Source organism: Oribacterium sp. P6A1 (assembly GCF_000702885.1).
In the GTDB taxonomy this organism is placed as follows: domain Bacteria; phylum Bacillota; class Clostridia; order Lachnospirales; family Lachnospiraceae; genus Oribacterium.
In genome coordinates this window covers 1-57671 of sequence record NZ_JNKO01000010.1, presented here as the reverse complement: position 1 = coordinate 57671, position 57671 = coordinate 1, and the positions used below count along the sequence as shown (strand labels likewise).

The 57671-nt window shown below is 41.4% G+C and carries 54 protein-coding genes and 1 pseudogene (1 of these 55 running past the window's edge); 43 read left to right on the top strand and 12 right to left on the bottom strand.

Annotated features, from left to right (window positions below):
- On the top strand, positions 1-391 hold the final stretch of the coding sequence (locus T515_RS08775) for a Gfo/Idh/MocA family protein (protein WP_036609919.1). 689 nt of this gene lie to the left of the window's left edge; only the last 391 of its 1080 coding nucleotides appear in the window; its start codon lies off the left edge, out of view; the stop codon is at positions 389-391.
- Between the two features lie 18 nt (positions 392-409).
- Here T515_RS08775 and T515_RS08770 read toward each other — a convergent pair whose 3' ends face one another.
- Positions 410-1267 (bottom strand): DMT family transporter, encoded by an 858-nt coding sequence (locus T515_RS08770; protein ID WP_036609916.1) that lies wholly within the window; start codon positions 1265-1267, stop codon positions 410-412.
- A 399-nt stretch (positions 1268-1666) separates the two neighbouring features.
- On the opposite strand from T515_RS08770, the gene T515_RS08765 reads away from it, so the two are divergent.
- From T515_RS08765 to T515_RS08755, 3 genes are all read left to right on the top strand, one after another.
- Positions 1667-1882: a helix-turn-helix domain-containing protein gene (locus T515_RS08765; RefSeq protein ID WP_036609911.1), complete on the top strand. Its 216-nt coding sequence runs from the start codon at positions 1667-1669 to the stop codon at positions 1880-1882.
- Positions 1882-3165, top strand: a complete 1284-nt coding sequence (locus T515_RS08760; protein ID WP_036609909.1) for a HipA domain-containing protein — start codon at positions 1882-1884, stop codon at positions 3163-3165. The genes T515_RS08765 and T515_RS08760 overlap by 1 nt, the downstream gene beginning before the upstream one ends.
- Positions 3166-3267: 102 nt before the next feature.
- Complete coding sequence (locus T515_RS08755; RefSeq protein WP_036609907.1) at positions 3268-3924, top strand: CRISPR-associated endonuclease Cas3''; 657 nt, start codon at positions 3268-3270, stop codon at positions 3922-3924.
- A gap of 348 nt (positions 3925-4272) precedes the next feature.
- Here the strand turns inward: T515_RS08755 and T515_RS08750 are convergent, their stop codons facing one another.
- A complete protein-coding gene (locus tag T515_RS08750) occupies positions 4273-5244 on the bottom strand; it encodes an AraC family transcriptional regulator (RefSeq protein WP_036609904.1) in 972 nt (323 codons plus the stop codon).
- 252 nt (positions 5245-5496) lie between these two features.
- Here T515_RS08750 and T515_RS08745 point away from each other — a divergent pair, with 252 nt between their 5' ends.
- The 8 genes from T515_RS08745 to T515_RS08710 all read left to right on the top strand — a co-directional run bounded on the left by T515_RS08745 (position 5497) and on the right by T515_RS08710 (position 14231).
- Positions 5497-6744, top strand: a complete 1248-nt coding sequence (locus tag T515_RS08745; protein WP_036609900.1) for an L-rhamnose isomerase — start codon at positions 5497-5499, stop codon at positions 6742-6744.
- A gap of 101 nt (positions 6745-6845) precedes the next feature.
- Positions 6846-7703 carry a rhamnulose-1-phosphate aldolase gene (rhaD, locus tag T515_RS08740; RefSeq protein ID WP_036609897.1) on the top strand — a complete coding sequence of 286 codons (858 nt, stop codon included), beginning with the start codon at positions 6846-6848 and terminating at the stop codon, positions 7701-7703.
- Between the two features lie 90 nt (positions 7704-7793).
- Positions 7794-9344 carry a rhamnulokinase gene (locus tag T515_RS08735; RefSeq protein ID WP_036610038.1) on the top strand — a complete coding sequence of 517 codons (1551 nt, stop codon included), beginning with the start codon at positions 7794-7796 and terminating at the stop codon, positions 9342-9344.
- 11 nt (positions 9345-9355) lie between these two features.
- Positions 9356-9673: an L-rhamnose mutarotase gene (locus tag T515_RS08730; protein WP_036609895.1), complete on the top strand. Its 318-nt coding sequence runs from the start codon at positions 9356-9358 to the stop codon at positions 9671-9673.
- 186 nt (positions 9674-9859) lie between these two features.
- Positions 9860-10954 carry a glycerol dehydrogenase gene (locus T515_RS08725; RefSeq protein WP_036610036.1) on the top strand — a complete coding sequence of 365 codons (1095 nt, stop codon included), beginning with the start codon at positions 9860-9862 and terminating at the stop codon, positions 10952-10954.
- A 422-nt stretch (positions 10955-11376) separates the two neighbouring features.
- Entirely contained in the window at positions 11377-12399 is a 1023-nt protein-coding gene (locus tag T515_RS08720) for a TRAP transporter substrate-binding protein (RefSeq protein WP_036609892.1), read from the top strand.
- A 27-nt stretch (positions 12400-12426) separates the two neighbouring features.
- Entirely contained in the window at positions 12427-12921 is a 495-nt protein-coding gene (locus T515_RS08715; protein ID WP_036609889.1) for a TRAP transporter small permease, read from the top strand.
- Between the two features lie 2 nt (positions 12922-12923).
- Entirely contained in the window at positions 12924-14231 is a 1308-nt protein-coding gene (locus T515_RS08710; protein WP_036610034.1) for a TRAP transporter large permease, read from the top strand.
- Between the two features lie 180 nt (positions 14232-14411).
- Here the strand turns inward: T515_RS08710 and T515_RS08705 are convergent, their stop codons facing one another.
- Complete coding sequence (locus T515_RS08705) at positions 14412-15329, bottom strand: AraC family transcriptional regulator (RefSeq protein ID WP_051671586.1); 918 nt, start codon at positions 15327-15329, stop codon at positions 14412-14414.
- A 159-nt stretch (positions 15330-15488) separates the two neighbouring features.
- Between T515_RS08705 and T515_RS08700 the strand changes: the two genes are divergently transcribed.
- From T515_RS08700 to T515_RS08690, 3 genes are all read left to right on the top strand, one after another.
- Positions 15489-16610: a glycoside hydrolase family 88/105 protein gene (locus T515_RS08700; protein WP_036609886.1), complete on the top strand. Its 1122-nt coding sequence runs from the start codon at positions 15489-15491 to the stop codon at positions 16608-16610.
- Between the two features lie 302 nt (positions 16611-16912).
- On the top strand, positions 16913-18193 hold the full coding sequence (locus T515_RS08695; RefSeq protein ID WP_036609883.1) for an O-acetylhomoserine aminocarboxypropyltransferase/cysteine synthase family protein: 1281 nt from the start codon (positions 16913-16915) through the stop codon (positions 18191-18193).
- Positions 18194-18347: 154 nt separating this feature from the next.
- A complete protein-coding gene (locus T515_RS08690; protein ID WP_036609881.1) occupies positions 18348-19610 on the top strand; it encodes a hypothetical protein in 1263 nt (420 codons plus the stop codon).
- Between the two features lie 163 nt (positions 19611-19773).
- Here T515_RS08690 and T515_RS08685 read toward each other — a convergent pair whose 3' ends face one another.
- Entirely contained in the window at positions 19774-20622 is an 849-nt protein-coding gene (locus T515_RS08685; RefSeq protein ID WP_036609878.1) for a LysR family transcriptional regulator, read from the bottom strand.
- Between the two features lie 306 nt (positions 20623-20928).
- Between T515_RS08685 and T515_RS17365 the strand changes: the two genes are divergently transcribed.
- The 4 genes from T515_RS17365 to T515_RS08670 all read left to right on the top strand — a co-directional run bounded on the left by T515_RS17365 (position 20929) and on the right by T515_RS08670 (position 25143).
- Positions 20929-21072, top strand: coding sequence for a hypothetical protein (locus tag T515_RS17365; RefSeq protein WP_155988339.1), 144 nt, complete (start codon positions 20929-20931; stop codon positions 21070-21072).
- A 120-nt stretch (positions 21073-21192) separates the two neighbouring features.
- Positions 21193-23547: a hydratase gene (locus tag T515_RS08680; protein ID WP_036609876.1), complete on the top strand. Its 2355-nt coding sequence runs from the start codon at positions 21193-21195 to the stop codon at positions 23545-23547.
- Between the two features lie 33 nt (positions 23548-23580).
- On the top strand, positions 23581-23997 hold the full coding sequence (locus T515_RS08675; RefSeq protein WP_051671585.1) for a VOC family protein: 417 nt from the start codon (positions 23581-23583) through the stop codon (positions 23995-23997).
- Positions 23998-24009: 12 nt separating this feature from the next.
- Positions 24010-25143, top strand: coding sequence for a 2-methylaconitate cis-trans isomerase PrpF family protein (locus T515_RS08670; protein ID WP_051671584.1), 1134 nt, complete (start codon positions 24010-24012; stop codon positions 25141-25143).
- A gap of 159 nt (positions 25144-25302) precedes the next feature.
- Here the strand turns inward: T515_RS08670 and T515_RS08665 are convergent, their stop codons facing one another.
- Positions 25303-26127, bottom strand: coding sequence for a putative hydro-lyase (locus T515_RS08665; protein WP_036609873.1), 825 nt, complete (start codon positions 26125-26127; stop codon positions 25303-25305).
- A gap of 313 nt (positions 26128-26440) precedes the next feature.
- Between T515_RS08665 and hcp the strand changes: the two genes are divergently transcribed.
- Positions 26441-28075, top strand: coding sequence for a hydroxylamine reductase (hcp, locus tag T515_RS08660; RefSeq protein ID WP_036609871.1), 1635 nt, complete (start codon positions 26441-26443; stop codon positions 28073-28075).
- 184 nt (positions 28076-28259) lie between these two features.
- Here hcp and T515_RS08655 read toward each other — a convergent pair whose 3' ends face one another.
- Both T515_RS08655 and recQ read right to left on the bottom strand, forming a co-directional pair.
- A complete protein-coding gene (locus T515_RS08655; protein ID WP_036609868.1) occupies positions 28260-28994 on the bottom strand; it encodes a histidine phosphatase family protein in 735 nt (244 codons plus the stop codon).
- 37 nt (positions 28995-29031) lie between these two features.
- A complete protein-coding gene (gene recQ, locus T515_RS08650) occupies positions 29032-31425 on the bottom strand; it encodes a DNA helicase RecQ (RefSeq protein WP_242839358.1) in 2394 nt (797 codons plus the stop codon).
- Between the two features lie 167 nt (positions 31426-31592).
- On the opposite strand from recQ, the gene T515_RS08645 reads away from it, so the two are divergent.
- The 20 genes from T515_RS08645 to T515_RS08550 all read left to right on the top strand — a co-directional run bounded on the left by T515_RS08645 (position 31593) and on the right by T515_RS08550 (position 50361).
- Positions 31593-31784, top strand: a complete 192-nt coding sequence (locus tag T515_RS08645; RefSeq protein ID WP_036609866.1) for a hypothetical protein — start codon at positions 31593-31595, stop codon at positions 31782-31784.
- A 249-nt stretch (positions 31785-32033) separates the two neighbouring features.
- The gene (locus tag T515_RS08640) at positions 32034-32891 is read left to right on the top strand and encodes a DUF3737 family protein (RefSeq protein ID WP_036609863.1); all 858 of its coding nucleotides are present in this window, start codon (positions 32034-32036) and stop codon (positions 32889-32891) included.
- Positions 32892-33075: 184 nt separating this feature from the next.
- A complete protein-coding gene (locus T515_RS08635; RefSeq protein ID WP_036609861.1) occupies positions 33076-33450 on the top strand; it encodes a MerR family transcriptional regulator in 375 nt (124 codons plus the stop codon).
- Between the two features lie 18 nt (positions 33451-33468).
- The gene (locus T515_RS08630) at positions 33469-34635 is read left to right on the top strand and encodes an iron-containing alcohol dehydrogenase (RefSeq protein ID WP_036609859.1); all 1167 of its coding nucleotides are present in this window, start codon (positions 33469-33471) and stop codon (positions 34633-34635) included.
- 407 nt (positions 34636-35042) lie between these two features.
- Positions 35043-35264: a hypothetical protein gene (locus T515_RS08625; protein ID WP_036609857.1), complete on the top strand. Its 222-nt coding sequence runs from the start codon at positions 35043-35045 to the stop codon at positions 35262-35264.
- 143 nt (positions 35265-35407) lie between these two features.
- Positions 35408-36022 carry a TetR/AcrR family transcriptional regulator gene (locus T515_RS08620; protein WP_036609855.1) on the top strand — a complete coding sequence of 205 codons (615 nt, stop codon included), beginning with the start codon at positions 35408-35410 and terminating at the stop codon, positions 36020-36022.
- A gap of 109 nt (positions 36023-36131) precedes the next feature.
- Positions 36132-36674: a flavin reductase family protein gene (locus tag T515_RS08615; protein WP_036609853.1), complete on the top strand. Its 543-nt coding sequence runs from the start codon at positions 36132-36134 to the stop codon at positions 36672-36674.
- A 57-nt stretch (positions 36675-36731) separates the two neighbouring features.
- Positions 36732-37103: a putative quinol monooxygenase gene (locus T515_RS08610; protein ID WP_330372651.1), complete on the top strand. Its 372-nt coding sequence runs from the start codon at positions 36732-36734 to the stop codon at positions 37101-37103.
- 9 nt (positions 37104-37112) lie between these two features.
- Positions 37113-37874 carry a carboxymuconolactone decarboxylase family protein gene (locus T515_RS08605; RefSeq protein WP_036609852.1) on the top strand — a complete coding sequence of 254 codons (762 nt, stop codon included), beginning with the start codon at positions 37113-37115 and terminating at the stop codon, positions 37872-37874.
- 43 nt (positions 37875-37917) lie between these two features.
- Positions 37918-39012: a metallophosphoesterase gene (locus T515_RS08600; RefSeq protein ID WP_036609850.1), complete on the top strand. Its 1095-nt coding sequence runs from the start codon at positions 37918-37920 to the stop codon at positions 39010-39012.
- 651 nt (positions 39013-39663) lie between these two features.
- Positions 39664-40740: a uroporphyrinogen decarboxylase family protein gene (locus T515_RS08595; RefSeq protein ID WP_051671583.1), complete on the top strand. Its 1077-nt coding sequence runs from the start codon at positions 39664-39666 to the stop codon at positions 40738-40740.
- Positions 40741-40933: 193 nt separating this feature from the next.
- Positions 40934-41872: a transporter substrate-binding domain-containing protein gene (locus T515_RS08590; protein WP_155988338.1), complete on the top strand. Its 939-nt coding sequence runs from the start codon at positions 40934-40936 to the stop codon at positions 41870-41872.
- Positions 41869-42792, top strand: coding sequence for an amino acid ABC transporter permease (locus T515_RS08585; protein WP_081832747.1), 924 nt, complete (start codon positions 41869-41871; stop codon positions 42790-42792). Before T515_RS08590 ends, T515_RS08585 begins: the two co-directional genes overlap by 4 nt.
- Positions 42777-43559: an amino acid ABC transporter permease gene (locus tag T515_RS08580; RefSeq protein ID WP_081832746.1), complete on the top strand. Its 783-nt coding sequence runs from the start codon at positions 42777-42779 to the stop codon at positions 43557-43559. Before T515_RS08585 ends, T515_RS08580 begins: the two co-directional genes overlap by 16 nt.
- A 39-nt stretch (positions 43560-43598) precedes the next feature.
- Positions 43599-44444 carry an amino acid ABC transporter ATP-binding protein gene (locus T515_RS08575; protein WP_081832745.1) on the top strand — a complete coding sequence of 282 codons (846 nt, stop codon included), beginning with the start codon at positions 43599-43601 and terminating at the stop codon, positions 44442-44444.
- A 73-nt stretch (positions 44445-44517) separates the two neighbouring features.
- A complete protein-coding gene (locus T515_RS08570) occupies positions 44518-45750 on the top strand; it encodes a MalY/PatB family protein (protein ID WP_051671582.1) in 1233 nt (410 codons plus the stop codon).
- 19 nt (positions 45751-45769) lie between these two features.
- Complete coding sequence (locus T515_RS08565) at positions 45770-46933, top strand: trans-sulfuration enzyme family protein (RefSeq protein ID WP_036610006.1); 1164 nt, start codon at positions 45770-45772, stop codon at positions 46931-46933.
- A gap of 96 nt (positions 46934-47029) precedes the next feature.
- The gene (locus tag T515_RS08560) at positions 47030-47857 is read left to right on the top strand and encodes an SDR family NAD(P)-dependent oxidoreductase (protein WP_036609847.1); all 828 of its coding nucleotides are present in this window, start codon (positions 47030-47032) and stop codon (positions 47855-47857) included.
- 120 nt (positions 47858-47977) lie between these two features.
- Positions 47978-49849: a bifunctional metallophosphatase/5'-nucleotidase gene (locus tag T515_RS08555; RefSeq protein WP_081832744.1), complete on the top strand. Its 1872-nt coding sequence runs from the start codon at positions 47978-47980 to the stop codon at positions 49847-49849.
- Positions 49850-49920: 71 nt separating this feature from the next.
- On the top strand, positions 49921-50361 hold the full coding sequence (locus tag T515_RS08550) for a GatB/YqeY domain-containing protein (protein ID WP_036609845.1): 441 nt from the start codon (positions 49921-49923) through the stop codon (positions 50359-50361).
- 262 nt (positions 50362-50623) lie between these two features.
- Here T515_RS08550 and T515_RS08545 read toward each other — a convergent pair whose 3' ends face one another.
- Together T515_RS08545 and tnpA are read right to left on the bottom strand one after the other, a co-directional pair.
- On the bottom strand, positions 50624-52186 hold the full coding sequence (locus T515_RS08545; RefSeq protein ID WP_036609843.1) for a hypothetical protein: 1563 nt from the start codon (positions 52184-52186) through the stop codon (positions 50624-50626).
- The gene (gene tnpA / locus T515_RS17115) at positions 52187-52588 is read right to left on the bottom strand and encodes an IS200/IS605 family transposase (protein WP_081832752.1); all 402 of its coding nucleotides are present in this window, start codon (positions 52586-52588) and stop codon (positions 52187-52189) included.
- 680 nt (positions 52589-53268) lie between these two features.
- On the opposite strand from tnpA, the gene T515_RS08540 reads away from it, so the two are divergent.
- The gene (locus T515_RS08540) at positions 53269-54195 is read left to right on the top strand and encodes an SGNH/GDSL hydrolase family protein (protein ID WP_036609841.1); all 927 of its coding nucleotides are present in this window, start codon (positions 53269-53271) and stop codon (positions 54193-54195) included.
- Between the two features lie 242 nt (positions 54196-54437).
- A complete protein-coding gene (locus T515_RS08535) occupies positions 54438-54824 on the top strand; it encodes a hypothetical protein (RefSeq protein WP_036609838.1) in 387 nt (128 codons plus the stop codon).
- A gap of 426 nt (positions 54825-55250) precedes the next feature.
- Here T515_RS08535 and T515_RS08530 read toward each other — a convergent pair whose 3' ends face one another.
- Together T515_RS08530 and T515_RS08525 are read right to left on the bottom strand one after the other, a co-directional pair.
- Positions 55251-55955 (bottom strand): EAL domain-containing protein, encoded by a 705-nt coding sequence (locus tag T515_RS08530; RefSeq protein ID WP_036609836.1) that lies wholly within the window; start codon positions 55953-55955, stop codon positions 55251-55253.
- Positions 55956-55969: 14 nt separating this feature from the next.
- Positions 55970-56182 carry a hypothetical protein gene (locus T515_RS08525; RefSeq protein WP_036609833.1) on the bottom strand — a complete coding sequence of 71 codons (213 nt, stop codon included), beginning with the start codon at positions 56180-56182 and terminating at the stop codon, positions 55970-55972.
- Between the two features lie 353 nt (positions 56183-56535).
- On the opposite strand from T515_RS08525, the gene T515_RS08520 reads away from it, so the two are divergent.
- The gene (locus tag T515_RS08520; RefSeq protein WP_155988337.1) at positions 56536-56769 is read left to right on the top strand and encodes a hypothetical protein; all 234 of its coding nucleotides are present in this window, start codon (positions 56536-56538) and stop codon (positions 56767-56769) included.
- A gap of 627 nt (positions 56770-57396) precedes the next feature.
- Here the strand turns inward: T515_RS08520 and T515_RS17595 are convergent.
- Positions 57397-57671, bottom strand: a pseudogene (locus T515_RS17595) (IS4 family transposase); the annotation flags it as partial.

The window sequence follows — 57671 nt, the reverse complement described above, 5'->3', positions numbered from 1 at the left end:
CAGGAAAAAGACTTATAAACTGCAGGGAGTCAGAGGGGAGATAATAGATAATCATGTCTGTTATCTTGATGCGGACAATCGTGCTGCAGAAGCTGAACTGGAAATTGAGTCCCGGGTCATTGAAACAAACGATTCCAATCCGAATCTTCGTTATATCAAAGAGATCAGCAGGATTTCTTTCCGGGGAGAGGTTTTGTATGAGCCTCCTTTTGGACTGTGCGGTCTTTCTGATGATGAAACTGCCATTGCGATGCTTATGAAAGAAACTGCTGAATACTCAAAAGGCAGCTGCAATTCCCCATATCCTTTACGGGAGGCTCTTCTTGATTCATATATGGCTATAATGATGAGAGAATCTCAGGAGCAGGGCAGGATTATTTTCAATAAATAACAGGAATACTTTTGTTTCCTAATGACGTTGATTGTACATGTACATCACTATGGCTGCACCTATGATCAAGCAGTAACCGACTACACTAAATACATCTGGAATGTCTCCAAACAGAAGGAAGCCAAATGCTGCGGCCCAAAGCACCTGAGTATAATCATAAACGGATATTTCCTTTGATGGTGCATGGCTGTAGGCGGCGGTGACTGAGAACTGTGCGGCTGTAGCTGAGGCTCCTGCAAGGAGTAGCATGGAGAGCTGGTGCAATGTCATAGGATGGAAGTTAAGTGCTATGTAAGGAAGTACTGAAAGGCAGGAGAATGCCGAGAAGAACAGCACGATGGTGGCACCTTTTTCACCCCGAAGCCCTGCAAGTCTTACAAGAGTGTAGGCAAGCCCTGCCGTGATTCCGCCCATGAGACCTGAAACAGAACCTATGAGATTTATGTTGTCGGGAGAAGGTTTTACTACGAACAAACATCCTGCAAATGCCAGCAGAATGATAAAGATATGTACGGACTTCAATTTTTCTTTCAAAATGAAATATGAAAAGATAAGAACCATAAAAGGAGCCATTTTGTTCAGGATGGAAGCATTGGCCAAAGGCAGATGGTCAACGGCATAAAAGTTGCAAAGGATTCCGATGGTACCAAAAAAGGATCTTCCCAAAAGTACTGGAAGGTTCTTTTTTTGAGGATGAAATCCTTCACCGCTTTTCAAAAGCATGAATAAGGCTACAAATACAGCCACCAGATTCCTGAAGAAACTTTTCTGTATGCTTGGAACGTCTCCTGAAAGACGTACAAATATATTCATGAGATTGAAGAAAAATGCTGATGAACAGATGTAAAGAATTGCTTTTGATTTCTTCTTTTCCATAAGACCTCCGGAATGATATACAGTGGGCTGTAAGTCGTTCTTGAATATATAATATGTACCCACTTCATTATTGATGCATAATGATGTTTATTAGAAATGCATCATCTCATTATATCAAAAAAACTGAAAAAGTATAAAAAGCTGATAATGTCTGAGGATAGGACTTGAATTAGTTGAACGACTAAGTTATTCTTAAAGCAAGAAGATATTAGTCGTTCGGCTAAATAAAGTATATTCAAACCGCAATATAGCCGAACGGCTAAATTGTGCATAAAATAGAGAAAGAATAGCTGTCCGGCAAAGTTCATATTCTTTGAAACTATACGCTTGCTGACTATATTTTCTGAAAACAAATAATGTAGATTACTATAATGGCGTTAGAAACCGGAGAAAAATCAAATGAAGATAACAGACTCAAGATCCTTTGGAACAGCTTTGCGTGAAAGAAGAAAACAGTTGGGGTATACTCAAGCGTATATTTCGGATTTTACAGGATTCAGCATCAGTTTTTTATCGGAACTCGAAAATGGAAAGAAAACTATTCAGCTTGATAAAGCTATTCAGGTAGCCATGCTTCTTGGATTGAATATAACAATAGAAGCCAGGGGGGAATAATGAGAAATCTTGATGTGTTTATAGAAATTCATGGAAAAGAGTATTATGTCGGAGGAATTCATGGAAATAATGTTATGGATGCCTCATTTAAATATGATCATGAATATTTAAATAAGGGACATGCGATTTCTGTGATGCTTCCACTGAGAAAAGAGATGTTCAGTCCAAGTGAAACAAGCTGTTTTTTTGAAGGGTTGCTTCCTGAAGGATTCAGTAGAAAAAGCGTGGCAGCATGGCTACATGCAGATGAAAATGACTATTTGACTATACTTGCCGGATTGGGCAAGGAATGCCTTGGTGCAATAAGGATAGAAGAAGCTGGTAGAAACGAAGTAGATGACCCGCAATATGAGCTGTTAACGGCTAAACAAGTTAAAGAGCTGGCGGCTGAAGGTGCAACAAAATCTACAGAATTATTAGTAAAGTCACATCTTTCTTTGACCGGGGCATCGGGCAAGGTTGGACTATATTATAATGAAGGACGATGGTTTCAACCTATTGGTACTGCTCCAAGTACACATATTGTCAAACAAAGCCATGTCAGATTAAAGCATATAGTTGAAAATGAACAGCTTTCACTTCGAACGGCTGCACATTTAGGGATACCAACTATAGATAGTTTTATTGTAAATCATGGAACTTATCAGGATTCTGAAATACTGCTGGCATCAAAGCGTTATGACAGAAATATTGAAAATTCAGTGAAAAGTATCGATGGAATGCCATGTCCGTTACGTCTCCATCAAGAAGATTTTGCACAAGCATTGGGAATACCAGGACAAAGAAAATATGAATCAGTTGGTGACGGATATTTAGAAAAAATATTTAATCTTATACGAAAAAATTCCAATAATCCGCTTCGTGATCAGATTTTATTGCTGGATATTTTGATTTATGATGTTTTGATCGGAAATACAGACAATCATATAAAAAATTTATCTTTACTCTATTCGTCTGATTTATCCGGAATAGCACTTGCTCCGGCATATGATCTTGTTTCTACTATGTTGTATAAAGAGTCTACAGCAGAAATGTCTATTGTTATTGCCGATGAAATTCTTTGGGACAGGATAAATAAAGATACATTTATAGCAGCATCACCGGAAATGGGCATATCAAGTAAAGTTATCGAAAGAGAGTACAAAAGATTAGTTGAGAAATTTCCTGTTGCGTTGGAAGAAAGTATGAAGGAACTAAGACTTGAAGGATTTTTGAATATTGATGAAATTGGTCAAAATATGATGAGATTATATGAAAGTGTTGTTTTGAGGAAAAGAGGCTGAATTCAGTCTCTTTTTTTTATGGCAATATGCAATGTGCACAAATTTAGCACCGTTTAACCCTGAACGTGTTATAATGTTTACAACATTACTAGTGAGGTAAATATGTCCGAAGAATATCTAGCCCATGATAATCATAATGGAAAAACAGAAACATTGTATGAGCACCTTACGAAAGTGTCTAAGACTGCAGGTCAATATGCGGCTGAATTTGACAATAGTAAAATTGGTGAACAGATTGGATTACTACATGATTTAGGAAAGCATACTGTCCGGTTTCAGAATGTCCTTAAAGGGAAAGAAACAAAGATAGATCATGCAATAGTTGGTGCGATTTATTACTATGGTTTAAAAGGATTTATTGATAGTAAATTCATGAAGCGTACTATTGCCGGAATTATCGCTGCTCATCATTCTTTACTAAGATGCAAAGAAAATGATTATCTGATTACAGATGATTATGAATATATCACATCGGATTCTTTCAAAAAAATAGCTATCGCCTGTAAAAAAGAATGGGATGACATAGATGACTATGTCAAAAGTAATAACCTGTTGTTACCAATAAGCAAAAATGATCACTTTGATGTAAAGTCAATGTCAAAAAATGAAAAAGAATTCTATACAAGAATGCTTTATTCTTGTTTGGTAGATGCAGATTTCACAGAGACAGCTTCTTTTGATGATCCTGAGTACAGAGATATTTCAGAAGGTGCAAAATTTGTTGCTGAAGAGTTGATAGGTAGCAGAATCCCCTCGTGAGAGGGGAAGTATTGAAATCCCACGAATAGCGCACTTTGTTTTGTATAAATTTAAATCCCCTCGTGAGAGGGAGAGTATTGAAATAACAGAGGCATTAAAGGATCTGAAGCAGGTAATGAACCCCCTCGTGAGAGGGGAAGTATTGAAATTTAGAGGTATCATATTTTACAGGTCTCCAAAACAGAATCCCCTCGTGAGAGGGAAAGTATTGAAATAAGTCACAGATGGAAGCAGGATAAGTTCTTAATGAACCTCCTCATGAGAGGGAAATTGTAATTATTATGGAGAACTCAAGCGATGGAAATGAAATAGGCGATATGTAGTAAAAACTGTACCATCAAGAGCAATTCATGATGAAACTCTAAACTCTCTAGGTGACATTCCGTAAGTCATTTTAAACAGACGATGGAAATAAGATGTATTTTCATATCCAATATTGTACGAAATGTCTACGGTTGTAAGCTCTGTATTCTTCAAAAGATATGCGGCGGTCTTCATGCGTTTATCCATGAGAAGGTACTTGAAGGTTTTTCCGGTGTTCTTTTTAATGATGCGTCCCATAGTATAGATGTCGATGCTGTTCTTTTCGATAAATTCGGAAAGGGCAGCATTTTTATATTCTGTTTCAATGTAGTTAAAGAGCTTTATCATGAGTTCCTGTTCAAAAGAATTTTCCGGAAGGCAAATGTTTACATCCTGCGAAACCAGATGTTCGAAAAGAAGTGCCATGGACTGCTGCGCCAGATTTCTTTTCTGTTCGGGATTTTTTATCATCAGCCATATAAGGTTTTCCATAAGGTTCTGGACCGGAAGCAGGCCATGCACCTGAAAATACAGGTAATTTCCCCCCATGTCTTTATCAGTCAGGCAACTGATAAGAAAATCTCTCAGGGGATTGTGGTCTTCGGATAATTTCGGCAGTACCGAATCGAAAAACTCAGGACGTATCATGAAGTTCACAGCTATATCATCTCTTCCGGCGGGATATATCTCCTGGGTTGCATGCTGGTTCATGAAAAGAAGATCCCCCTCCCGGAGAGTGATGTCCTGTCCGTCAATGACATGCCTGGTAGAGCCCACACACATATATACGAATTCTATATAGTTGTGGCTGTGTTTCGGGAAATGTACAAATCTTGTGTGTGGGCGAATGTCTATGAGTTTACCGTTATCCAGCACCTTCCGGTGATCGATGACGGTATTTTTTTCGCCTTTTTCCGGGGCATAATAAAGAGAACGGTCAATAGTCTGATGACCGTTCAGGAGTTCCATTTCTTCTGATGTCAGGTAAGAAAGCTGTTCAAGTATTTCCGGGTTCATAAATCTCCTTTTTGCGGTCTTGATATGTGACAGTTCAGTCGGCTTACGTATGAAGAGCTTGATGCCCTCCGAATCATCCCTGCATATGCCTGCTGAGCCGTAACATTAATATATCTCAACAGTATACGCCGATATGACTCGATATGCAAATCAGGACGTAAAACACTTCAATCAATGACCTTAAACAGCAAAAACGAAACATATATACTATGAATATAAATGATGACGTCAATTGAAGGGAGATATAAATACATGAATCAGAGATTTGAAACAGCAAAAGCAAAATATGAAGCGGTGGGAGTGGATGTTGATAAGGCTATGAAGGAAGCCGGGAGAATAACATTATCCATGCACTGCTGGCAGGGGGATGATGTACGTGGTTTCGATCAGAAGGGACCTCTTTCCGGAGGAATCCAGACAACAGGAAACTATCCTTACAGCGCACGCACTCCTGAGGAGCTTTTTCAGGATATAGAGAAGGTTTTAAGTTACGTTCCGGGTAAGCAGCATAAGCTGAATCTTCACGCCTGCTACGCAATCTTTGAGGATGGCGAGTGGGCAGACAGAAACAGACTTGAGCCGAAGCATTTTAAAAAGTGGGTGGAGCTTGCAAAGAAAAACGGACTAGGACTTGATTTTAATCCAACATTTTTCAGCCATCCTCTGGCAGAAAGCGCAACACTTTCTTCTGAGAATGAAGAAGTACGCAAATTCTGGATTCAGCATGGCATACAGTCTCTTAAAATTTCTGAGTATCTGGCAACAGAAACCGGTGTGCCATGTCTCATGAATATTTGGATCCCTGACGGTTTCAAGGATATCCCGGCTGACAGAAAGGGACCTCGCGCAAGACTGAAGGATTCCCTGGATCAGATTTTAAGCACTCCTTACGACAGTGAGAAGGTTAAGGTATCCGTTGAGTCCAAGGTTTTCGGTATCGGAATGGAGTCTATGACCGTGGGTTCCCACGAGTTCTACATGAACTATGCTTCACGTAACGACATTTACTGCCTCATCGATACCGGTCACTTCCATCCGACAGAAAATGTTGCAGACAAGCTTTCATCAATGCTTCTTTTCGATGACAAGGTTGCACTTCACGTTTCCCGTCCGGTTCGCTGGGATTCAGACCATGTTGTTCTGTTCAATGATGACCTTCGTGAGCTTGCGCTTGAAATCGTACGTAACGGCGCCGACAGGTTCTTCATCGGAATGGACTACTTTGATGCATCTATCAACAGAGTTTCAGCCTGGACAAACGGTATGAGAAATATGGAGAAGGCGCTTCTCTATGCATGCCTCACCCCGAATGAGAAGCTTAAGGAGCTTCAGGACAAGCGAAACTTCACAGAACTTATGAGCTTAAGAGAAAGAGTGAAGACTCTTCCTTTCGGAGACATCTGGGACTGCTACTGCGAGAAGCAGGGGGTACTTAAAGAGGATGAGTGGTTCGAGGACTGCAGGAAATACGAATCTGAGGTTCTTTCGAAGAGAGTCTGATTTCGATTGGGAATAATGCCTGGCACCTTTGGTTTTTAATTTAAGGTGCCGGGCGACTATGTGCTGATTTAAGAATAATGGATTTTGGGGAGATATATAAAATGAAAGTAACAGATTCAAAATTATTAAAAGGTTTTACAAGAATGTGTCAGGACGGTTTCAATCAGGGCTGGCATGAGAGAAACGGCGGAAACTTAAGCTACAGAATGAAAGATGAAGAAGTAAAGGATCTTGAGGAAAACTTCAGTTTTGATGCTGAGTGGAAGGAACTTGGTACAGAGGTACCGACTCTCAAGAATGAATACTTTATGGTCACAGGATCAGGAAAGTATATGAGGAACATGCAGACAGCACCGGAGGAGAACCTTTGCATCATCCGTCTCGATGAAACAGGAACAAAGTATCAGATCGTCTGGGGTCTTGTGGATGGCGGTAAGCCGACTTCAGAACTTCCTACACATCTTATGAATCTTGAGGTTTGCAAGAAGAGAGACGAGAACATCAGAGTAGTTTACCATTGCCATCCTACCAATGTCATCGCTCTTACCTATGTGCTTCCCCTCAACGACAGAGTGTTCACCAGAGAGATATTTGAGATGGCTACCGAGTGTCCTGTTGTGTTCCCTAAGGGAATCGGTGTTATTCCATGGCTTCTCTGCGGAGGAAAGCTCATTGGCGAAGCCACTGCGAAGGTTATGGAGACAAAGGACTTTGCGGTGTGGGCACATCACGGAGCATTTGCCTGCGGAACCGACTTTGACATTACCTTCGGTCTCATGCATACGGTTGAGAAGGCTGCAGAGGTACTTGTAAAGGTAATGTCTATGACAGACAGAAAACTCAGCACCATTACACCTCAACAGTTCAGAGAGCTTAACGAGCCCTTCGGAATCGAAATTGACGAGCAGTTCCTGTATGAGAGAAAGACCGGATTTATCGGGGAAATGCCGCAGGACTAAATCAGATTCTTGAAATAAATGCGTCGGCTCTTTCTTAATCCGGGAGCTGACGTATTTATGTACAGAACAACTATAGGATTGGTATATCAAATGAACGAAGAAAAAATTTATTATCTTGCAGTGGATATCGGTGCATCCAGCGGAAGACATATACTTGCACATCTTGAAAACGGAAAGATAGTTCTGGAAGAGATGTACAGATTCCCAAACGGCATGGATGAAGAAAACGGACATAAGGTATGGGATACGGAAAGACTGTTCCGTGAGATAAAGACGGGTATGAAGAAGTGCTGTGAGGCCGGCAAGATTCCTGTTTCCATGGCTATAGACACCTGGGCGGTGGATTATGTACTTCTGGATGAAAATGATGAAAAGCTTGGACCATGTTTTGCATACAGGGACAGTCGTACCGAGGGGCAGGATTCGGAAGTGTATAAAGTGATTTCCGAAAAAGAGCTTTATGACCGGACAGGCATACAGAAGGCCATTTTCAATACCATCTATCAGCTTAATGCAGTTAAAGAACAGCATCCTGAATGGCTCCGGAAGGCCGGGAGTTTTCTCATGGTGCCGGATTATCTAAACTTCCTTCTTACAGGAGTAAAGAAGCAGGAGTATACCAATGCTTCAACCACTCAGCTTCTGGATGCAGTTAGCTGTTACTGGGATAGGGAGCTGATAAAGAAGCTGGGATTTCCTGATAAGCTGTTCGGTGAACTGTCCATGCCGGGAACTGTTGTTGGCAATCTCCTTCCGAAAGTTATCGAAGAGGTTGGCTTTGACTGTAAGGTTATCCTTCCCGCCACCCATGATACCGGTTCTGCAGTTATGAGTGTTCCGACCGTTTCAGAGGATGTGCTTTACATATCTTCCGGAACCTGGTCACTTCTTGGAACAGAGCTTCTTGCCCCGGAACTTTCAGAGGAGGCTCATGATGCCAACTTCACCAACGAAGGCGGCTTCGATCACAGATTCCGTTTCCTTAAAAACATCATGGGACTTTGGATGATACAGTCAGTTCAGAAAGAACTGATTGCTGATTACGATTTATATATTGAAAAAGCTTATGAGGCATCCGGCCCCAAGATGCAGGATAAACGGGAGAACGCAGGAGAATCCCATAATTCGGGCGATATCTTGGGAGAAACAGAAGAAATAAGCATAGAAGATGCAAAGAAATATTTCAGCTTCGCAAATCTATGCGCAAAAGCCAAAGAGGCTTCCATCAACTCTGTAGTCGATGCCAATGATTCAAGATTCCTCGCCCCCAAATCCATGATAGAAGAGGTAAAGAAGGCCTGCCGTGAATCCGGGCAGCAGGTACCGGAAACGCCATGGGAGATAGCGAGAGTCATATATCATTCCCTTGCTGTATGTTATAAGAAAGCAGTGAAGGAAATCGAAGATATAACAAAAAAACGGTATGAGACTATTCATATCGTAGGTGGCGGTTCCAATGCAGAGTGGCTGAATGAGCTTACTGCAAAGGAGACCGGACTTAAGGTAATCGCAGGTCCCGGAGAGGCTACAGCCATCGGAAATATAGGAGCTCAGATGATAGCGTCCGGAGTATATGAAGACCTTTGGATGTTCAGAAAAGCTGTGTCTGAATCCTTTGATGTAAAGTGTTATGAGAGTTAAAAGGAGAAAAAATGGAAAGAATGGCATGGAGAGGCCGCATCAAACCGGGATGCAAGGCAGAATATATAAAGCGACACAATGAAATCTGGCCGGAGATGGTGGAGGTTCTGAAAAAGGCAGGCATAGTAAACTACACCATATTTGCGGACGGAGACGAGCTTTTCGGATATTATGAATGCGAAAAAGGCGTGGTCTATGCAGAGAGAACCCAGGCAGAAAGTGCGGTGGTTGAAAAATGGAATGAGTATATGAAAGATATCCTTGAACTGGTCATGGACCCTGTAACCGGTGCACAGCCCAAGCTGGAACCGGTATTCAGACTTGATTGACCAATTTAATAAGTAGATGTATAAGTTATAAAGAGACGGAGATAGTGGGCATGGCTGCATCCTCTATGTTAATTGTTTATCAATAAGTACAATTCAAAACGTTGAAACCCGATTTTGAGAGGTTTAAAATTATATACGCATTGTTAATTAATTAACGTTTTCTGATAAGGAGGCACATTTATTATGATGGGCAGGTTAAGAGCAATGCGTGAACCACTCAAGTACGTTCAGGGGCGAGACGCATTAAACAAGTTTTACGATGAGATGGGTTACATGGGCAAGCGCTGGCTGTTTGTATGTTCCAACAGCGGATACAAGGCTTGCCACGACAAGATTGAAAAGAGCTTTGAAGGACATGACGATTACAGACGTTATGAAATCTTCGGCGGAATCTCCAGCAACGGTGAAATAAAGAAGATGCAGGAGATAGTAAAGAGCGACAACATCGACGTTGTTGTTGCCATCGGTGGCGGAAGCGCAGTTGATACAGCAAAGGCTACCGCATATTACGAGGGAAAGCATATAGTTATAGTCCCTACGGTTGCAGCAACAGATGCACCATGTACAGGACTTTCCGTTATCTATAACGATGACCACAGCTTCGACAAGTATCTGTTCTATCCTACAAACCCTGATGCCGTTATGGTTGACTGTAACGTTATAGCCAACGCACCGGTTCATTTCCTTGTCTCCGGAATGGGTGATGCTCTCGGAACATATTTTGAGGGAAGAGCTTCCATCCGTACAGAGTCTTCAAGTCTTGAGGGAACCGGAATAACCAGAGCAGGTCAGGCACTTGCAAAGCTCTGCTATGAGACACTCCGTCAGTATGGAAAGCAGGCCATAGAGGCATGTAAGCTTCACGTGGTTACTCCTGCTCTTGAAAATATAATTGAGGCCAATGTTTACCTCTCAGGTGTTGGTGCAGACAATGTAAACTGTGCAGCTGCCCACTCTTTCTATAACGGTGTCACTGCTGTAGGCTGTAAACATGCGGATCACGGTGATTGTGTGGCTCTCGGAACATTGGTACAGCTTGTGCTTGAAGGTGCAACAAAGGAAGAATTTGATGATGTTCAGAGCTTCTGCCTTGAAGTCGGTCTTCCTGTAACCCTTGAGCAGATCGGAATCACAACAGAAGAGCAGGTTAGAATCATTGCAGAGAATGCCTGCGTACCCGGTGAGACCATTCATAACCTTGCAGGTGATGTCCAGCCATGTGAGCTTTACGATGCCATCATGCAGGCAGATGCCATGGGAAGAATAGCTCTTGGAAAGTAAGTGATCCATTTCAGATTTCAATAATTCTAAGTCTGTGCATATTTTGGGTACAACAGCATTTGAACGATATGGATTTTCTATGAGTCAGATCCTTTTTGAGGGTCTGGCTCTTTTTTTGATTTTTGATAAGAATTACGAACAAAAACCGGTTTTCCTTTTCTAAACCGCAATTTTGTTCGAAAAATCATCAAAAATTGCAATTAAAAAAGATTAATCGAAATGCAAAAATGCTACTATATCTACAGTTAAATGAAGTGACGAAACATCAGAATTTAATATGATGCAAGGGCTGAAAGTATTATAGATTACATGAGTGCCGGATAATTGATGAGCAGAATATACTTTTTACACTTACATCATGATAATTGGCCAATTATAATCTGTTTTTTTCGTATCAATTGTTTTCTGCCAGGAGGTAGTTTATGAAAAAGATTGTCGGTCGCATAGGAGCAGCATTTACAGCCTGTGCGCTTATAGCAGCAGGAGGAACCTTTATAAGTGTAAAGGCTTCTGATTTTAGCGGAAACACTCAGCTAAAACTTGCTCATAATCAGCAGGATGGTTCGGAGATTGCGGACACTATTGCAAAATTCAGTGATTTCACGGAAAAGGATTCAGGCGGAGACCTCAGCATCAAGATATATCCAAGCGGACAACTGGGATCCGAGACAGAAGAGGTAGAGATGGTACAGGCCGGGATTCTTGATATGGCTAAGGTCAGCTCCAACACTCTCGGTCAGTTCGACAACAGATATGCTATTTTTGCTTTGCCTTATCTTTTCACAAGTCAGGAGCATTACTATGAGGCCATGGAAAAAAGCGAGGCTGTAAAAAAGCTTTTTGAATCCACTGCAGATCAGGGATTTATCGCGATAGGATACTACGCAAACGGTTCAAGAAATTACTATCTCAAGAAGGATGTCTGTGTGGATGACCCTTCAGATCTTCAGGGCATGAAGATCCGTTCCATGGTCAGCACAACCTCCATGGGCATGATAGAGGCCATGGGTGCAACTCCTGTGCCCATGTCTTCCAGCGAAACCTATTCAGCTCTCCAGCAGGGAATCGTTGACGGAGCTGAAAACACAGAGCTTGCGCTCACAGTAAACGGACATGAAGATCTGGTGAGTTCCTACACCTACACTGAGCACCAGTATTCTCCGGACATATACATTATCAGCACAAAGACCTGGAATTCTCTTTCAGATGATGAAAAGAAAGCACTTCAAAAGGCGCTTTCCGAGACCAATGACAACTTCAAGGCAGTTTACAATGACATGATGGATTCGGCAATTGAAGAAGCAAAGGAACATGGCGTAAATATCTACAAGGATATCGATAAGACAGCATTCATCGAAGCTGTTCAGCCTATCCATGAAGAATACAAATCCCAGGGCAACGAATATAAAGCGCTCTATGATGACATCGAGCTTTACAGAAGCTGATGAGCCAAAGGCTGGAAAGGAGAAAAAATGACTAAGACAGTAAACAGGATTATCGAAACAATCATGGCTGTCCTTATAGTATGCATGGTCGGTGCCAATTTCTGGCAGATTTTCACCAGATTTGTTCTCAACCACGCAGCTGACTGGACAGAGGAATTTATGAGATATGCACTTATCTGGCTCACGATGCTGGGAGTGCCCTACGCATACGGAAAGAATCAGCATATAGCCATTGAGTTCATCGTTGATACATTTTCGGAAAAAGGAAAGAAACTCAATGCCATCTTTGTAGAAACTTTGATTCTGATACTAAGTGTATCGGTATTTATCATTGGCGGTATCATGGTGACACTAAACGCCAGAGGACAGTTATCCGCAGCACTTCAGATGCCTATGGAGTTCTACTACATGGGAGTACCTGTCGCCGGATTTCTCATGGTTTTCTATACAGTACCGAGACTTATGGAGCTTAGCAGGCAAATTAGAGAAGAGTCAGATGTGACAGAAAGGAAGGCAGCGTGATGATGCAGGCACAGGCAGCTATAGTACTTTTGGTAGTGTTTTTCTTCCTTCTTTTTATGAAGGTTCCAATTTCCTTCAGTATCATTTCTTCCGCACTGGTGACCATAATAATGTTTATGGATCCGCGTTTTGGAATGTTTATTTCAGCCCAGAAAATGGCAAGCGGAATAGATTCCTTCTCACTTCTTGCAGTTCCTTTTTTCATTCTTGCGGGAACTCTTATGAGTAACGGTGGAATAGCACAGAGAATCATCGATCTCGCCATGCTGGTGCTTGGAAGAGTTCCGGGCTCACTGGCTCTTACGAACATCGCGGGAAACACGGTTTTCGGATCACTTTCAGGTTCAGGTATCGCGGCAGCCACTGCCATAGGAGGAGTGATGAATCCTCTTGAAAAGGAGCAGGGGTATGACGAGGCTTTTGCGGCTGCAACCAATATCGCAACAGCTCCTGTAGGTCAGCTGATACCTCCTACCAATGCTTTCATCGTGTACTCGGCTGCAGCCGGCGGAACCTCTGTGGCAGCGCTTCTCATGGCAGGCTGGATTCCGGGACTTCTCTGGGCAGTGCTTTGCGGAGCGGTAGCATTTGCCTATGCGGCAAAAAACGGATACGTTGTAAAGAGAACCGAGAATATAACACTTAAGGAAGCATGGAGCACTTTCTGCCGTGCGGTTCCTTCACTTCTCATGATAGTTATCATCATCGGCGGTATTCTCTCCGGACTTTTCTCGCCGACTGAGGCAGCCGGTGTTGCGGTTATATACGCTTTTATCCTTGCAGTATTTGTTTACAGAAGCATAGGACTTCAGGATATTTACAAGGTTCTCGTTGATGCCGGAACCATGACAACCATCGTTATGCTCATCATCGGCGCATCACAGGTTCTCAGTTTCGTTCTTTCCTTCACAGGTCTTCCACAGGCCATCAGTGCACTGCTTCTCTCGGTGTCTGAAAACAGGATAGTGATACTTCTCATCATAAACATTATCCTGCTCATCGTTGGAACATTTATGGATATGGCACCGGCTCTCATGATCTTTACCCCGATATTCCTCCCGGTGGCGAAGAGTGTGGGAATGGATGAGATCCAGTTCGGAGTTATGATGGTAATGAATCTGGCCATAGGAACAGTCACTCCGCCTGTTGGAAGCGTACTCTTTGTGGGATGTTCAGTGGCAAAACTGAAGGTGGAAAATGTCATAAAGAGACTTGTTTCCTACTTTGCGGTGATTATAGTTGCGCTTTTGTTTGTGACATTTGTGCCCGCAATTTCAGAGTGGCTGCCGAAGACACTTGGACTGATTTGAATAAGCATAGATATGTAGGAGTTATCTTTAGAACATAGCAAAAGAACATGTTTTTATTGATATCTTAATCAACGAATTGAAACTTCTGTCGGGGAAATATAATGCTAATCCCATAGCATTAAAGGGCAGGGGGATTAGCATTAATCGAAAGGAATTAAGTACATACAGTTGTCGGAATCATCATGTCAGATGATCCATCACAGGTATCATGCTTACATACACGTTTCTCTGCTTGCGATACTTCAGAGGCGAGACATTCATATATGACTTGAAGATCTTTTCAAAGTGGGTTGCTGAGTGGTAGCCCACTTTGGAAGCTACGGAATCAATGCTTTCATCCGATTCTTCCAGAAGCTGCTTGGCCGCGCGGATGCGGTAAATGTTTATGTATTCGCGAATGTTATAGCCCGTGACTTCACGGAAAGTACGGCACAGGTAGTACTTGCTGAGAAAGAAATTCTTTGCAAGAAAATCAAGATCGATATCATCCCGGAAGTGTTCCGAGAGATAATCCGCGATCTCGTAAGCATGCTGATAGTTTTTGCTGTCAGATCCGGGTTCATCGAAAGTTATGGTGCGCTTAAGATCTCTGGTCATATGAAGCAGAAGTTCCATGACGGCAAATTCCATGGAAAGCTGATAGTTTGGTTTTTTATCCTGATATTCTTTCTTGAACCTGTAATAGAAATCCATGAAGTTGTTTTGCTGTTCTTCATTAAGATGATATACACCGTAGTTGGTTCTGAAAAAACGGGTGAGGTTAAGGGATGGAAAAGCGGTTTCAATGGACTTCAGGCGATCCGGTGTGATGTAAAGAATGATTCTGTTATGTCCGAAATCATCTTCGCCGGTTGATGTGGTCATATGAATGAGATTTGAATCAATAAGGATCAGATCCCCCTTTGAAGCATGATGTATTCGATTATCGAAAAAGAAATCCCGCTGACCTTCAAGAATATAGAAAATCTCATATTCGGGATGGAAATGCTTCACTCTCATATCATACTGCCCATAGCGTACCTTGTGTTCAACGGCAAGACCGTCTATGGCGCAGAAGAGGGTGAGTTTTTCATTGGCTTCGGTAATTGGTTCAAGCATGATGTTTAGTCCTTATACAGCTAAGTTGCGGAAATGATAATGGGTTAAAGCCTGCAGGTAATTTAAGGCTAAACATCATTATAAAGTGGTGAAGTAAACCTGTAAACCTATGTCGGATATTACGGAAAAAATGTTAATAAGTGAGGAGTTGGAATTCAGATGGAATTAAGTAAAAAGGAAATAGGAAATAAACTTGACCTGGTGATCAAGAAGCTCATGAATCTTGACGGACCGGAGAATGAATCTGATCTTAAGGAAAAAGGAGAGTCCATAGGGTACTTCAAGAGAGATTTCGGCATAAGTGAGTGGGACTGGCCACAGGGAGTTGGTCTGTACGGACTTATCAATAAAATGGATATAGACAGAAACGACGAGTATATGACTTTTCTTAAGGACTGGTTTGACAGAAATCTGGAGGCAGGACTTCCATCCAGAAACATTAACACCACAACTCCGCTGCTTACCCTTTCTGAACTTAACGATAGGCTTAAAGACAAAAGATATGAGGAGCTGTGTCTCAGCTGGGCAGACTGGCTCATGAACTGTCTTCCCAGAACAAAGGAAGGGGGGTTCCAGCATGTCACAAGCGCAAACGGTGACCGTCAGGGGGTACGTCTTAACGAAAATGAGATGTGGATCGACACCATCTTTATGACAGTGCTTTTCCTTAACAGGATGGGGCAGAAGTACCGGAATGAAGCATGGATAAATGAGGGAATCCATCAGGTTTTGATGCACATAAAGTACCTTTATGACAAGAAAACCGGTCTGTTTTATCATGGCTGGACATTCAATGAAAACAACAATTTCGGTGAGGTGTTCTGGTGCCGCGGCAACAGCTGGTTCACACTTGGGATTCTTGACTACCTGGAGGAGTTTAGGGAACCTCTCAATTCAGGTGTGAAAAGTTTTATTCTTGACTGCTACAAATCTCAGGTTTCTGCATTGAAGAATCTTCAGGCGGAGAGCGGTCTCTGGCATACGGTTTTGGATGATACGGAAAGCTATGAAGAGGTATCAGGATCTGCGGCTATTGCAGCAGGAATACTTAAGGGATTGAAACTGGGGATTCTGGATGATTCTTATAAAGCATGCGCCGCTAAGGCTATCAGGGGGATACTGGGCAATATCTCGGAAGATGGAACAGTGCTCAATGTTTCCGGCGGTACAGGAATGGGTATGAATAAAGAACATTATAAAAATATACTCATTGCTCCTATGGCCTACGGACAATCCCTGACTATTCTGGCTCTTGTGGAAGCACTGAGATATTTTAGATAAGAGACTCATAAAACAACACAATCAAAGTCATGTTAATTGTTTGGCAATAAGTACGATTCAAAATTTTGTCTTTTTTGCATGTTATAGATCCAAACTATAGATAGACATAAAAATTTTGAGTTATGTATACCTACTTGATTTGATATATCATCATTTCATCAGAAAGCCTAGCAAACATCTAGGAAATAATACAAAGAATCTTTTGTAAATACCTGACAAAACAAATAAAAAATCAGCAGGGATTTATGAAGGAGCAAGCAGAAAGACATTATCAAAAGATGTATAAAGGGAGGAAATGAGATATGAGCAAGTACAGATTTGAGACACTTCAGTTACACGTAGGTCAGGAGCAGCCGGATCCGGCAACAGATTCAAGGGCAGTTCCGATTTACCAGACAACATCTTACGTATTCAGAAACAGCCAGCATGCAGCTGACAGATTTGGACTTGCGGATGCCGGTAATATCTATGGCAGACTCACAAACTCCACCCAGGATGTGTTCGAAAAGAGAATCGCTGCTCTTGAAGGCGGAAGTGCAGCTCTTGCGGTGGCATCCGGCGCAGCAGCCATAAGCTACACCGTTCAGGCTCTTGCCGCAAACGGCGGACATATCGTAGCACAGAAGACCATCTACGGCGGAAGCTATAATCTCCTGGAGCATACATTACCGCAGTACGGAATTTCCACAACCTTTGTAAATGCTCATGACCTTAATGAAGTGGAGGGAGCTATACAGGATAACACCAGAGCAATCTATCTCGAGACTCTCGGAAATCCAAACAGTGACATCCCGGATATCGATGCCATCGCTGAAATCGCACACAGGCATGGACTTCCGCTTGTTATAGACAACACCTTCGGAACACCGTATCTCATAAGACCAATTGAGCACGGCGCAGACATCGTTGTTCATTCAGCCACAAAGTTCATCGGCGGACATGGAACAACCCTTGGCGGAGTTATAGTTGAGGCCGGAAAGTTCGACTGGAAGGTAAGCGGAAAGTATCCGAACATAGCTTCACCAAATCCAAGTTACCATGGAGTATCTTTCTATGATGTTGTGGGACCCGCAGCATTTGTTACATATGTAAGAGCCATCCTTTTGAGAGATACGGGAGCGACTATTTCTCCGTTCAATGCATTCCTCCTGCTTCAAGGAACGGAGACTCTGTCACTCCGACTGGACAGACATGCCGAGAATACAAAGAAGGTTGTTGAGTTCCTGAAGAATCATCCTAAGGTTGAGAAGGTAAATCATCCGTCTCTTCCGGATCATCCTGATCATGCACTTTATGAGAAGTATTTCCCGAACGGCGGGGCATCTATTTTCACTTTCGAGATTAAGGGCGGAAAGGAAGCAGCATGGAAATTCATAGACAACCTTGAGATATTCTCACTTCTTGCCAATGTTGCCGACGTAAAGAGTCTGGTTATCCATCCTGCAACCACAACTCATTCACAGCTTTCCGAGGAAGAGCTTCTGGATCAGGGCATCACACAGAGCACCATCAGACTTTCCATCGGAACAGAACATATAGATGATATCATTGCAGATCTTGAAAAGGGATTTGCAGCAGTATAAGAATACTATTCAACAACTCTTTTTATAAGACACCTCTTCGTGTATTGTATATATAGAAACAGTTTTGTTCTTATATACCTTTACGAGGAGGTGTTTTTATGTTTGGTCCATTTGATATTTTTGACTTGGATGAGGACGAATAGGATAAAGAGATATGAATAAAAAATTTATCATTTTCATAACCATGGTTTTTTCTGTGATCATTTTATCCGGATTCTCAAGCTGTCATGGACCCCAGTATGAGGAATCCGAAAAGACAGAGATGGAGGAAAAGGGCAGTGCGGTAATGCAGGCCTGGCTGGATGAACACATTCCGGGATCCAAGGTGCTTTCGGCGGAGTCGTATATAGAGAGATATCCAAGTGGTCCCTACTATCTTACGGATATTGTGGACGGAAGCTTTAATGACGGAGAAAAGGACAGAAAGTATGAGGTCAAGATCGAAAGCGGGGAAGTATTTCTCGAAGGAGACATGTCTTTTCTTGCCGAACGGGTAAAGCCCTATATCCTTGAGGTTCTGAGTCTTTCAGGGAGAAGCTCTGAGTGCAGTATCAATGGTTTTAATGTTTCTCTGCAGGAGGAGGCAACTCTTTTCCGAAAAGGAAAAGCATATGGTGAAAAGTCTGTGGATGTCGGAATGCTTCCCGGTGAATTCGTGGTGGCGTTGACCGGAACGGATCCGGACGGGATGATGGAATTCCTGAATCGGAAGGAAGACGATATTATAAACTGGAATCAGGAAGCATGTGCACTTATTGACGAATTTATAAGGCAGTCGGATAACAGACCTGTGATTCACGTAAACGGAGACATTAACATTCCCGAAGATTGTGATCTGCAAAAATACAATATGAAGTTTTTCGATGATTTATACAAAAAGGAAAGACTGTATTTCCGGTATGTTTCTCTCTGCCAGCATCCCGGAAAGCTGAAAGAAGATGTATTTGCCAAGGACAGCATGGGACCATACTACATAGAGGCTCGGTGCAGCGGCAACAGTACTGAATACGAGCGGTATGTAAGAAAACCATTTGATGATTTTTTTATAGAGTATGAGGAAGAATACTATCGGGAGGAAATCCGTAACGGAACTATAACTGTTAAAGAACAGTACAGCAATGATGTGGGACAGCTTTCCATGAATAAGACTGAGAATGGCTACAGCTTCAGCTTCAAGGATAATGACTGGTTCATCTTTACGATATTAACTGACGGAAGCTCAAAACTTTATGAACACGAGTACACAGATCGTTTCGATCAGGCCGCGAATCTGGGCTCAGGCTCCTATGGGGGTAATCGCTACATCAATCATGAGCTTCAATGGAAAAAGAGAAACGATGGGGCTTTGACACTTGCCAATTCTGACGGTACCGCAGCATGGTTTAATAATGCAGATGAGCTTGTGATAAAGGAATAATTTTTATAATAAGGAGAACGATGAAGAAAAGCCAAGATACATTATAATAGTTAAAAAACTTTCGGATAAAACCGGACGAAACTACAGTATGACTCCGGTTCTTCTGTGTTTTAATGTATGTGTTTACCTTGCTGTATTCATTTTCATTGATACGACGGCTGCACTAGCAAGACTTAACCGTCTCTATAAATGCCTGCACCTGGGGAAGCTTGATATATTCCGGCCTGTATAGAAGGTGGGTTTTACGAAGGAAAGGTTCACCTGAGTGAAACGACAAAGGCTCCGTAATCCCTTTTAATTCTGAAAGACATATTGCCGGCAGTATGGACCAGCCGATATTACGTTCTATCATCTGCATGATGGTTTCAACGTCGTTGATCTGCAGTCCTGTATGCCGGCGTATTTTATTTTCATTCATCCATTTACTCAGATCAGCTTCGAAGCTGAAATCAGAAGTTCTGTCCAGAAAAGGTATTTCATTCAGGTCTTTGCCCTTCATTTTTTCATTCATTGCAAGGCAGACATTTTCTTCGAAAAGTACCACGTCGCCTTCCGCCCAGGGATAGTCTCCCCTGATGATAGCTACATTTATTTCTCCGGATATCAGTTCCTTGTATAAATCCGGACTTCTTTTGGCACTTAGCTGTATATCAACCTTCGGATATTTTTCTATGAATTGTTCCAATGTCTCTGCCAGTCTGTAACGGGCATAGTTCACTGCCACACCAACTTTCAGTGTGCCGCTCAGTTCCCCGTCAGGATTTTCCGCAAGGTTTCGTATCTGCTCCATATCATTTTGGATTTTTTTGACATAGGGAAGGATAGATTCAGAAACCGGAGTGGGAACAAGTCCTTTTTTTGATCTGATGAACAACTGACATCCAAGCTCCTGTTCTATACTCTGGACACGCTTTGTAAGAGCTGACTGGGTGGTGTACAGACGCTCTGCAGTTTTTGTAATGTTGTGGGTTTCAGAAAGATCCTTAAGTATCTCTATATCTTTGTCTGTCATAGCTCTGGCGCCTCCTTTGTGAAAAGCCGTTTCTTCTTTTTATATTCATAATACAGATATTAGTTTATATTCCCTGCCATAATTCATTTCCAAATACATACGAAGTATATGTGTCTATAACTAGAAATAGCCTGCAACCAATATTATTATACATGCCTATATGGAATGCATAAACAGGAAATATGTGAATTTTACGCATGAATATATCAATGTTATCATCTGAAGTGTCAAGAGAAAGAAATACAAAAACAGAGAAGCAATATCAGTACAAATGAATTTTCAGATAAACACAAGGAGGAATATACTATGTCAACTATCATCACATTAGCAATCATCGCAGTTGTAATCGGAACATATGAGAAATCAGATTTACATAAGACCTCACATATCACACGTGAAATGGTAAATGGAAGAAACTCACAGATAACTGTACTGAATCAGCCAAGATAATCCTTTGCAATATAAAGATGTTCATTGGCACGGGGCACACTTATGTGTGCCTGCCGTGCATCATAAGTTGGTGATAAATACTTTTGATACTCACATCACAAAGCTGTCCGGGAGGTATATATGATAAGGTTACACGAGGGAAAACATCTCATATTAAACGATGAAAAGCTTGTTTCTATCAAAGAGCATCCGGAGATAAACCAGGAGGATGCAAAAAAAGAGACTCTCACATATCAGATACTAAAGGCCCACAATCAGTCTCGAGATATGGAAAATCTTCAAATTAAGTTTGATGAAATGGGTGTTTATGACAATACCTATGTAGGCATACTCCAGACGGCCGTAGCGTCAGGACTCAAGAAATTCCCGATGCCGACAGTATTTACAAACTGCCATAACTGCCTTGCAGCAGTAGGAGGTACCATAAACACGGATGTACATAAATACGCTGAAACCGCCTGTCACAAGTTCGGAGGCATATTTGTCCCTCCTCATGAGGCAGTCATCCATCAGTACATGCGTGAAATGCTGATAAAGTCAGGAGATATGGCCATAGTTTCCGATTCACATACCCGCTATGGTACGCAGGGTTCGGTTTCCATAGGAGAAGGCGGACCTGAGCTTGCAAAGGCCATGATCGGTAAATTCTATGAGATAAAGTACCCGAAGGTTATTGCAGTACTGCTTCACGGAGCTCCGAAGCCCTGGGTGGGTCCCATGGATGTTGCTCTTACTCTCATCGGTGCAACATTTAAAAACAAATTCGTGAAGAATGCAGTCCTTGAGTTTATCGGTCCCGGAGTCCATTCCATGTCCATGGATTTCCGTAACGGAATAGATACCATGACAACAGAATCAGCATGTCTTTCCTCTGTCTGGGAGACTGATGAAGTGGTCAGAAAATATTTTGAAATACACAAGCGCCCTCAGGACTATAAGCATCTTAAACCCGGTAAGGCAGCCCTTTATGACGCTGTGGTTGAAATCGATCTTGATACTGTCGAACCCATGATAGCCCTGCCATATCATCCTTCAAATGCATTCCCGCTAAGGGAAGTGATTCAGAATCCGGAGAAGTATGCAGCATGGATCGAGGAGCAGGCAGTAAGCACATTTGAGAACACGCCGGACATCCATCCTGACATCAAGGGCAAGATAGTTCCTGTTTCCGGTAATGTTTCTGACAGAGGGTTCCTCACTCATGGATTTACGGTAGACCGCCGTATACGTGTTGATCAGGGCAATATCGCAGGCTGCGCAGCGGGATCCTTTGAAAATATCTATGCCGTTGATGCAGTGGCAAAAGCTGTAGGACACGGCCTCGGACAGTTCCCCTTCAATATTTATCCTGCATCCCAGCCCATAATGGTTGAACTTAACAGAGTAGGTGTAATGAATGACTTAATGATACATGGCATTCGTGTAAAGACCGCCTTCTGCGGTCCGTGCTTCGGAGCATCTGACTGTCCCGAAAACAATGCATTTACCATAAGACATTCAACCAGAAACTTCCCGAACAGAGAGGGCAGCAAACCCGGTCAGGGCCAGGTGGCAAGTGCAGCACTTATGGATTCCAAGTCCATTGCGGCTACTGCATTTAACGGAGGATTACTCACATCGGCTGAAGAAATACAGGATGTATTTAGTACCATGCAGGTTCCCGAGTATGAATTCAACGAAAAGCTGTATGAGAATGTTGTTTACAACGGTTTCGGAAAAGCGGAACCGGATACAGAAATACAGTATGGTCCTGCCATAAAGGACTGGCCTGAGATGTCGGCATTGACAGACAATCTGCTGCTTCGTGTGGCATCGGTCATTCGTGATGAAGTAACTACCACAGATGAACTTATTCCTTCGGGAGAAACAGCTTCTTATCGTTCCAACCCTTATAAAATTTCTGAGTTTACTCTTCAGAGAAAGGATCCGTCTTACGTTCCAAATGCAAAGGAAACTCAAGTATATGAAAAAGCACGACTTCAGGGAGACAGGGCGAAAGTGGCAGAGTTCTACAGTATACTGAAATCGGTTGGTATCGATGCTTCTGATGATACTGTTCTTCAGAATCTGATGAAATCCACAGGTATAGGTTCAGTACTCTATGCAAAGCGTCCGGGTGATGGTTCCGCAAGAGAATATGCTGCTTCATGTCAGAAGGTGCTGGGAGGTCTTGCAAACATCTGCATAGATTATGCAACAAAACGTTACCGCAGCAATTGTGTGAACTGGGGCATGCTGCCATTCACATATCCGGACGACAACATTAACCTTTCAGTAGGAGAATATGTATGGCTTCCCGAAATCAGAAAGGCGGTTAAGAACGGTGAAACCGAAGTTATGGCAACAGTCATTGGTGTCGATGGAAATATACGTGAGATGAAACTGGAACTAAAGGATGTAACAGAATCTGAGAAAAAGATACTTCTCGCAGGTTCCATGATCAACTCATACAGAGAAGATTTAGGGTTGAATTAAAGAATGTAAAAAAACATACAAAGGAGGAAAATCATGGATTTCAATGATCTGAAATTTGAATTCGGGCATGTAGGCATTAACGCACAGAGCCCTGAAGAAGGCCAAAAGATGAAAGCATTTTTTACGGATGTGTTTGGATATAAGAATTATCGTGAGATACCTGCTTCATATTTCACTGAAGACAATAAGATGGAACTCATGAAAAAGATGGGCAAGGGCACCATGGGACATCTTGGTTTCTTTGTTAATGATATGCCTCTTGCCATTAAGTATCTTGAGTCAAAAGGTTATACCATGGACTATGATACTGCACGTTACGATGAAGACGGAAAGACCATAAAGCTGATTTTCCTTGTGGAGGAGATCAATGGGTTCAGGATTCATATAACTGTTAAAAAGGCGCCGTTCTATAAGGAAAATGAACTGGAAGCGATACCGGTTGCAGGATAAAGGAGGAGAATAATGTCAGCATCAGATCAGAAGCAGCGCAGATTTCCATGTGTATATATGCGGGGAGGCACCAGTAAAGCAGTTTTCTTCCATCAGGAGGACCTTCCGGAAAATGAGGAAGAGTGGCCTGAGATTTTTATGAAGGTCATGGGCACGCCGGATGTGAAGCAGATTGATGGAATGGGTGGCACCGTTTCGTCAACCTCAAAGATAGCTGTAATCAAGAAATCAGACCGTCCGGGAATTGATGTTGATTACACCTTCAGACAGGTAGACATCAAGATTCCGAGAGTTGACGGGTCTGCAAACTGCGGAAACATTTCTTCTGCAGTAGGGCCTTACGCTATCGATGAAGGACTGGTGGAAGCAGTGGAGCCTGTCACTATAGTCCGTGTATATAACACCAACACTGACAAGGTAATAGAGGAACATGTAAGAGTTAAGGACGGGCATGCCTGCATGTATGGAGACGAGGAGATTCAGGGTGTTCCGGGAACAGGTTCCCGTATAGACATGTACTTTGAAGATCCTTCAGGTTCCCGCAGCGGAAAACTCTTCCCCACAGGCGCAAAGCAGGAAGTATTTGATGTTCCCGGATACGGGGCTGCAACAGTTACAGTCATTGACTGTTCAAATCCTGTGGTATTTATCAAGTCTTCCGACCTGGGCATTAAAGGAACCGAACTCACTGAGCTGAACAGCAACAAAGATGTCATGGAGCATATCGAGAGAATAAGAGGTATGGCAGCTGTGAAATTCGGGTTTGTTGAGGACTTCATGGAAGCCCGCACAAAGGCTACTTCTGCACCGAAGGTATCCATCATAAGCGAAGCTCAGGATTATGTGAACATGGACGGTGCTGATGTTTCCGGTGAAAAAATGGATATATGTGTACGTGCCATTTCCGTCGGACAGCTTCACAAGGCATATCCTATGACGGTTGCCGTCGCAACAGGAGCTGCAGCCAAGATTCCGGGAACCATCGTAAATGAAATCGTGAAAGATGTACCCGGAGATATCATTCGTCTCGGACACTCTTCAGGAGTAACTGAAGTTGATATGAAGATGGACGGCGAGAAAGTGCTGAAGGGCGGAGTTACCCGCACAGCCAGACGAATAATGGACGGATATGTATACATAAGGTAAAACAGAAGCTTTTTATAGAGTCCAATAATGCAAATCCCCACTTTGTGGAGAGTCTATACTCATATGTACAGTTTGTTTGGCTATCATATCAAAATATAATTTAAGCGGTAAAACATCCGGTGAAGTGTGGAACTGAGTCCATACATCACCGGATGTTTTTTACTTATCAGGATTTAGTTTTTTTGTTTCCAAATAATCGTTTAAATCTTTATTGAGAACATTGGTTATAAACATGTGCCCCGGAGCATGTGTGATTACCAGCGGCAGTTTTGCATTTTCAATTGCCGCCTGAGGAGTTACACCACAGGCCCAGAATACAGGAATCTCTCCTTCTTTGAAAGGAACCGAATCACCATAGTCAGGATTCATGATGTCCTTAATTCCGATTGCTTCCGGGTCACCTATCTGTATAGGTCCTCCATGAACGTTGGGATAAGCATCGGTAATACGTTTTGCAATCTCGGCATCATCCGGGGTCATGGGGCGCATGCTGACAACCATAGGACCATTGAAAACTCCGGCGGGCTCACACTGGATATTAGTTTTGAACATCGGAACATTGCAGCCGAGGGATATATGACGTACCTCTACACCGTTTTTTATAAGGGCCTCTTCGAAAGAAAAACTGCAGCCGATCAAAAAAGCCACAGAATCCTCTTTCCAGTATGATGTAACGTCCTTAACGGTATCTATCAATTCTCCGTTTTTCCAGATACGATACTTCGGTACATCACTGGTGATAATGGCACCTTCGCCCATATCATGAACATCAGGAGTTCCTTCCACGACTTCCAGAATAGGACATGGTTTCGGGTTTTTTGATGCAAATATCTTAAAATCGTCTGCATATTGTTTGGGAAGAATTACGAGATTGGCCTGGGCATAGCCTGCGCACATACCTGCGGTTGGAAAGTCTATGGTTCCTTCACGGATCAGTTTCCAGGCATCTTCGGGCCTTGTGTTGGTAAAGTCATTTGCATTCATAGAACTACCTCCTATCTTTGTCATGGTTTTATAATTTCATTATAGGAAGAGGCCTTTAAAACACAATGTATTTGCTTCATTTTTAATATACATTATTGTTATGTGATCATGAAACTGTGGATATGGAAGAATAACAGTGAAAAAATCATGTATAAATTATCAAGAGCAAAAGCTGTCGGAAATATGACTCGGATGTTGTTATGGATTTAAAAATAAATGGATAATTATGTTGCAGCCGCAACACGTAGGTTTGGCCTGATGCATTATCATCTCCTTCGAAAAACACATTAGTTTTCGTTTAGGAGGTTTTACCATGGATAATAAAATGTTCTGCTATCAGTGTCAGGAAACAGCAGGCTGCAAAGGATGCACAATGGTTGGTGTATGCGGGAAAAAGCCTGAGGTGGCCAATCTTCAGGATCTTCTTGTGTATGTGACAAAAGGGCTTAGCGCTGTTACAACACAGCTTCGCAATGAAGGTAAAAAAGTTGATGAGAATATCAATCATCTTATTACCGTAAATCTTTTCACAACCATTACAAATGCAAATTTTGATTATGAGAAGATTGCGGAGAAAATCGAGGAAACCCTTAAAGTAAAAGCACAGCTTATAGAACAGATTGATGCAAAAGGAAATCTTCCTGAAGCAGCTCTTTTTAATGGAACGAGAAGTGACTATGATGAAAAAGCAAAGCATGTAGGTGTTCTTTCAACAGAAAATGAGGATATCCGTTCACTTAGAGAGCTGATTACTTATGGACTTAAGGGTCTGGCTGCATATTCAAAGCATGCCAATGCTCTTCTAAAGGATAATGAAGCTGTAGACAGTTTTCTTCAGGAGGCACTTGCAAAAACTCTTGATGACTCACTTTCTGTTAATGATTATGTAGCTCTTACACTTGAGACCGGAAAGTACGGAGTAGACGGAATGGCACTGCTTGATGAGGCCAATACTTCTGCCTATGGCAACCCTGAAATCTCAAAGGTTGATATCGGAGTAAGGAATAATCCGGGAATTCTTATATCCGGTCATGATCTTAAGGATCTTGAGATGCTTTTGGAGCAGACTAAGGGAACCGGAGTGGATGTTTATACTCATTCAGAAATGCTTCCGGCTCACTATTATCCATTCTTTAAAAAGTATGATAACTTTGCCGGTAACTACGGTAATGCATGGTGGAAGCAGAAAGAGGAGTTTGAAAGCTTTAATGGTCCTATTCTTATGACCACAAACTGTATCGTTCCTCCTGCTGAATCATATAAGAACAGACTCTTCACAACAGGGGCGACAGGATATCCCGGATGCAGACACATCGATGGAAAATACGGAGAGAAGAAGGATTTTTCTGAGATAATCGAACTTGCTAAGACCTGTAAAGCACCTACAGAGATAGAGAAGGGTGAGATCATAGGCGGTTTTGCCCATGCTCAGGTGTTTGCTTTAGCAGATAAGGTGGTTGACGCGGTAAAGTCCGGAGCCATAAAGAAATTTGTTGTTATGGCAGGCTGTGACGGACGTGCAAAGTCAAGAGAGTACTATACAGAATTTGCAAAGGCTCTTCCTAAGGATGCTGTGATACTGACAGCAGGCTGTGCCAAGTATAAGTACAACAAACTGAATCTCGGAGACATTGATGGAATTCCAAGAGTACTGGACGCAGGTCAGTGTAATGATTCCTATTCACTTGCACTTATTGCGCTTAAGCTTAAGGAGGCATTTGGGTTTGATGATATAAATGATCTGCCCATAGTTTATAACATTTCCTGGTATGAGCAGAAAGCGGTTATCGTACTTCTTGCACTTCTTTATCTTGGAGTTAAGAACATACATCTCGGACCTACACTTCCGGCATTCCTTTCACCTAATGTGGCAAAGGTTCTGGTGGACAGTTTCGGAATAGGTTCTATCACAAATGTGGAAGATGATATAAAGATGTTTTTTGATTGATAATTTTTTTATACTACTCTAAACCGACAGCCCCTAATCTGCCGGTCCCCCTCTAAAATACGATGATCATGTAATAAGCTCAGAATCATCTTCAATATATATTTAAGTGGCTAAATACGGTACATTCGGATTTTACCGTTTTTTCTATAAATAATTTGCTGTTTTGAGAATACTGATTTTAGAATCAGTCAATACGATCTCCGTTACCATATACTTCTGCAAATCGTGCAGCAAAGCTGGAAGATCTGCCACCTGCATAAAGATGTGAGATGTCTCCAAAAGAAGCTACTCTAAAATGAGCGATTCCCTTCCGTCGTTCTTCTGTGTTTATCACCGTGACAGAAGATGGTGCGGCACAAAAGCCATGCCAAAGCTGCATGGGAGATATATGCAGAAGGTGTGATAAAAGAACGCATTCTACCCCGAAGTGACAGAATAAAGCTATAGTGTTTGTATTGGCATTTTCAACATGAAATAGATTTCCGTCATGACGGTACCCATGATTTAAAAGAAATTCGTCAAAACAGGAAGTGACTTTACGAAATGTTTCGGGGACAGAGCTTTCTTTGAAAACACCGGCATCCATCCAATGATCAGCATCATAAAAAAGAGGCTCCACTGTCCAGTCCTGTGGTAACCAGTCCCATGAGATCATTTTTCGTTCTGTCACATCCGGTCTGTTAATCAAAGCTTCATTGAATTCCCGTAACCATGGAAGGGTCACTGCGGTTTTACCGAATTTCTCCAAAGTAAGAGAAGCAGTATCCCGGGCACGTCCCATAGGCGATACATAAAATTCCTTGATATCTTCTGTTTTATAAAGACGTTCTGCCAGTAGTGTCGCTTCCGTCCATCCGGTTTCTGTAAGTGAATCATGCTCGTAATCCGGATCTCCATGACGAATGATCAGTAATTTCATATAGTACCTCCAACTAATAAGCTATATATGATGACACTTATGTCATCATATCAATTTCACAAACATAATGTTCTACGAGAATTTTCTGAATCTCCGGAGAGTATTTCAGTACATGGTATTCATTGCCTTTCTGACTTACTCTGTCTTCAACGATTACACCAAGAACTTTTCCTTTTTCTGTAGGAATTTTTGAAAACCCATCCGATTCTGTTTCACTTGAAATAATGCCTTCCGCCACCAATATCTCCGTCAGCCTTGTTGCCGGAATCTTCTTTACATTTTCTCGTTCACAGATCCGGTTTAATTCATCACGTATTTCCGATACCAGCTTATATCCATCATAATTGTAGTTTTCAGCTTCTGCCGGAAGAAGACTGAATTCCTGCTTATCTTCCTTTTTTCTGCTCCTTGCGGCAGGAACCTTTGTTTCCTTCTCATGTAAAATCCTTTCTGTGAGAAGATCGGGATATATGTCTGTATAATCTCTTATGATATCAAGGAACCGACCTCCGTATTTCTTATATTTATTATCACCAACACCGGAAATGCCAAGCATTTCCAGCTGATTGGTCGGTACCTTAACAGCCATTTCTATTAATGTTTTATCGTTAAAAATGATATATGGCGGCAAATTTTCTTCTCGGGCAATCTCAAGTCTAAGTTCACGAAGTTTATCAAAAAGTTTGTAGCCGGATGATGTAAGTGAACTGATTCCAATTTGTCTTTTTTCAGGTTTAGTCTTGGCAGTAGGAAGCTTATCCTCATCTGTGATCTTTACAAAAACCTTATTTTCTGGATTTTTAAGTTTATTGATATCACCCATTTTGAGAACCTGATATGCTCCGACCTCCAGATACCCTTCCAGGACAAGTTGTTCCACAAGTCTCATAAGAAGATTTTTATTCGATGAGGAAAGCGCTCCAAAAGACTTATAATTATCTGCTCCAATCTGTTTTATTCTTGAAGTCTTTACTCCCAAGACAGCATCTGCTATGATTCCTCTTCCGAATCTTTCTTTTGCTTCGTAAACACAATTGATGATTTTCTTTGCAGCTTCCGTCATATCAATTGTTTCAAATTCACGAAGGCAGTTTCCACAATCACCGCAGGGCTCTTTTGGCTGTTCTCCGAAATACTTGAGGATATAGTTCCTAAGGCACTCTGTGGTGTAGCAGTATCTTTCCATCGATTGAAGCCTCTGGCTGTCCATCTCCCTTATGTTCTCAAGATCCATTGGATCAATGTCAGTTGTTTCTTTACGTTCCAACAGAAATTTATTAATGACTACATCCTGCGCCGAATACAAAAGAATACACTTTGATTCAAGTCCGTCTCTTCCTGCTCTTCCTGCTTCCTGATAATAGTTCTCCATGCTCTGAGGCATATTGTAGTGGATGACAAATCTGACATTAGACTTGTCTATTCCCATTCCGAAAGCATTGGTGGCAACGATTATGCCGGTATAGTCATAAACAAAATCATCCTGCATTTTCTTTCTGTCGGAGGCATTCATTCCGGCATGATATCTGCCGACTGAAATTCCTTTTTTAAATAGCATCTCGAAAACACTGTCCACGTTCTTTCTGGTGGAACAGTATATAATGCCGCTTTCACCGGGATGTTCTGCAATGAAATCCAGAATATATCTATCTTTGTCCTTAGGCTTTTCCACCTGAAAGAAAAGGTTCTCTCTGTCAAAACCTAAAACCAGAGTATACGGATTCTTAAGTCCAAGGATACAGATGATATCCTCACGGACATTCTTCGTTGCAGTTGCGGTAAATGCGCTGATGATTGGCTTTTCTTCAAGCATTTTTACAAACTCTATGATCTTCATGTAGCTCGGACGGAAATCCTGCCCCCACTGGGAAATACAATGGGCTTCATCCACTGTGATCATAGATATACGAACGGATCCGGTAAGCTCTATGAACTCATCAGTCATGAGCCGTTCCGGTGCCACATATACAATCTTGTATATTCCATTTCTTACACCACGAAGTGTCTCGTAAAAGTTATTCCTTGAAAGAGAGCTGTTTATAAAAGCCGCCGGTATCCCGGCTTCATTAAGTGACTTCACCTGATCCTGCATGAGAGAAATAAGCGGAGAGATAACCAACGTTATGCCAGGTAAAAGCATTGCAGGAATCTGATAACAGACGGATTTTCCGGCACCTGTAGGCATTACCGCAAAAACATCCCGCCCCTTAAGGATAGCATCAATTATCCCTTTCTGACCGGGCCTGAATTCATCATAACCAAAAAGTGCTTTCAGTGTTTCCTCCGGAGTTTTAAATTCTTTTATGACCGGAGGAAATGAGGCAGGAGTTAATGCTTCTGAATAATCTTCGTAGTCACTCTGTTCTTCATATTCCTTCGCCATTTCAAACAGACTATTCCATTGAAGATCATCAATATCTCTATCATTCATTTGATTACCTCTATCTATATAACTGATTTCATATATACCATGGTTGAACCCAGTGATTACTATATATGTCTTTCGTATAAAAATCCATATGATGTGGTTGCCAAAATTATACTCAATTCCTTACTATCATTGGTCTTCTTGGTTTCTCAATTTCATGGCAGTATGCGATGTTATTTTTATTCGCCATACCTTACGGACTTGGAGCCGGAGCTATTGATGCATCGGTAAATCACTATGTGGCCAATAACTATTCCGGTTCGGTAATGAATTTTCTTCATTGCTTCTACGGAGTAGGAGCGGTTATAAGTCCGTCCATCATGGCACTGGCATTGAAGTACGCAAGATGGAACGAAGGGTAAGTTTCTTTATTTTTATTCGGTGGAAATTGACTCGGTGGAAATCGAATATAATAAGATCAGGCTGATAAAATGATTAATGATAAATAAATGATTTTGTGTGATGTATCAGAAGAGAGTGGCAAATGTTTTTGCCACTCTCTTCATTTTAGAATTATTTTAGAAATTAAAAATCGAAAAAAGATTGACCTGGAGTAAACTCCAGGGTGTAGGATAACCATATAGAAACTGAAATGAGGTAAGAAGAAATTAATGAAAGATATGATCATAAAGAACAAAACTTTTGATGAAGAGCGAGCCCTTTACGGGAGCAGAGATATCATTGTGGAAGGCTGCAGATTTGATGGTCCTGCAGATGGAGAGAGTGCCTTTAAAGAGAGCAAAAACCTTGTGGTGAAGGATAGCTACTTCAATCTTAGATATCCCTTTTGGCATGATGATGGACTTAGGATTGAAAACATTGAAATGACTGAGAATTGCAGGGCGGCCCTTTGGTATACAAATGATGCAGAAATTAAGAATTCAAAAATGCACGGAATAAAGGCACTGAGAGAATGTTCAAATATAAGGATAGAAAACTGTGACATCATTTCTCCTGAGTTTGGCTGGTCTGTAAAGAATATCGTAATGATGGATACTGATGTTCAGAGCGAATATTTCATGATGAGATCGGAGCGACTTGAGTTTTCAAATGTGACTCTGAAGGGTAAGTATTCTTTCCAGTACATCACGGATTCTGTTTTCGAGAATTGCAATTTTGATACAAAGGATGCCTTCTGGCATGCAAAAAATGTTGTTGTAAGAAACAGTATCGTAAAGGGTGAATACCTGGCATGGTACTGTGAAAACGTCACCTTTGAAAACTGTACCATCATCGGGACTCAGCCCCTTTGCTACTGCAAGGGACTAAAGCTTATAAACTGCAAAATGATTGATACAGATCTTGCTTTTGAGAAGTCAGATGTGGAAGCAACCATAACCACTCCGATGATAAGTATCAAAAATCCTCTTTCGGGTTCCATATCGGTTCCCGAGGTTTCAGAGATCATCAGGGATGATGAGAATTCGAAGGGAAAGATCATAGTAGGCGGAAAGGATAATTGCGCCTGATCAGACGAAGTTTGTAATACAGGAGCCGATTAGGGAAACGTTGATTAAAGCATTTCCGTGGATGGATTTTCGATGCGAAGCATCAGCTTTCTTTGAAAATCTGTGCCCCTACGCCGGAGGCTCGGAACTTTGTATCAGAAATAAAAGGCAAAAGACATTCGTTTATAGGAGAGGAGATAAAGTCATGACTATCAAAGAAGTCTGCGATAAGTACAATCTGACTCCTGATACACTCAGGTATTATGAGCGTGTGGGTGTTATCCCGGAAGTTACACGAACAGCCGGAGGAATCAGGGATTATCAGGAAACTGACATAGGATGGGTGGAAAATGCCGTCTGTATGCGCGATGCCGGGGTTCCGGTAGAAATGCTGATAGAATATGTGAGGTTATTCCAGGAAGGTGATCAAACCATAGATGCCAGAACAAATCTTCTTAAGGAAGTAAGAGAGCAGATACTGGAAAACAGGAAGAAGTATGACATCGCGCTGGAAAAACTTGAATACAAGATAGGCAGATATGAAATAGCACAGAAAACAGGAAAACTTACCTGGGAATAAATTTAGGAGGACAAAGAAATGTTAGGAAATTTCAGTTACAAGAATGCTACAAAACTCTATTTTGGAGATGAATCTTTGAAGTTTTTAAACGAGGAACTTCCAAAGTACGGGAAGAATGTACAGCTTATTTATGGTGGAGGATCTGTAAAGAAGAATGGTATCTATGATGCAGTTGTTGAGATCCTTAAAGCAAATGGGAAAAATATCATTGAAGATGCGGGGGTAATGCCTAACCCTACGGTAGATAAGCTTCGCGAAGGTGTTAAGCTTGCGAAAGAGAATAATGTTGACCTGCTTTTGGCTATCGGAGGTGGTTCATGCTGTGATTATGCAAAGGCTGTATCTGTGTCGGTTCACTGTGATGAAGATCCCTGGGAGAAATATTATATCCGCTTTGAAGAGCCCACATGCGAAATCGTTCCTGTAGGCTGCATCCTCACAATGGCAGGTACCGGTTCGGAAATGAATGCAGGTTCTGTTATCACTAATCATGAGACTCATCAAAAGATAGGACACGTATTTGGTGAGGAGGTTATGCCAAAATTCTCTATCCTTAATCCGAGATACACCATGAGTCTTCCGAAGAGACAGATGGTGGCAGGTATCTATGATATCTTCAATCACATCTGTGAGCAGTACTTCTCGGGAGAAGACGATAATACCAGTGATTACATTGCTGAAGCTCTGATGAAATCTGTAATTCATTCTTCTCTCATCGCTATCGAAGATCCGGAAGATTATGAGGCTAGATCCAATATCATGTGGACTGCAACCTGGGCCCTTAACACACTTATTTCAAGAGGAAAGACCACTGACTGGATGGTGCACATGCTTGGACAGTCTGCCGGAGGATATACCGATGCAACACATGGAATGACACTCGCCGCTGTATCACTGCCATATTACAGATTCATCATGCCTTACGGACTTCAGAAGTTTAAGAGATTTGCAATGGAGGTTTGGGGCATCTCAGCAGAAGGCAAGTCTGATGAGGAAGTTGCAAAGGCAGGTCTCGAAGCAATGGAAAACTGGATGAAGAAGCTTGGCGTAGCAATGAGTATTTCTGAACTTGGCGCTACAGAAGATATGATCGAAGGTATCGCTGATGGAACATTTATCCTGGAAGGCGGATACAAAGTTCTTACCCGAGATGAGGTTGTAAAGATTCTGAAAGAGAGTCTGTAACGTAGAATTAGTTTTCTCGATACTAAATATATAAATCAACCGGCTAATATCGATATATTCGAGTTTTAGCCGGTTTCTGTTATTCGAATTATTCTAAGCCGGTATTCTTTTGAAACAAAGGCATGGTAGATAGTTAATAAATCCGGGAGAAATCTATGTTCGTCAGCCTCCATTTGATTGTCTCGTAATTTTACCGGTGCAGCTTAAAATTTTATCAGCAGAATATGGGTAATGGCTGTATGCGGTTTTCATAAAATCCGGAGTCTTGTTAAAAAGGAAATTCTTTAGTTTAATGATGAAAAATAAAATAATTATAAACTTGGAAGAAATGAGTTGACACAGAGTCAGCGCGATGTTATCATCCAATCATCAAGTGACACGATGTCAACCGAAAGGAGAAAATAATTATGGCAAAGACATTACCAAAGATAGCACTCGGCGCATGGGCATGGGGAAATGATGGAACATTTGGAGACAACTGGACTGCTGATTCTTTAAGACCTATATTCGATGCAGCAATAAAGGCAGGCAATATCGCTTTAACTGCCGATGAGATAGCTGAGCTTGAGAAGACTGCAGATAGCCTTAGTCTCAATCTTATCCGTATGTGGGAAAAGAAGATGGATTAATTTTTTTGCTCAATGATTGACTATGTGTCAACATGATAGTATTATTGGTTATATTTGGTACATGAATTTAAAGAAGTCTATCAGATGGGCGTCTTTATATCGATGACAAAAGTAAAATCCTGCATTTATAAAGGAGAACTATCATGGCAGTAGAACTTAAGGAGACAATTGACAGAAGAAGAGAGGAAATTATGGATGCCTGTGAAAAGCTTTATGAAACTATGGGCTTTCACAGCATTACCATAAAAAATATTAGTACCGAAACCAGCTTTTCCAGACCTTCTATTTACAATTATTTCCAGACAAAGGAAGAGATATTCTTAGGTCTGCTTACCCGTGAATATATGAAATGGAATGATGCTTTAAGGAGCATCATCAAGAGAAATACGGATATGGATAAGGATGCCCTTTCAAGAGCCATCGCAAAATCCATGGAAGAAAGAAAAACTCTTTTGAAGATCTCGGCTATGAATCTTTACGAGATAGAAGACAACAGCAGAAACGAACTACTGGTTGAATTTAAAAGAGCCTTTAAAGAATCCGTTGAGCTGTTTGGTGAATGTCTTAAAAAGCATCTTGCGATAACCGATCAGAAAAGTGAGCAGATAAGGTATGCATTCTTCCCGTATATGTATGGAATCTATCCCTATTCATATCCGACTGAAAAACAGATAGCAGCAATGGATGAGGTTAAACTCTCCCATGTTGATGTAACTATATATGAAATGACCTATCAGTTCTTGAAACTCATTCTGTAATATCGTAAGGCGTCCGAAAGGAAGATGTCTGCTTTAAAGACTGACGGTCTTTGGCGAGTAAGGGTAAAAGTATTCCCTTGCTCGATTTTAAGAAAGAAGGAATTTTAAAATGAAGAAGAATATCGGAGCAACATTAGCATTATACCCGGCACCTGTGATTGTAGTTGGAGCTATGGTAGACGGAAAACCCAACTGGACACTTGTGGCCCACGCAGGAACCGTGGCTCACAGCCACCTTATGGTTTCCATGGTTCAGGCACATTATACAAACAGGGGTATCCGTGAAAATAAGATTTTTTCTGTAAACGTAGTAGATGAGTCATGGCTTAAGGAAGCAGACAGAATGGGCATCGTTTCAGGCAACAAGGAAGATAAGTCCGGAGCCTTCAAGTTCACAGTAGGTAAGAATGGTGCGCCTCTCATTGACGATGCAAAAATCTCCATCGAGTGTGAGATGGATCACAATTACGAGCTTGAGAATTTCGATAACTTCTTTGGAAAGATCATTGCTACCTATGCGGATGAGTCTGTACTGAACAAGTCCGGTAAGATTGATTATCATGTGTTTAAGCCGGTGCTTTTCGAGTTCCCGACATACGAGTATTTCGTCACCGGTGATAAGGTTGGCGACTGCGGAAAAATGAACAAGTGATAAGTCGGATAAGTCTGCGGTCTATCCGCATACTTATTTTTGTAGAGAAAATGAAAGATGTGTACAAACCCGGATGGAATCGTTGAAGAGAGGTATACCATGAGCATAACTGTGAATCTGAGATACAAAGGTAAAAATGGCTTCGCCAAAAAGTTTGCTAATGAGATGATGAAAAGCGGTACAGTTGAAGCAATAAGAAGCGAGGCAGGAAACCTTCGATATGAATATTATCAGTCGCTGGATGACCCTGAAACAATACTTCTTATCGACAGCTGGAAAGATCAGAAATCAATTGATGTACATCATGCATCACCTATGATGAAAACAATCATGGAGCTTCGGGAAAAGTATGATCTGCATATGACTGTAGAAAGATATATATCTGATGATGGTATGCCTGAGAAGGATGCTGATTTTATAAGAAAATGAGGAAGTGTAATGAAAGAAAAAATAGTACAGACAGCAGGAAGGCAGCAGCTTGGTGACTTTGCACCGGAGTTTGCACATTTCAATGATGATGTTCTCTTTGGTGAGAACTGGAACAATCAGGATATTGATGTAAAGACCAGAAGTATCATCACTGTAGTTTCGCTTATGTCACAGGGCATAACTGACAATAGCCTTAAATATCATTTAATGAATGCGAAAAACCATGGTGTGTCACAGAAAGAAATGGCTGCGATCATCACACATGTGGCATTCTATGCAGGATGGCCGAAAGCTTGGGCTGTATTTAACCTTGCTAAAGAGGTATATTCTGAGAAAATCGAAGAACATACGGAAAAGGATAAATATCAGAATACAATCTTTTTTCCTATAGGGGCGCCAAATGACGCATTTGCCCAGTACTTTGATGGACAGAGCTATCTGTCTCCGGTTTCCACAAAACAGATTCCTATTTACAATGTTACTTTCGAACCGGGTTGCAGAAACCACTGGCACATCCATCATGCCAAAACAGGTGGCGGACAGATGCTTATATGTGTGGGAGGAAGAGGATACTATCAGGAATGGGGAAAAGAAGCTGTTCTTATGACTCCCGGAACAGTTATTAATATACCGGCTGAAGTAAAACACTGGCACGGGGCAGCATCGGATTCATGGTTCTCACATCTTGCAATCGAGATTGAAGGTGAGGGTACAAGCAATGAATGGTGTGAATCTGTGTCGGAAGAAGATTATTTGAAGGCGGTCAGGTAGGAAATCGGATTTGATATAGTTATAGGTAGGGAGTGAGCGTGTAATGTGGCTGTTGATATGTGCTATAGCTATTTTGTTGATGATTGGCGGAACGGTTTATCTTTCGATGGTTCTGTCAAATCAATTTTTTCTGGGAAGGATATCGGATAAGCGGATCCTTTGCGTGCTGCTTGCGTTTCTTTTAATCGCAGTGGTATTTACTGTGATCACAAAACTTATGTCTTTTGTCAATGCTTTGGTGATCCTTCTTCATTTGGTGGGGTTTACACTTTTTTTTGATGTGGTTATGCGTGTTATCAGGCCGTTTGTGACTTTCGGGTCAAAATCAGGTTTACATGTAATGTTGTCCCTGGTAACAACCATCCTCTACCTTTTGGTGGCATATTACCTTTGTACCAATGTCTGGCAGACAGATTATCAGCTGACTACAAAAAAAGAGCTCGGAACATTGAGAATTGCCATGTTTGCGGATTCTCATATAGGAGCGACCTTTGATGGTGAAGGTTTTGAAAAGCATCTTAAAAGCATTGAGAGCCAGTCTCCTGATATTTTATGTATTTCCGGAGATTATGTTGATGACTGGTCAAATAAAGAGGACATGTTAAAGGCCTGCGAAGCACTGGGTAGAACCGGTTTTAAATATGGGGTATGGCTTGTGTTTGGTAATCATGATGAAGGATTTTTTAAAAGCCGTGATTTTGATGCACAGGAGCTTCGTCAGGCCTTGAAGGACAATGGAGTACATGTTTTAGAAGATGAATTTGATCTGGTTGATGACCGGTTTTATGTTGCAGGCAGGCGTGACAGTATGCACGACAATCGTAAAGATATGGAAAGTCTGCTATCCGGGGTGGATAAAAGTAAATACATCATACTTTTGGATCATGAACCCAATGACTATGCTAATGAAAGTGGTTATGCGGATTTAGTATTGTCCGGACATACACACGGGGGACAGATGTTTCCCATAAATATTATCAGTTACTTATCGGGAGTAAATGACAGAATATACGGTCATGAAAACAGAGAAGGAACAGATTTTATAGTGACATCGGGAATAGCCGATTGGGACATACTATTTAAAACCGGAACGAAATCGGAATATGTAATCATTAACATCGGAGAATCAGACCGGTGAACAATGTAGATGTTTAAAAACCGGATAGTACCGGTTCTATCTTTTCACCTGAACTGGTGGAATGGCATGAATTTTTATATTTTAAACAAAAGCGTTGATGAAACTTTATAAAGTTTCGTCAGCGCTTTGTTTAATCAGGATGGTAATCCTGGTGCGTTTAATTCTGCGATAGGAATCTGATCTATAGGTTTGCTATAAACATTATCTATCGCAAAGTATCAAAAAAACCTAGTGGACAGGTAGGGTATTGCGGATTATAGTTTTGTACATGAAGTTCAGGAACAAATCAGAAACACTTGAACTCATAAATATAGTTTCAGGCTGAAAACAGCCGGAACAAATCATCAGTACCGGGAAGTTAAACAAGTCCGGTAAATGAAGAAAGGAAAGGCAAAGATATGACAACATTCACACTGAATACAAAAATGAATACCATGCTTAACGGATGCTGCTGTATGTGCTGTATGTATATGCATAGAGTTTATTTGCCATACCCTATTCTAAGCTGAGTCGATTTTCGTCTGCATGTAAGGATCCGGATGGCAAAAAATCCGGGTCCTTTTTTTGTACCTGATTGTACGAAAAGAGACATTTGAAAAACGATTTTCATACCGAAGACAAAAATCATTATGGATTAAGGAGGAGAATATCATGAGCACAAAGAGAGAACTGGTAGCAAAGGCATTTAACAACGAACCTGTAGAGAGAATTCCTGTAGGATTCTGGCATCATTATCTTGAGGAGGATGAATTTGTAAGCGGTGTTGAGCATCCTGAGAATTTCAACAAGATACTGTCAGGAGCACAGCGCTTCAAGGATGAATTTGATCCTGATTTCGTTAAAATCATGACTGACGGTTATTTCTATTTACCAATAACGATTGATGCAAAAACACCTGAGGAGCTTTCAAAATTTACTCCGGTTTCAAATTTTCACCCATGGTTCACAGATCAGGAAAGACTTGCAAAGGGCTACAGACAGATCTATGGCAATGATACCTTCCTTTTCTACAATCTTTTCGCACCACTTGCTCATCTCCGTTACGGACTTGCCACCGGACATAACTTAAGTGATCAAGAGGCAAATGATCTGATTCTTCATTTTATCAAAGCAAATCCTGAAGCGGTTGAAGAAGTTTTGGATAAGATCGCAGACAACATAATTGAACTTCTTCCGACAGTCATAAACAGTGAAACCGCCGACGGAATATATCTTTCAGTAACAGACACACATCGATTTATCCCTGATGCACTTTATCGTCTGTATGTAACTCCATCAGAAAAGAAAATTCTTGAAGCTGCCAATAAGCTCAGTGAAACAAACATCCTTCACATCTGCGGATGGAGAGGAAATACAAATTTCATAAGTGTATACCAGGACTATCCTGCAGCAGCATTTAACTGGGCTGTTAATACAGAAAGCCTTTCACTTCGTGAGGGAAGAAGATTCTTCGGCAGAAAGACAGTTATCGGCGGTTTCCTCAATACAGAGGACAGCATCCTCTACAGAGGAAACAAGGCAGAAATCCAGAACGAGACCCGCAGGATCATTGAAGAAGCAGGAAGAACCGGTGTCATCGTTGGAGCAGACTGCACAGTGCCAAATGATACATCCGTAGAGCATCTCAAGTGGGTAAGAGAAGCAGCGGCAGAAGCCACACCAAAGGTTCATATTGTAAATACCATAAGAGATTCACATAGATTTCCGGATCTGAAGGCAAGCGTATAAAAATATAAATAATCCGAGTATCAAAAAGATGATATCGGATCGCTTAAAGCTCATTCGTTCCTTTGAAATAATATATAAATTCAAAATCTTAAAGTTCAAAAAGTGTTCAACAGGATTTCACATTTCATCTGGTGACATGGGTGAAATGTGAATCCGCAAAAAGTGTTCAAATATGTATAGGGGAGAAAAAATTATGAAAAAGAATTTTATTAATATCGTAGCAGCAGTTTCACTTGTATCCATCACCGCCGCATCCCTTGCAGCCTGCGGCTCATCAACTCCTGATGCAACAACTGCTGCAGCTTCATCTGAAGCTGCAACATCAGAAGAAGCCACTTCCGCTTCATCTGATGCTTCCGGAGTCATAAAGAAGGTTATCGCTCATACACAGTCTTATGTTCCTTACGACTTCATTGACAAGGACGGAAATCATGACGGATATGAAGTTGCGGTCTGGAAGGCTATAGATGAAAAGCTCGAGAACTATGAGTTCGAGTATGTGGGAACAACAGACGATGATCTTCTGGTTGGTGTAGAGTCAGGCAAGTACAATGCCGGCAGCAAGGGCGTATGGTGGACCGAAGAGCGTTCAAAGAAGTACGTTTTCCCTAAGAACTACACAGGAGCTTCTATCATCGGTATCGCAATCCGTAAGGAGAATGCTTCGGAAATAACAGATCTTGAGTCCTTTGCAAAGTACTCCGGAAAGCTGGTTCCCATCGGACCCGCAAACGCTCAGTACAATATCGTTGAGAACTACAACTCAAAACACCCTGATGCAAAGATCGACCTTGTGGCAGGTGATTCCTTCGAAGCGGCAGACGCATATCAGTGGGTACTGGAAGGCCGCTATGATGCTTACTTCAACATTAAGACTTCCTTTGAAGCAAATGTAGAAAAGGAAGATGGTGAGTATCATGATTTCTCAGACAAGCTTGCGTTTGTTCCTTATGAGGGTATCCCTATCTGGTCACTCTTCAACAAGGATGAGCAGCAGTTTGCAGATGATTTCGACAAGGCCTTTGAGGAACTGAAGGCTGACGGAACCATCGAAAGCTTACAGAAGCAGTATTTCGGTTACAGCTTATTTGACTATGTACCTGAAGGATATCAGAAAGGTGATACACTGTGAGACCATTTAAACCTACCTTCATTTTTGAAGTTTTGCCCCAGATTCTTCCATATACGCTTGTGACTCTAGGCATCATGCTGGGTACAGTGTTCTTCGGAGGGCTCCTGGGGCTCCTCCTTGCAGCAGGGAAGTTAAAGGGCGGAAGAATCCTTCGGGGACTGGCATCTGCCTACACTTACTTTATCCGATGTGTACCTTCCATAGTAATGCTTTTCATCATTTATTATGGACTTCCGGAACTTCTTTTAAGCTTCGGTATCAATATAAATAATGCAAACAAAGCGGTCTTTGTTATAACAACCTTTACATTTATGTTCGGAGCATCCATGTCAGAGGTTTTCAGAAGCGCATATCTTGCTATAGATCCAGGGCAGAGTGAAGCAGGTCTCAGCATCGGACTCAGCCGCTGGCAGACCTTCAGAAGAATAATCCTTCCTCAGGCTTCAGCAGTAGCACTTCCGAATTTTACAAACGCTCTTGTGAATCTCATGAAAGAAGGAACCCTGGCCTACACCATAGGACTCATAGACATCATGGGAAAGGGGCAGCTCATCATAGGTCTTAATCACGGATCCTATGCATTGGAAACCTATATAGCAATGTTCGTAGTCTACTGGGTACTGACACTTCTTATTGAAGCAGTATCGAAGAGACTGGAGAAACATCTTCTCAGGGGACTGAGGCCACACGAAGAAGCAGTATCAAAAGAAAAATCAGTATCAAAAGAAAAATCAGTATCCGAAAAGATTCTATATCCGATATATGAAACCGGTATTCTTAATAAGCTAAAGCAAAGCAATGGATTTTTTGATGTATCTATGGGAAAAGCAAGGTCTGCCGGTTCAAAACCCGGTGAAACAGAAAATGACCAAAACAGATTTCAGAGAACTCAGGAGGATAACTCATGGAAATTGAATTAGGATTTATGTGGGAGACCTTCCTTGTAGCTCTTTCGGGAATACCCGTAACACTGAAGCTGACATTTGTTACACTTCTCATTTCAATTCCACTGGCATTCTTTATGGCACTTGGCAAGCTGGTGGATCATAAGGTTTCATCAAGGATAATCGGACTTTATGTGTCCTTCGTCCGTGGAACTCCCATAGTTCTTCAGATACTTTTTTTCTATAGCCTTTTGCCAACGACACTGAACTATATTTTCAAAAATGTACTTCACACTGAGTACAATGTTTTCGCCTGGAACCCCATCATTTACGCCTATACGGTATTCTCTTTGAACACCATAGCGGTTCTCTCTGAGGTTTTCAGATCGGCGCTTCTTACAGTAAACGCCGGACAGCTTGAGGCCGCAATGTCTATAGGTGAAACAAAATTTCAGGCCTATACAAGAATCATCATTCCACAGGCTCTTGTGGCGGCACTGCCGAATGTAGGAAACACAACTGTGAGCCTTCTTAAGAATACATCTCTTGCATATATGATGACGGTCAAAGACATTACCGCCCTGGCAAAGATAGAGGCAGCCATAGGCTATAACTACATCGAAGCTTATCTTGTAATTCTCATGATCTATGTACTGCTTTGCACAGTGGTACAGCTTCTTTTCAGATTTGCAGAAAACTCATTGTCGGTTTATAAGAAGAGGCTGACGAAACCCTCTGACAGAAGATTTAGCTACATATTAAGTCGTGTAGCGGCGGTTTCAACATTATTGCGAGGTGTGTAAGCCACATCATCTGTAAAAAACACAAAGGACGGATTCAAAATGCTGAAAATAACAAATATTCATAAATCCTTCGGAAACAATCAGATACTTAAAGGGGTTGACCTTGAAGTAAACAAGGGCGAGGTGATAGTAGTCCTTGGTCCTTCAGGTTCCGGAAAGACCACCATGCTCCGCTGCATAAATTTTCTTGAGCGTGCTGATCAGGGGTCCATTGAGTTTGATGATATAAAAACAGACTTTCGTGTGGCAAATCAGAAAACCATCAGAGATATAAGAAAAAAATCGGGTTTTGTATTCCAGAACTACAATCTTTTCGCAAACAAAACTGCTCTTGAAAATGTGATGGAGGGGCTTACCATAGCCCGGGGAGTACCTAAGAAGGAAGCCGAGGAACGTGCGAAGAGTGCACTTGACAGGGTAGGACTTAAGAACCGCTATGACTACTATCCTTCACAGCTTTCAGGAGGACAGCAGCAACGTGTAGGCATTGCCAGAGCAGTTGCACTCAACCCCGATGTGATCCTTTTTGATGAGCCTACATCTGCTCTTGATCCCGAACTTGTAGGTGAAGTTCTCAATGTTATGAAGGATCTGGCAGAGTCCGGTGCAACCATGGTGGTTGTCACTCATGAAATGGATTTTGCAAGAGACGTTGCAAGCAAGGTCATCTTCATGGATAAGGGTGTGATTGTGGAAGAGGGGACACCGGAAGACATATTTACACATCCTAAAGAAGAAAGAACCGCACAGTTCCTGAAGAGAATTCTCAAGGAAGACTACAGAGCTGATGAGGATTCGGATTTTCCTGAAAGGGATGAGTCATTGCTGGCTCATGTGTTTGGCAAACCGGCGGTCAAGAAAAACTATAACTGGGGTGTTTGCTGATATTCTCATATGATTCCATACATAAAACACATTTCTGTATTACGAATCTAAACTAACGGGATGGAGAATAGATATGGCTGAGAAAGAAATAAAAAGGACTTATGATTTTGATACCATCGTAGATCGTCGTAACACTAATTGTCTGAAATATGATTTTGCAAGAGAACGAAAAGGTCGGGAGGATCTGCTGCCTCTTTGGGTGGCCGACATGGATTTTCGTCTTCCGGAGGAGATTCTTGAGGATTTAAGAAAACGAATAGATCATGGGATTTTCGGATACACTGATCCCAGGGACAACTACTTCGAAGCGCTTGGTTCATGGACAGAAAAACATTACGGTTATTCAGTAAACAGGAACTGGGTAACATTGGCTCCCAGTGTAGTTTATGCTCTTTCGAATTGTGTAAGGGCTTTTACAGAAGCAGGAGACAAGATTCTTATCCAGCAGCCTGTCTACTATCCCTTTGGAGAGGTAATAAGAGATAATGGCCGGATAATTGTGGATTCACCATTAAAGGAATCAAATGGTCATTATGAAATGAATTTTGATGATCTTGAGGAGAAACTGTCAGATCCGGCACTTAAACTATTTATACTCTGTAATCCTCACAATCCGGTGGGGCGTGTATGGAGGAGAGAAGAGCTGCTTCAGTTAGCCGTTTTATGTGTGAAATATGATGTAGTTCTGGTCAGCGATGAAATTCATTGTGATTTTATATATCCGGGATATGAGTTTACTTCAATGCTTACACTGGGGACTGCATATCATGACCATATACTGGTTCTTCATTCACCGACTAAAACCTTTAATATCGCAGGTCTACAAATAGCCAATGCCATAATTCCCGACAGAAAGCTTCGGTTAAAATATCAGAAAGCCAATGCTGCTAAAGGATACAGTCAGGCCAATATCATAGGTATCAAAGCATTGGAATCAGTATATACAAAGGGCGAAAAATGGCATCAGGAGCTGCTTCAGTATCTTAAAGAGAATGTGGATTTCGTGAGGGATTTTATACAGAAATATTTGCCTGAAATAAGACTCATAGAGCCGGAAGGCACCTATCTTTTATGGATCGATTTTTCAGGTCTCGGATTAACCGATGATGAACTTGAAGATCTGATAGTTGATAAAGCACATCTCTGGCTGGATCCGGGGGGAATCTTCGGTCCTGAGACAGCGCAGTTTGAAAGGTTTAATATAGCGTGCCCAAGGAAAACACTGGAACAGGCATTTTTACAATTAAAAGATGCAATAGATGCATACAAAGTTTCACTGGATAACAGTTTATTGAATGTAGGCTAAATCAGGAGGACAGATGATTATGGAGTACAGTTTAGAAACCCGATGTCAACACTTACAGAATGATGATATAAATGAACATTTCGGTGCTGTGAGCTATCCGATTTATATGTCTTCTACCTTTGCTCATAAAGGTTTTGGAGAGAGTTCAGGATATGACTATTCCAGATTACAGAATCCTACGAGAGACCATCTTGAAAGAATAGTTGCAGGGCTTGAGCATGGAACGGATTGTATAGCATTGGCAAGCGGCATAAGTGCCATAGGGTGCGTGATGGAGTTGTTTAAACCCGGCGATCATGTGCTGATAGATGAAGATCTCTACGGCGGAAGCATAAGACTTTTCCGGGAGATAAATCAGAAGAACGGAGTTACATTTAGTTCAGCAGCTCTGCATGAAGAAGATGTTGAAAATCTGATAAAGGATAATACAAAGGCAATCTATCTTGAAACTCCCACCAATCCAATGATGAATGTAACAGATCTCCGAAAGCTTTCCGAGATAACAAAGAGTCACGGTATCCTCCTTATCGTTGACAATACATTCATGTCTCCATATCTTCAGAATCCACTTGATCTTGGCGCTGACATAGTGATTCACAGCGGCACCAAATTCCTGGCAGGACACCATGACGCCATTGCAGGTTTCATAGTTGTGAAGGATCAGACACTTTCCGGGCGTCTCAGATTTCTTTTCAAAAGCACGGGTGCAGGTCTTTCTCCTTTTGATTCATGGCTTATCATAAGAGGTATCAAAACCCTTGCGGTAAGAATGGACAGAGCAGAGGAAAACGCTCATAGGATCGCAGATTTTCTTATGAGCAATCATCATGTGACCCGTGTACTTTATCCGGGATTAAAGGATCATCCCGGACATGACATCATGAAGGAACAGTCAAGGGGCTTCGGTGCAATGATAACTTTTGATGTACCATCAAAGGAATTTGCGATTAAGGTTCTGGAAAACCTTAACATCATCCTCTTCGCAGAAAGTCTGGGGGGCACGGAATCCCTTGTCACATATCCTGTAACCCAGACCCACGCAGATGTACCGGCAGAGATTCTTGAGAAAAACGGTATCCATGAAACCACATTACGTCTGTCGATTGGAATCGAAAACGTTGATGATCTTATAGAAGATCTGAGACATGCCTTTGATGAGGCAGGAAAAATCTCATACTCATAAGTTTTCATAGAATGCAGGTTTATATAAGACTGCATCAACTATCAGTTTTGTATCGAATAATTGAGGCGATGTTTCTGATACAGAGGAATTGTAAATATGAATTATAAACTGAAAAATAAATCTGTAGTTGTTACCGGCGGAAGCAAAGGTATAGGTTTTGCTGTCTGCCGTGAGTTTCTGAAGGAAGGGGCGATAGTTACTTTCAATGCAAGAAAAAAAGATGAAGTTGAGAATGCAGTTGAAGAACTATCCCTGACTCAGATAGATGGAGAAACTCCTGAAAGCCTAAAATCAAGGATACATGGAGTTGTATGTGACGGAACTGATGAAGCTGCTGTTACAGAACTTGCGAAAATTGCAGCCGGAGAAAGCAAAGATAATTCCATTGCCGCCTGGGTCAATAACATTGGCACAAATAAGGCAAGAGCCGGAGAGGACTATACTGATGAAGAGCTTGACTATCTGATTTCGGCGAATTTTAAAGCAACTGTTTTTGGAACCCAGGCTGCCGCACACTTTATGAAAGATAATGGAGGCAGTATCGTCAATATCGCAAGTCTTGCGGCCCGTGCAGCCACCACCGGGCGTTCCACAATTTATGCAGCTATGAAAGCCGCGGTTGTGCAGTATTCAAAAACAGTGGCAGGAGAATACGGGGCCTACAATGTTCGTGTCAATGCTCTTATGCCGGGATATACATTGACACCTTTGGTAGCTTCAACCTTTACAAAAGAAGCTCTTGATAAGCTTATGGAGAATAACCTTTTGGGCCGTATGGCAGAGCCTGAGGAAGTAGCGAAGGCAGTGCTCTTTCTGGCCAGTCCAGTGTCATCCTACATTACAGGAACATCCCTTGAAATATCCGGCGGACACAATACGGTTCTGAATCCGGAATACGCTTTTTTGAAAAAAGAGAATGAATGATATGAGGTAAAGGTCAGTGGAGCTTAAAACTCTTCTGACCTTTTGGTCGTATAATATATTCGTTCTTTCTGCCGAATTTAAAATAGTGGGATAGACCATTTTTATATAGGAGGATGGACAGTGAAAAAGTATCATTTGTTATCAGGAAAACTAAGGAGTATTTTGGCGGGATGTATTTCGATTTTGGTGGTGGGAACTGCAGCGGGATGCGGTGTTACGGACATCGAGCCGGCATTGGCACCGTCTCAGGCAGATAAAACCGAGATATCCGAAGTGGAAACAGAAACAGAGGCGCCGAAATCTATTGCTGAAGAAAAGGAAAGCAAAGAGGAGGCTGATGCCAAAGAGACAAAGGTTGATGCTTCAACAAAGACTTCAGTAGAGAATAGTGCAACAGAGGAAAAAATCGACAAGAACGGTGAAGTATATATTCTCTTTACCAGTGATGTGCACTGTGGAATCGATGAAGGCTTCGGTTATGCCGGACTCGCTGCCATCAGAGATAAGCTTGAATCTGAAGGCTATGAGACTATTCTAGTGGATGACGGAGATGCCATTCAGGGTGAAGCTGTTGGAACCCTTACAAAGGGTGAGAATATAGTCAGGATCATGAATAAACTGAATTATGATCTTGCAATACCAGGGAATCATGAATTTGATTACGGAATGGATAATTTTCTTGAGCTTGCTGAAAATGAAGCGGAGTATAAATACATCTGCTGCAATTTCACGAAAAATGATAAGCTGGTGTTTGAACCCTACGCCATCAAGGAAATAGCAGGCATGAAAATCGGTTTTGTGGGAGTCACCACACCAACATCCATAACAACTTCCACTCCGAAATATTTCCAGGATGACAAGGGGAATTATATATACGGATTCCTTCAGGATGACACCGGGCAAAAGGTTTACGAAGCTGTACAAAAGGCGGTGGATGATGTCAGAAAAGAAGGAGCGGATCTTGTTTATGTGATCGGACATATGGGACTTTATGATACCTACAGTCCGTGGACCTATAAGGATATAATTGAACATACTGAGGGCATAGATGTCTTTTTAGATGGTCACAGTCATGATACAGAGCAGATAGTCATGAAAGATAAGAGCGGAAAAGAGGTTACGAGATCTGCCGTTGGAACTAAGCTTAACTGTATAGGCTACAGCCATATTTCCGCTGATAAAAAGGTACTAAAGACTGATGTATGGAGTTGGCCTAATAAAGATTCCGCACCTGCGCTTTTGGGAATAAACAACGAGATCGGTGATATGGTGCAGGAAGTCAAAGCTGAGCTTGGCGAAAAGATGAATGAAGTTGTGGCAAAAACAGATGTTGAGCTGACAGTTAATGATCCTAAGGAAACAGATAACAATGGAAATCCCATACGTATGGTGAGACGTGCAGAGACAAATCTCGGTGATTTCTGTGCTGATGCCTACAGATGGTCTTCCGGCGCGGACATTGCCATCGCTAACGGAGGATGTATAAGGGCTAATATCGAGAAAGGCGACATCACTTACGGAAATATCATTGATGTATTTCCTTATGGCAATATGGTGTCAATGATAGAAGTAACCGGACAGCAGATACTGGATGCACTGGAATGGGGAGCCCGTTCTATTCCAGATGAGTGCGGCGGATTTCTTCAGGTGTCCGGACTGTCCTATGAAGTAAACACTAAGATTGATTCACCCTGCATTGCTGATGATCATTCCATGTTTGTCGGGATAAAGGGAGAGCGAAGAGTTCAGAATGTTCTTGTAGGAGATAAACCTATCGATCCCAAGGCAACGTATACTCTGGCATGTCATGACTACACCATACAGGATAAGGGAGACGGCTTCACCATGTTTGATGGGGATAAGGTCATAGAAGACAGATTTAAGCTTGATAATCAGGTTCTTATAGAGTACATAACAGAGAAGCTGGGAGGAGCAGTCGGAGGTGAGTACTCTGATCCTTACGGTGATGGAAGAATCAGGATTCTTGAATGATTTGACTCACTTACATCCTTATTAAGTGCTACAATATACTCTGTATTTACATACAGAAAGAAGGAATAGTTATGAGTAAGTTTGAAAATCTTCAGAAAGATATGATTGCTGCAATGAAGGCCAGAGACAAGGCCAGAAAGGATGCTATCTCATCTGTCATCTCCGATGTCAAGAAAGTTGCTATTGATTCCGGCAGCAGAGACAATATCGGTGATGATCTCGTTGATCAGGTAATCCTTAAATCCCTGAAAACAGTCAAGGAGCAGATCGATACCTGCCCTGACGACAGAGCAGAGCTTAAGGCGGAGTACCAGTTCAGATATGATGTCATCAATGAGTACGCTCCGGCTATGATGTCAGAGGATGAGATCAAGGCATTCCTGAATGAGAAGTTTGCTGAAGTGATTGCAACAAAGAATAAGGGAGCTATCATGAAGGAAATCATGCCGGCTCTCAAGGGTAAGGCTGATGGCAAGGCCATTAATATGATTGTAGCCGAGCTTTGCAAATAACAGCGGTGATTCTATGACAATAGGCTGCTTTACAATGTATAATTTTGACGTACTCCCACGGATAAATCCGTGGGATTCTCACTTAGATTCACCCGATTCCACCTGACCATATAGGGCAGGATATGACCGGTTATTTCAGTGTTTACCCGAGAGTTCAATACGCGTGTACCTACTTTCCAAAAGGATGGTCTACGTCTGGACCATTTAAAAAATATTAGTAGCTGTACAATACTGTCCGGTATTCTGGGCAGTATTTTTATGCTCAAAAACCGAAGCACGCCTTCATGCTCTTACCATCAGCCTTCTTATTACTTATCAACTCATCGTGCAACTTAATGAAGCTGTCGAATTCATATATACATTTCTCTCTGTCAGTGTGATTCAGATTTCCATTGCTGTTCTTTAACAGGAACCCGCTATATAAGTCCCTCTGTACCTCATGTCCGTCTATCGATTTAAACCTGTCGCTAATATTGACTTTGGTGTTTGTGTCCGTTGTGTGGTCGTACTGGCTCGCTCTGAAGTTCCATGTGTCCACCTTATACAATGCACCACCATATAACTTTACCTTTTGTTCCAGCAGTATAAGGAATCTTGATGGTGAGCGGTTGTTCATGGATGAACCATAACGTTTCTTCCTTTTGAACTTACGGATGGATTGTTCAGTACCGTCCTTCTTTGCCACAACAGAGACCTTGTCCGAACGCTCGGTCTTCTTCTTCGAACGCTTTTGAAGGGCACTAAAGTTCATATTTTCCGTGATGAAGTTTACCGAGTCAGTTATCAGTCTGTTGATGTACTGTCTGTGTGACTGGTCAATATATTCGGATTTTTGCCGGTACAATGATTTGAGCTTGTCACGAGATTTGAGATAGGTCTTTGAGAACACCCACTTATCCTTATTCGTTCTGTCGATGGTACCGTCAGGCTTGTATTTATTGGGGTTATAAGCACGTTTTGACCGATCCATGCGTCTTGACACGTTACGTATCTTCCTGTTGAACTCATAACATTTCGGAGCAAGCTCTTCCAATGTCGCCATGTTGTCCGATACTGTAGCGGCTGTCGATGTTCCGAGGTCAAGCCCTGTCCGATTATCTGCATCGCCAACTGTCTTTAGTTTTCTCGGAGCATCCCCTTCAAGATATACGTTCAGATAGTAGTGCCAGCCATTGGGAAACATTCGTCTTTTTATCTCACAGTAGGAAACCTTATGATCGATAGATTCCATGATGTATGGCATTCCTGCTTCAACATCCTTGTGTTTACGAGGGAGCCTGCACCTTATATGTAGTCCGTTCCACTCGATACTGAACGATTCCTTGTCGAACTTGATCCCGTTAGTCGCAGACTTGCCACAGATGGTATCAAAGTCCCGGTATTTCTTGAAATGAAGCTCTTCTCCGTTACCGAACAATACCTTCTCCACACCGGCCCATACACGATCAGCTTCCTTCTGCACCTGCTGTGAAGAGATATGCTTTTTGTACTTCCTGCCACAGATCTTGATGTAGGACTCAAGACTTGCCTTGCAAAACCCGATTTCCTGCCGAATGCTGTACATGACACCAGAAAGCTCCTTCATCCGATTAGATTTCTCTTTTGGGAATCTGGAGTGGCTGCTATCAGCAGCCTTCTTTTCCTTGAGAAGTGTCGTATATTCATCCTTTGAGGCCTGATACTCCCTGTTGTAGTCAAGCTGTCTGAGCAGTTCCTTTGCATGCTTGACTACGACGTTATGGATATGGGATATCATAAAATAGCGGTCTGCAAGTACCTGTTCATCATATTCGGTTGTCGCAAGACTCAGTCTAAGTACGTGCATCTAATCCCTCGTTTTTTGTGTATTGATATACCATTCTATAGTTTCAGAGCTGACATTACCTGCTGTGCTGACAAAATATGAACGTGTCCATAAAGACGGCATATTTCTTAGCTGCGAGAATTCTTCACGCAGCTTATGTGATGTAGCGCCTTTGATTTGTTTTACAATATCAGGGATACTTTGTTGAGGATATACACTCACAAACATGTGGACGTGGTCTATATGACATTCCATGGCAAGTATATCTATATTGTGCGTCTGGCATTCAATGGAAGTCAGTTCTTTGAATCGATCTTCGACACCGGGAATATTAAAAATCTTCCTACGGTATCTTGGGCAGAACACAAGATGATAGTTTATCAATGATACAGTAGTTCTTGTATGTTTATACTCATTCTTCATGTGTATAATATAGCATTTAATATACACATGAGTCAAATAAAAATGATGATATCTTCAGTATTTTGGCTGAAAATATCATCTTTGGTTTAATATGCTCTCATCCCACGGTTAAAACCGTGGGCTTTCTCGCTCATTTAGGGTGTAAAGTAGCTTTTTTGATGTTATAGAAAAGTTTCTTCCCGCGGTAGGCCATAAATATATGACGGTTCATCTGGTGGGAGAAGATTAACCTATTATATAAACAGCCTGCATTATGGCGAAAAATAGAAGATTATCATGAAGCACGAAAAAAATGGCTTAGAGATTCCCGTTGATGAAAATCAAAAAGGTAAATGCTTATATTCGAGGTATTATCAGTTTTCAGAAGTAACTGCATAATACCTCGACTTTTTTTGTAAAAAAATACAGCAGGAACCCATAGCAATTCCACTGAGAATAGTCATTGATCAATATGGTTATCATCAGATTATTAATAATGCCTTGTTGCTCGACATATTATAGTTGTTGTCCATGAGTCACCTCCTCGATATGAATAAAGTCTGTCTTTGATTATTATAATTTATATTGAGAAGTAATAAAATGTCTTTTGTAACCGATATGGTCATTATCCGATCACAGTATTTTACAGTTGAAAAAGAGGCGAAAAAACATTACACCTCTATACGGAAAGGGAAAATATTATGAAAAAAAGAACTATTGCCGCGACCTTGCTGATTACAACATTATCAGTAATACCTGTATTTAGTTTATATGCAGATACGCAGGGGGGTTCTGAATACACATCTGAAGCATTACCGACTGTTCCCGAAACGGGAAGCACTGGCTTATATACACCCGGTGTGACACAGGCAGATAACACTCCGACAGGCTCAGTTGAAGAAACAACAGCGGGAACATGGACAGAGGAAGAAATTCTTCGGGAACAGCAGAACAGAGCATGGCTTGAAGAACAGAACCGACTTCAAGAAGAGGCATTACACGCACAAAAGATCAGCGAATTTTTCAGGGATTCTGTTGTTATAGGTGATTCGGTAGCTCAGGGCTTTGCAAATTATGCTGCAAATAATGGCACATTTCCTGTGTTTCAGAATCTCAAATTTTTAACCCGTGTCAGTTATTCGGTTCATAATGCTTTCATGAACATTTCCGGTAAATCCAAGCATCCCATATATCAGGGACAGCAGATGTATGCCTGGGATTCTCTGAAGCTTATGGGAGCAAAACACATTTATACTTTCTTTGGTCTTAATGACCTTTGGGCTGGTGCAGACAACACAGTTGGAAAGTATCTTCAGTATATTGCAAAGATACAGCAGGAGATACCCGGCATAAAGATCACTATTGTAAGTACAACACCTATATATAAAAGTGCTAAAGAGGAATTTAACAATGACACTATCCGTGCATTCAATGCACAGATGGCAGCATTGGCAGCAGAAAACGGCTGGGGCTATATAGATATAGCGTCAAGGCTCTATGACAGTGAGGGAAATCTTGCAAAACAATATTGCAGCGACAAGGGTATTCACCAGACAACAGCAGCTTACAAGATCTGGCAGGACGCCTTTTCAGAGTATGCTGAAGCACACCTTAATGATGATAAGTAATCAGTCGGAGTCAACTGAACATCAGGAAAAAAACTGTAGCGGATCTGCAGAAGGTAGACATTCAGGACCTCCTGATTGCGGACAGACACCTGTTAGGACGTGTCACTCCGGAGAAAGACGGAAAATGGATAGGTATAGATGGTTTATATGACATTAGAACAATTTAAATAGTTTGAATCTTTATCATAAGTAATAAGTAAGAAGTAAATAAAATCATTTAATTTAGGAAGGAGTGCTACATTATGACTATCACAAGTTTTAATCCACTTATCGTTACCAAGGATGCAGAGAACGTCGTCAGGCTTTTTGAGGAGATGGGCTTTGAACGTCGCCACATGAAAACAGGAATCAACAACAATAATATTACCAGTGTACGTATGCGTTATACCGGCGAGGACGGCAAGGTCTTTCACGTTGATGTAACAAATGCTCCCGTTGAGCAAGACATCACAACTATTCGCATGAACGTCCGCGACTTTGATGAGGCGTATAAGATGCTTGTGGAAAAAGGCTTCACGAACGCACAGGGTGGGAAGATTACGAATACTGGTTCATCAAAGTCTACGATGATGGTTTCACCGTCTGGTTTCTCCATCAGTATTGCCGAGCACATAAGAAACCATAATTAATTTATAACAATATGATATAAGTGTGATGAAGTCTTCCTTCACTTATGCTTTTACATAAGTAGAGGATAGACTTCATCACACGCCATATGTAGCCCGACTGGGGACGGCGTATTGAATCAAGTATCGTGTATCATTTCAAAATAGTTACGTACGTAATAATTTTGAAATGGTACACGGTACTTATTACGTATATTATATAACGGGTGTAAGACTAGAATCAGCCGAGATAATGAACCAAAATAAAACTTAATTAATTCCCTGGAGATTATTATCAATGAATCAGCTCTGTCAAAGTGTTTTCTTAAGCACACCCGGCGGAGCTTTTTTTGAATGCAAAAAAGACCGCAGTCGCCCGCATTGAGAACGAAGGTTCTCGCGGTGTAGGACCGCAGTCTTAAGTCGTTATATATAAATAAAACCTATTAGTCAAATTGGCATCCCCAGATAATATCCCTGGAAGAAATCAGAACCAAGTTGCTTCATGCACTCAAACTCAGCCTTAGTTTCGATGCCTTCAGCAATAATCTTCACGCCATGTTTGTGAGCATCAGTGATTATTTGAGCACAGTTAGCCTGTTTCTTCTTATCAGAATCGATTCTCATAAGAAGAGAGCGGTCAAGCTTAATTATGTCCGGTTTCATGAATTCAGCAATCTCTGCCGTGTTTAAACCGGTGCCAAAATCATCCAGAGCTAGGAGATTATCGCAAATAGATATATGTTTCCTTTTCAGAGCGGAGATTACAGGGTCAAATTCAGGATATTCCAAAGTCTCAACGATAAAGTGAGGAAGGTTTTCGGCAAAATAAGAACCAAAAGCTTGAATTTCCTCATCAGCAAACGTCTCGCAAGGAAATGAATTTAGAGATGGTAACTCGGAGTAGCCACGAGCCCTATATTCTTTCATAGCTACGAACAGGGTGGCAACTTCTAGGGTATAGAGTTCATTTCTACGAGTATATTCGGTTATTAGCTCAGTGACGGTCATATTGAGAGGTCTCATAAGAGCTTCTCTGGCATAGATAGTCTTTCCGTCAGGGTAGAAGATAGACTGAAATACATAATTAATCTTAAGCTTCGACAGAGCTTGGGACATCTTTGGAGAAAATGGAATATCGTCGAACCGAATCATATTTACCTCATATGTTATGCGACTATAGTATTGCGCTTTTTTGCCACAAAATAACTAACCATAGCTGAAAGATGGCTGTTTCCAAGCTTGTCAAAATCAGGAATATTTGAAGAAGCGTATTTGTTCCAGGAAGTTTTTAAAAAATCTCTGTAAGTGTTTTCTGAGCTATAAATGATAGTAGTTTCAGTAATGTGATCATCAAGCATGTCCTTTGTGATTTTGAACATTACGGTTTCCTCCATTGAAATGACCAGATACATCAGATCAGTTAATAAACAAATTGCCTTAATTCATCACAGCAATCGCTATCTTACTACTGAGAAGCTATTTGTCTATAGGGTCAATTATTATATTTTTATAAAAAAGTCACGCTCTGTTAAATCATAGGAATATGCGATGAAAAATAAGGGATTAGGTCGGATTGTATGAGAAAACATTGTGTTGTGAAAATATATAGTGCTGAATATCTTCTTACAGTTATCCATATATCTTCATATTTTGTAAGGACACTGCTATGTACCCGTAATTATCCAAAGCTGTATACTCGTTAAAGAAGGATTTAAGGAGTGAGGTATTGATTGTGAAAGAAGAGAAAGTAACTATAAGAACTCTGATAGAATATGGCTTATGTGTCATAGTATGGGGTGGTGTTTTCGTTCAGGCTATTTTAAAAAAAGAATATGATGAGTCATTATTTAGTTTTGTCTTGCATATACTTTGTGTGATCCTTTTTTCAAATAGATTTATACAAAAGTGTTTTGCTTACCACAAGCAGAAGAAAAATGAAAGCTTAGAATCTGATGAAAAAAAGTAGTCGGTTCCCGGCTACTTTATCAGATATATTTAAGTTGGAGAGCCCTTCTGGTTAATGACTCCGATGCCCGCCAGTGCATTTTCAAGTAATTCCATCATCTGAGGATGAGTTAAGGCTTCTTTGAATGTAATGCTCATATTTATTGACAAGAAGAAGTCGAAAGAAGTTTTATAAAGAATGATTTAATGAGTAGTCGGTTATCGTACCGGCTACTTTTTTAGTTATGAATCAGAGATTAGTTTGGATTCTGGATACTGTATCACATGAAGTAAGTTCTGCAATGGTCGGAAAGAACATGTTATTTTTCTAGGGATAGCGCCGAATAGTATCTTAGATGTGGAGTAGTATAGTTTTCAACTTTATCGAGTGTAAGTACTATAAGTAAGTATATAAAAATAAGAATTATACAATAGGAAGTAAGATTATATGAAGTGTCAAAATTGTGGGGGCTGGAATACATGAACCAAATGTCAAATATTGCCCAGAATGCGGCTCTCCCATCCACCATAATCATGAAATAAATAGTCATATATCAAAGGGATCAAATTATGACTTATTTACTTAAACTTCCCACATTAAAAGTGGGCTTTGAACCTTGAAAACTCTATATTCTAGATAAAAATAATCTTACGCCACTTTATAGCTGCTCGTTAGAGCATCCTGCATATATTCAGGTAACCTAAAGAAGAAATCCTTATAGATTTTCTCAACCTGCTCATCTGTGATGTGAAGTATATTTTTTATGCTTAAAGTCATTGCCTCAATTAGTATAAAGAGCGAATGCTGGAATGTAACGTCCTCCATTTCACTAAGAAGTACATAGAAGATTTCACCTATAGTACGTTCATCCTGATCTTTTCTCTGATATACAGAAAGGTACATGTATCTTGTAAATACGATTG

Excerpts from the sequence above, each read along its gene's own strand:
- T515_RS08590 (WP_155988338.1), top strand. The coding sequence starts at position 40,934 with ATGAAAAAGAATTTTATTAATATCGTAGCAGCAGTTTCACTTGTATCC.
- T515_RS08695 (WP_036609883.1), top strand. The coding sequence starts at position 16,913 with ATGAGCAAGTACAGATTTGAGACACTTCAGTTACACGTAGGTCAGGAG.
- T515_RS08750 (WP_036609904.1), bottom strand. The coding sequence starts at position 5,244 with ATGAACCCGGAAATACTTGAACAGCTTTCTTACCTGACATCAGAAGAA.
- T515_RS08530 (WP_036609836.1), bottom strand. The coding sequence starts at position 55,955 with ATGATTCGGTTCGACGATATTCCATTTTCTCCAAAGATGTCCCAAGCT.
- T515_RS08600 (WP_036609850.1), top strand. The coding sequence starts at position 37,918 with ATGTGGCTGTTGATATGTGCTATAGCTATTTTGTTGATGATTGGCGGA.
- tnpA (WP_081832752.1), bottom strand. The coding sequence starts at position 52,588 with ATGAAGAATGAGTATAAACATACAAGAACTACTGTATCATTGATAAAC.
- T515_RS08685 (WP_036609878.1), bottom strand. The coding sequence starts at position 20,622 with ATGACAGACAAAGATATAGAGATACTTAAGGATCTTTCTGAAACCCAC.
- T515_RS08625 (WP_036609857.1), top strand. The coding sequence starts at position 35,043 with ATGGCAAAGACATTACCAAAGATAGCACTCGGCGCATGGGCATGGGGA.
- T515_RS08635 (WP_036609861.1), top strand. The coding sequence starts at position 33,076 with ATGACTATCAAAGAAGTCTGCGATAAGTACAATCTGACTCCTGATACA.
- T515_RS08560 (WP_036609847.1), top strand. The coding sequence starts at position 47,030 with ATGAATTATAAACTGAAAAATAAATCTGTAGTTGTTACCGGCGGAAGC.
- T515_RS08700 (WP_036609886.1), top strand. The coding sequence starts at position 15,489 with ATGGAATTAAGTAAAAAGGAAATAGGAAATAAACTTGACCTGGTGATC.
- T515_RS08725 (WP_036610036.1), top strand. The coding sequence starts at position 9,860 with ATGGGCAGGTTAAGAGCAATGCGTGAACCACTCAAGTACGTTCAGGGG.
- T515_RS08665 (WP_036609873.1), bottom strand. The coding sequence starts at position 26,127 with ATGAATGCAAATGACTTTACCAACACAAGGCCCGAAGATGCCTGGAAA.
- T515_RS08770 (WP_036609916.1), bottom strand. The coding sequence starts at position 1,267 with ATGGAAAAGAAGAAATCAAAAGCAATTCTTTACATCTGTTCATCAGCA.
- T515_RS08620 (WP_036609855.1), top strand. The coding sequence starts at position 35,408 with ATGGCAGTAGAACTTAAGGAGACAATTGACAGAAGAAGAGAGGAAATT.
- T515_RS08615 (WP_036609853.1), top strand. The coding sequence starts at position 36,132 with ATGAAGAAGAATATCGGAGCAACATTAGCATTATACCCGGCACCTGTG.
- T515_RS08540 (WP_036609841.1), top strand. The coding sequence starts at position 53,269 with ATGAAAAAAAGAACTATTGCCGCGACCTTGCTGATTACAACATTATCA.
- T515_RS08550 (WP_036609845.1), top strand. The coding sequence starts at position 49,921 with ATGAGTAAGTTTGAAAATCTTCAGAAAGATATGATTGCTGCAATGAAG.
- T515_RS08760 (WP_036609909.1), top strand. The coding sequence starts at position 1,882 with ATGAGAAATCTTGATGTGTTTATAGAAATTCATGGAAAAGAGTATTAT.
- hcp (WP_036609871.1), top strand. The coding sequence starts at position 26,441 with ATGGATAATAAAATGTTCTGCTATCAGTGTCAGGAAACAGCAGGCTGC.
- T515_RS08715 (WP_036609889.1), top strand. The coding sequence starts at position 12,427 with ATGACTAAGACAGTAAACAGGATTATCGAAACAATCATGGCTGTCCTT.
- T515_RS08690 (WP_036609881.1), top strand. The coding sequence starts at position 18,348 with ATGAATAAAAAATTTATCATTTTCATAACCATGGTTTTTTCTGTGATC.
- recQ (WP_242839358.1), bottom strand. The coding sequence starts at position 31,425 with ATGAATGATAGAGATATTGATGATCTTCAATGGAATAGTCTGTTTGAA.
- T515_RS08595 (WP_051671583.1), top strand. The coding sequence starts at position 39,664 with ATGAGCACAAAGAGAGAACTGGTAGCAAAGGCATTTAACAACGAACCT.
- T515_RS08730 (WP_036609895.1), top strand. The coding sequence starts at position 9,356 with ATGGAAAGAATGGCATGGAGAGGCCGCATCAAACCGGGATGCAAGGCA.
- T515_RS08640 (WP_036609863.1), top strand. The coding sequence starts at position 32,034 with ATGAAAGATATGATCATAAAGAACAAAACTTTTGATGAAGAGCGAGCC.
- T515_RS08705 (WP_051671586.1), bottom strand. The coding sequence starts at position 15,329 with ATGCTTGAACCAATTACCGAAGCCAATGAAAAACTCACCCTCTTCTGC.
- T515_RS08570 (WP_051671582.1), top strand. The coding sequence starts at position 44,518 with ATGGCTGAGAAAGAAATAAAAAGGACTTATGATTTTGATACCATCGTA.
- T515_RS08735 (WP_036610038.1), top strand. The coding sequence starts at position 7,794 with ATGAACGAAGAAAAAATTTATTATCTTGCAGTGGATATCGGTGCATCC.
- T515_RS08655 (WP_036609868.1), bottom strand. The coding sequence starts at position 28,994 with ATGAAATTACTGATCATTCGTCATGGAGATCCGGATTACGAGCATGAT.
- T515_RS08580 (WP_081832746.1), top strand. The coding sequence starts at position 42,777 with ATGGAAATTGAATTAGGATTTATGTGGGAGACCTTCCTTGTAGCTCTT.
- T515_RS08575 (WP_081832745.1), top strand. The coding sequence starts at position 43,599 with ATGCTGAAAATAACAAATATTCATAAATCCTTCGGAAACAATCAGATA.
- T515_RS08675 (WP_051671585.1), top strand. The coding sequence starts at position 23,581 with ATGGATTTCAATGATCTGAAATTTGAATTCGGGCATGTAGGCATTAAC.
- T515_RS08525 (WP_036609833.1), bottom strand. The coding sequence starts at position 56,182 with ATGTTCAAAATCACAAAGGACATGCTTGATGATCACATTACTGAAACT.
- T515_RS08645 (WP_036609866.1), top strand. The coding sequence starts at position 31,593 with ATGTTATTTTTATTCGCCATACCTTACGGACTTGGAGCCGGAGCTATT.
- T515_RS08755 (WP_036609907.1), top strand. The coding sequence starts at position 3,268 with ATGTCCGAAGAATATCTAGCCCATGATAATCATAATGGAAAAACAGAA.
- T515_RS08720 (WP_036609892.1), top strand. The coding sequence starts at position 11,377 with ATGAAAAAGATTGTCGGTCGCATAGGAGCAGCATTTACAGCCTGTGCG.
- T515_RS08565 (WP_036610006.1), top strand. The coding sequence starts at position 45,770 with ATGGAGTACAGTTTAGAAACCCGATGTCAACACTTACAGAATGATGAT.
- T515_RS08765 (WP_036609911.1), top strand. The coding sequence starts at position 1,667 with ATGAAGATAACAGACTCAAGATCCTTTGGAACAGCTTTGCGTGAAAGA.
- T515_RS08680 (WP_036609876.1), top strand. The coding sequence starts at position 21,193 with ATGATAAGGTTACACGAGGGAAAACATCTCATATTAAACGATGAAAAG.
- T515_RS08605 (WP_036609852.1), top strand. The coding sequence starts at position 37,113 with ATGAAAGAAAAAATAGTACAGACAGCAGGAAGGCAGCAGCTTGGTGAC.
- T515_RS08545 (WP_036609843.1), bottom strand. The coding sequence starts at position 52,186 with ATGCACGTACTTAGACTGAGTCTTGCGACAACCGAATATGATGAACAG.
- T515_RS08535 (WP_036609838.1), top strand. The coding sequence starts at position 54,438 with ATGACTATCACAAGTTTTAATCCACTTATCGTTACCAAGGATGCAGAG.
- T515_RS08630 (WP_036609859.1), top strand. The coding sequence starts at position 33,469 with ATGTTAGGAAATTTCAGTTACAAGAATGCTACAAAACTCTATTTTGGA.
- rhaD (WP_036609897.1), top strand. The coding sequence starts at position 6,846 with ATGAAAGTAACAGATTCAAAATTATTAAAAGGTTTTACAAGAATGTGT.
- T515_RS08710 (WP_036610034.1), top strand. The coding sequence starts at position 12,924 with ATGCAGGCACAGGCAGCTATAGTACTTTTGGTAGTGTTTTTCTTCCTT.
- T515_RS08610 (WP_330372651.1), top strand. The coding sequence starts at position 36,732 with ATGTGTACAAACCCGGATGGAATCGTTGAAGAGAGGTATACCATGAGC.
- T515_RS08670 (WP_051671584.1), top strand. The coding sequence starts at position 24,010 with ATGTCAGCATCAGATCAGAAGCAGCGCAGATTTCCATGTGTATATATG.
- T515_RS17365 (WP_155988339.1), top strand. The coding sequence starts at position 20,929 with ATGTCAACTATCATCACATTAGCAATCATCGCAGTTGTAATCGGAACA.
- T515_RS08745 (WP_036609900.1), top strand. The coding sequence starts at position 5,497 with ATGAATCAGAGATTTGAAACAGCAAAAGCAAAATATGAAGCGGTGGGA.